General features: G+C 75.3%; 53 protein-coding genes and 1 riboswitch (1 of these 54 running past the window's edge). Of the genes, 30 read left to right on the forward strand and 23 right to left on the reverse strand.

Annotated elements, in window-relative coordinates; genetic code table 11:
• The coding region (locus CAE01nite_RS04485) for a sigma-70 family RNA polymerase sigma factor (protein ID WP_146900601.1) at nt 1–1,823 on the reverse strand (1,823 nt) is incomplete at its 3' end.
• A gap of 371 nt (nt 1,824–2,194) precedes the next feature.
• On the opposite strand from CAE01nite_RS04485, the gene CAE01nite_RS04490 reads away from it, so the two are divergent.
• Nucleotides 2,195–2,611, forward strand: a complete 417-nt coding sequence (locus tag CAE01nite_RS04490; RefSeq protein WP_146900604.1) for a hypothetical protein — start codon at nt 2,195–2,197, stop codon at nt 2,609–2,611.
• A 28-nt stretch (nt 2,612–2,639) separates the two neighbouring features.
• Here the strand turns inward: CAE01nite_RS04490 and CAE01nite_RS04495 are convergent, their stop codons facing one another.
• Both CAE01nite_RS04495 and CAE01nite_RS04500 read right to left on the reverse strand, forming a co-directional pair.
• Nucleotides 2,640–3,170 (reverse strand): hypothetical protein, encoded by a 531-nt coding sequence (locus CAE01nite_RS04495; protein WP_146900607.1) that lies wholly within the window; start codon nt 3,168–3,170, stop codon nt 2,640–2,642.
• Between the two features lie 417 nt (nt 3,171–3,587).
• Nucleotides 3,588–4,184 carry a DivIVA domain-containing protein gene (locus CAE01nite_RS04500; RefSeq protein WP_146900610.1) on the reverse strand — a complete coding sequence of 199 codons (597 nt, stop codon included), beginning with the start codon at nt 4,182–4,184 and terminating at the stop codon, nt 3,588–3,590.
• 191 nt (nt 4,185–4,375) lie between these two features.
• Between CAE01nite_RS04500 and CAE01nite_RS04505 the strand changes: the two genes are divergently transcribed.
• The gene (locus tag CAE01nite_RS04505; RefSeq protein WP_246131005.1) at nt 4,376–4,759 is read left to right on the forward strand and encodes a DUF3224 domain-containing protein; all 384 of its coding nucleotides are present in this window, start codon (nt 4,376–4,378) and stop codon (nt 4,757–4,759) included.
• Nucleotides 4,760–4,801: 42 nt separating this feature from the next.
• On the forward strand, nt 4,802–5,365 hold the full coding sequence (locus CAE01nite_RS04510; protein WP_146900616.1) for a GNAT family N-acetyltransferase: 564 nt from the start codon (nt 4,802–4,804) through the stop codon (nt 5,363–5,365).
• Between the two features lie 143 nt (nt 5,366–5,508).
• Here the strand turns inward: CAE01nite_RS04510 and CAE01nite_RS04515 are convergent, their stop codons facing one another.
• Genes CAE01nite_RS04515 through CAE01nite_RS18455 form a run of 5 tightly spaced genes read right to left on the reverse strand, consistent with a single transcriptional unit; the run spans nt 5,509 to nt 8,397 of the window.
• Nucleotides 5,509–5,997 carry an SRPBCC family protein gene (locus tag CAE01nite_RS04515; RefSeq protein ID WP_146900619.1) on the reverse strand — a complete coding sequence of 163 codons (489 nt, stop codon included), beginning with the start codon at nt 5,995–5,997 and terminating at the stop codon, nt 5,509–5,511.
• Nucleotides 5,994–6,428 carry an ArsR/SmtB family transcription factor gene (locus CAE01nite_RS04520; protein ID WP_146900621.1) on the reverse strand — a complete coding sequence of 145 codons (435 nt, stop codon included), beginning with the start codon at nt 6,426–6,428 and terminating at the stop codon, nt 5,994–5,996. Before CAE01nite_RS04520 ends, CAE01nite_RS04515 begins: the two co-directional genes overlap by 4 nt.
• A gap of 11 nt (nt 6,429–6,439) precedes the next feature.
• On the reverse strand, nt 6,440–7,078 hold the full coding sequence (locus tag CAE01nite_RS04525) for an alpha/beta hydrolase family protein (protein WP_146900623.1): 639 nt from the start codon (nt 7,076–7,078) through the stop codon (nt 6,440–6,442).
• 38 nt (nt 7,079–7,116) lie between these two features.
• Nucleotides 7,117–8,058, reverse strand: coding sequence for a phosphoglycerate dehydrogenase (locus CAE01nite_RS04530; RefSeq protein ID WP_146900626.1), 942 nt, complete (start codon nt 8,056–8,058; stop codon nt 7,117–7,119).
• Nucleotides 8,059–8,115: 57 nt separating this feature from the next.
• The gene (locus tag CAE01nite_RS18455; RefSeq protein WP_246131006.1) at nt 8,116–8,397 is read right to left on the reverse strand and encodes an acylphosphatase; all 282 of its coding nucleotides are present in this window, start codon (nt 8,395–8,397) and stop codon (nt 8,116–8,118) included.
• 100 nt (nt 8,398–8,497) lie between these two features.
• On the opposite strand from CAE01nite_RS18455, the gene CAE01nite_RS04540 reads away from it, so the two are divergent.
• From CAE01nite_RS04540 to CAE01nite_RS04555, 4 genes are all read left to right on the forward strand, one after another.
• Nucleotides 8,498–9,364: an MBL fold metallo-hydrolase gene (locus CAE01nite_RS04540; protein WP_146900631.1), complete on the forward strand. Its 867-nt coding sequence runs from the start codon at nt 8,498–8,500 to the stop codon at nt 9,362–9,364.
• 154 nt (nt 9,365–9,518) lie between these two features.
• Nucleotides 9,519–10,898 carry a S1C family serine protease gene (locus CAE01nite_RS04545; RefSeq protein ID WP_222595817.1) on the forward strand — a complete coding sequence of 460 codons (1,380 nt, stop codon included), beginning with the start codon at nt 9,519–9,521 and terminating at the stop codon, nt 10,896–10,898.
• Between the two features lie 83 nt (nt 10,899–10,981).
• Nucleotides 10,982–12,409 carry an MFS transporter gene (locus CAE01nite_RS04550; protein ID WP_146900635.1) on the forward strand — a complete coding sequence of 476 codons (1,428 nt, stop codon included), beginning with the start codon at nt 10,982–10,984 and terminating at the stop codon, nt 12,407–12,409.
• A 32-nt stretch (nt 12,410–12,441) separates the two neighbouring features.
• A riboswitch (SAM riboswitch) is annotated at nt 12,442–12,552 on the forward strand.
• An 83-nt stretch (nt 12,553–12,635) separates the two neighbouring features.
• A complete protein-coding gene (locus CAE01nite_RS04555) occupies nt 12,636–14,102 on the forward strand; it encodes an LLM class flavin-dependent oxidoreductase (protein WP_146900638.1) in 1,467 nt (488 codons plus the stop codon).
• 163 nt (nt 14,103–14,265) lie between these two features.
• On the opposite strand, the gene CAE01nite_RS04560 is transcribed toward CAE01nite_RS04555, so the two are convergent.
• Entirely contained in the window at nt 14,266–15,435 is a 1,170-nt protein-coding gene (locus tag CAE01nite_RS04560; RefSeq protein WP_146900639.1) for an LVIVD repeat-containing protein, read from the reverse strand.
• 291 nt (nt 15,436–15,726) lie between these two features.
• On the opposite strand from CAE01nite_RS04560, the gene CAE01nite_RS04565 reads away from it, so the two are divergent.
• The gene (locus CAE01nite_RS04565) at nt 15,727–17,286 is read left to right on the forward strand and encodes a glycosyltransferase family 39 protein (RefSeq protein WP_146900641.1); all 1,560 of its coding nucleotides are present in this window, start codon (nt 15,727–15,729) and stop codon (nt 17,284–17,286) included.
• 27 nt (nt 17,287–17,313) lie between these two features.
• Here the strand turns inward: CAE01nite_RS04565 and CAE01nite_RS04570 are convergent, their stop codons facing one another.
• Nucleotides 17,314–18,156, reverse strand: coding sequence for an SMP-30/gluconolactonase/LRE family protein (locus CAE01nite_RS04570; RefSeq protein ID WP_146900643.1), 843 nt, complete (start codon nt 18,154–18,156; stop codon nt 17,314–17,316).
• A 190-nt stretch (nt 18,157–18,346) separates the two neighbouring features.
• Here CAE01nite_RS04570 and CAE01nite_RS04575 point away from each other — a divergent pair, with 190 nt between their 5' ends.
• The 4 genes from CAE01nite_RS04575 (at nt 18,347) to CAE01nite_RS04585 (ending at nt 20,157) form a co-directional block, all read left to right on the forward strand.
• Nucleotides 18,347–18,796, forward strand: a complete 450-nt coding sequence (locus tag CAE01nite_RS04575; RefSeq protein WP_222595818.1) for a hypothetical protein — start codon at nt 18,347–18,349, stop codon at nt 18,794–18,796.
• Between the two features lie 273 nt (nt 18,797–19,069).
• Complete coding sequence (locus CAE01nite_RS04580) at nt 19,070–19,345, forward strand: hypothetical protein (RefSeq protein ID WP_146900646.1); 276 nt, start codon at nt 19,070–19,072, stop codon at nt 19,343–19,345.
• Nucleotides 19,346–19,370: 25 nt separating this feature from the next.
• Entirely contained in the window at nt 19,371–19,493 is a 123-nt protein-coding gene (locus CAE01nite_RS18710; RefSeq protein ID WP_281285553.1) for a hypothetical protein, read from the forward strand.
• A gap of 76 nt (nt 19,494–19,569) precedes the next feature.
• A complete protein-coding gene (locus CAE01nite_RS04585) occupies nt 19,570–20,157 on the forward strand; it encodes a hypothetical protein (RefSeq protein WP_146900649.1) in 588 nt (195 codons plus the stop codon).
• Nucleotides 20,158–20,313: 156 nt separating this feature from the next.
• On the opposite strand, the gene CAE01nite_RS04590 is transcribed toward CAE01nite_RS04585, so the two are convergent.
• Both CAE01nite_RS04590 and CAE01nite_RS04595 read right to left on the reverse strand, forming a co-directional pair.
• On the reverse strand, nt 20,314–21,555 hold the full coding sequence (locus CAE01nite_RS04590) for a cobalamin-independent methionine synthase II family protein (RefSeq protein ID WP_222595819.1): 1,242 nt from the start codon (nt 21,553–21,555) through the stop codon (nt 20,314–20,316).
• Nucleotides 21,556–21,640: 85 nt separating this feature from the next.
• Nucleotides 21,641–22,411, reverse strand: a complete 771-nt coding sequence (locus tag CAE01nite_RS04595) for an SDR family NAD(P)-dependent oxidoreductase (RefSeq protein WP_146900655.1) — start codon at nt 22,409–22,411, stop codon at nt 21,641–21,643.
• Nucleotides 22,412–22,657: 246 nt separating this feature from the next.
• Here CAE01nite_RS04595 and CAE01nite_RS04600 point away from each other — a divergent pair, with 246 nt between their 5' ends.
• From CAE01nite_RS04600 to CAE01nite_RS04610, 3 genes are all read left to right on the forward strand, one after another.
• On the forward strand, nt 22,658–23,680 hold the full coding sequence (locus tag CAE01nite_RS04600) for a zinc-binding metallopeptidase family protein (protein WP_281285558.1): 1,023 nt from the start codon (nt 22,658–22,660) through the stop codon (nt 23,678–23,680).
• Nucleotides 23,681–23,777: 97 nt separating this feature from the next.
• Complete coding sequence (locus tag CAE01nite_RS04605; protein WP_222595820.1) at nt 23,778–24,239, forward strand: hypothetical protein; 462 nt, start codon at nt 23,778–23,780, stop codon at nt 24,237–24,239.
• Nucleotides 24,236–25,405 (forward strand): zinc-dependent alcohol dehydrogenase, encoded by a 1,170-nt coding sequence (locus CAE01nite_RS04610; RefSeq protein ID WP_146900662.1) that lies wholly within the window; start codon nt 24,236–24,238, stop codon nt 25,403–25,405. The genes CAE01nite_RS04605 and CAE01nite_RS04610 overlap by 4 nt, the downstream gene beginning before the upstream one ends.
• Nucleotides 25,406–25,417: 12 nt before the next feature.
• On the opposite strand, the gene CAE01nite_RS04615 is transcribed toward CAE01nite_RS04610, so the two are convergent.
• The 4 genes from CAE01nite_RS04615 to CAE01nite_RS04630 form a co-directional block, all read right to left on the reverse strand.
• Nucleotides 25,418–26,746: an alpha-amylase family protein gene (locus CAE01nite_RS04615; RefSeq protein ID WP_146900665.1), complete on the reverse strand. Its 1,329-nt coding sequence runs from the start codon at nt 26,744–26,746 to the stop codon at nt 25,418–25,420.
• Between the two features lie 116 nt (nt 26,747–26,862).
• Complete coding sequence (locus tag CAE01nite_RS04620) at nt 26,863–27,696, reverse strand: Cof-type HAD-IIB family hydrolase (RefSeq protein WP_146900668.1); 834 nt, start codon at nt 27,694–27,696, stop codon at nt 26,863–26,865.
• Between the two features lie 38 nt (nt 27,697–27,734).
• A complete protein-coding gene (locus tag CAE01nite_RS04625; protein ID WP_146900670.1) occupies nt 27,735–30,710 on the reverse strand; it encodes a putative bifunctional diguanylate cyclase/phosphodiesterase in 2,976 nt (991 codons plus the stop codon).
• Between the two features lie 151 nt (nt 30,711–30,861).
• Entirely contained in the window at nt 30,862–31,062 is a 201-nt protein-coding gene (locus CAE01nite_RS04630) for a hypothetical protein (protein ID WP_146900673.1), read from the reverse strand.
• Nucleotides 31,063–31,250: 188 nt separating this feature from the next.
• On the opposite strand from CAE01nite_RS04630, the gene CAE01nite_RS04635 reads away from it, so the two are divergent.
• Nucleotides 31,251–31,724, forward strand: coding sequence for a MarR family winged helix-turn-helix transcriptional regulator (locus CAE01nite_RS04635; RefSeq protein ID WP_186816423.1), 474 nt, complete (start codon nt 31,251–31,253; stop codon nt 31,722–31,724).
• 48 nt (nt 31,725–31,772) lie between these two features.
• Here CAE01nite_RS04635 and CAE01nite_RS04640 read toward each other — a convergent pair whose 3' ends face one another.
• On the reverse strand, nt 31,773–32,618 hold the full coding sequence (locus CAE01nite_RS04640) for an NAD-dependent epimerase/dehydratase family protein (protein WP_146900675.1): 846 nt from the start codon (nt 32,616–32,618) through the stop codon (nt 31,773–31,775).
• A 194-nt stretch (nt 32,619–32,812) separates the two neighbouring features.
• Between CAE01nite_RS04640 and CAE01nite_RS04645 the strand changes: the two genes are divergently transcribed.
• The 5 genes from CAE01nite_RS04645 (at nt 32,813) to CAE01nite_RS04665 (ending at nt 36,418) form a co-directional block, all read left to right on the forward strand.
• Nucleotides 32,813–33,226 carry a VOC family protein gene (locus CAE01nite_RS04645; RefSeq protein ID WP_146900678.1) on the forward strand — a complete coding sequence of 138 codons (414 nt, stop codon included), beginning with the start codon at nt 32,813–32,815 and terminating at the stop codon, nt 33,224–33,226.
• Between the two features lie 97 nt (nt 33,227–33,323).
• Nucleotides 33,324–34,121: a response regulator transcription factor gene (locus CAE01nite_RS04650; RefSeq protein ID WP_146900679.1), complete on the forward strand. Its 798-nt coding sequence runs from the start codon at nt 33,324–33,326 to the stop codon at nt 34,119–34,121.
• Between the two features lie 87 nt (nt 34,122–34,208).
• Complete coding sequence (locus CAE01nite_RS04655; protein ID WP_146900682.1) at nt 34,209–34,367, forward strand: chromosome partitioning protein; 159 nt, start codon at nt 34,209–34,211, stop codon at nt 34,365–34,367.
• A gap of 172 nt (nt 34,368–34,539) precedes the next feature.
• The gene (locus CAE01nite_RS04660) at nt 34,540–35,205 is read left to right on the forward strand and encodes a hypothetical protein (RefSeq protein ID WP_146900683.1); all 666 of its coding nucleotides are present in this window, start codon (nt 34,540–34,542) and stop codon (nt 35,203–35,205) included.
• 103 nt (nt 35,206–35,308) lie between these two features.
• On the forward strand, nt 35,309–36,418 hold the full coding sequence (locus tag CAE01nite_RS04665; RefSeq protein WP_146900686.1) for a Gfo/Idh/MocA family protein: 1,110 nt from the start codon (nt 35,309–35,311) through the stop codon (nt 36,416–36,418).
• Nucleotides 36,419–36,424: 6 nt separating this feature from the next.
• Here the strand turns inward: CAE01nite_RS04665 and CAE01nite_RS04670 are convergent, their stop codons facing one another.
• Nucleotides 36,425–37,492: a LacI family DNA-binding transcriptional regulator gene (locus tag CAE01nite_RS04670; RefSeq protein ID WP_246131007.1), complete on the reverse strand. Its 1,068-nt coding sequence runs from the start codon at nt 37,490–37,492 to the stop codon at nt 36,425–36,427.
• Between the two features lie 238 nt (nt 37,493–37,730).
• Here CAE01nite_RS04670 and CAE01nite_RS04675 point away from each other — a divergent pair, with 238 nt between their 5' ends.
• From CAE01nite_RS04675 to CAE01nite_RS04705, 7 genes are all read left to right on the forward strand, one after another.
• Nucleotides 37,731–38,075: an L-rhamnose mutarotase gene (locus CAE01nite_RS04675; RefSeq protein WP_246131008.1), complete on the forward strand. Its 345-nt coding sequence runs from the start codon at nt 37,731–37,733 to the stop codon at nt 38,073–38,075.
• A 90-nt stretch (nt 38,076–38,165) separates the two neighbouring features.
• Nucleotides 38,166–39,362 carry an L-rhamnose isomerase gene (gene rhaI / locus CAE01nite_RS04680; RefSeq protein WP_146900692.1) on the forward strand — a complete coding sequence of 399 codons (1,197 nt, stop codon included), beginning with the start codon at nt 38,166–38,168 and terminating at the stop codon, nt 39,360–39,362.
• 3 nt (nt 39,363–39,365) lie between these two features.
• On the forward strand, nt 39,366–41,483 hold the full coding sequence (locus tag CAE01nite_RS04685; RefSeq protein ID WP_146900695.1) for a bifunctional aldolase/short-chain dehydrogenase: 2,118 nt from the start codon (nt 39,366–39,368) through the stop codon (nt 41,481–41,483).
• A 5-nt stretch (nt 41,484–41,488) separates the two neighbouring features.
• Nucleotides 41,489–43,147 (forward strand): rhamnulokinase, encoded by a 1,659-nt coding sequence (locus tag CAE01nite_RS04690; RefSeq protein ID WP_246131009.1) that lies wholly within the window; start codon nt 41,489–41,491, stop codon nt 43,145–43,147.
• A 420-nt stretch (nt 43,148–43,567) separates the two neighbouring features.
• The gene (locus CAE01nite_RS04695) at nt 43,568–44,353 is read left to right on the forward strand and encodes a 3-ketoacyl-ACP reductase (RefSeq protein WP_146900698.1); all 786 of its coding nucleotides are present in this window, start codon (nt 43,568–43,570) and stop codon (nt 44,351–44,353) included.
• A gap of 95 nt (nt 44,354–44,448) precedes the next feature.
• Nucleotides 44,449–46,521 (forward strand): FAD-dependent oxidoreductase, encoded by a 2,073-nt coding sequence (locus tag CAE01nite_RS04700; RefSeq protein ID WP_146900700.1) that lies wholly within the window; start codon nt 44,449–44,451, stop codon nt 46,519–46,521.
• Between the two features lie 232 nt (nt 46,522–46,753).
• Nucleotides 46,754–48,343: an outer membrane protein assembly factor BamB family protein gene (locus tag CAE01nite_RS04705; protein ID WP_146900703.1), complete on the forward strand. Its 1,590-nt coding sequence runs from the start codon at nt 46,754–46,756 to the stop codon at nt 48,341–48,343.
• A gap of 23 nt (nt 48,344–48,366) precedes the next feature.
• On the opposite strand, the gene CAE01nite_RS04710 is transcribed toward CAE01nite_RS04705, so the two are convergent.
• From CAE01nite_RS04710 to CAE01nite_RS04730, 5 genes are all read right to left on the reverse strand, one after another.
• Complete coding sequence (locus CAE01nite_RS04710; RefSeq protein WP_146900797.1) at nt 48,367–49,284, reverse strand: sugar phosphate isomerase/epimerase family protein; 918 nt, start codon at nt 49,282–49,284, stop codon at nt 48,367–48,369.
• A gap of 14 nt (nt 49,285–49,298) precedes the next feature.
• Nucleotides 49,299–50,462: a Gfo/Idh/MocA family protein gene (locus CAE01nite_RS04715; RefSeq protein ID WP_146900706.1), complete on the reverse strand. Its 1,164-nt coding sequence runs from the start codon at nt 50,460–50,462 to the stop codon at nt 49,299–49,301.
• A gap of 171 nt (nt 50,463–50,633) precedes the next feature.
• Complete coding sequence (locus CAE01nite_RS04720) at nt 50,634–51,659, reverse strand: LacI family DNA-binding transcriptional regulator (RefSeq protein WP_146900709.1); 1,026 nt, start codon at nt 51,657–51,659, stop codon at nt 50,634–50,636.
• A 48-nt stretch (nt 51,660–51,707) separates the two neighbouring features.
• On the reverse strand, nt 51,708–52,043 hold the full coding sequence (locus CAE01nite_RS04725) for a YnfA family protein (RefSeq protein ID WP_146900712.1): 336 nt from the start codon (nt 52,041–52,043) through the stop codon (nt 51,708–51,710).
• Between the two features lie 34 nt (nt 52,044–52,077).
• Nucleotides 52,078–52,485, reverse strand: coding sequence for a DUF2510 domain-containing protein (locus tag CAE01nite_RS04730; protein ID WP_146900714.1), 408 nt, complete (start codon nt 52,483–52,485; stop codon nt 52,078–52,080).
• Between the two features lie 317 nt (nt 52,486–52,802).
• On the opposite strand from CAE01nite_RS04730, the gene CAE01nite_RS04735 reads away from it, so the two are divergent.
• Entirely contained in the window at nt 52,803–54,413 is a 1,611-nt protein-coding gene (locus tag CAE01nite_RS04735; protein ID WP_246131010.1) for a methyl-accepting chemotaxis protein, read from the forward strand.
• A gap of 381 nt (nt 54,414–54,794) precedes the next feature.
• On the forward strand, nt 54,795–56,354 hold the 5' portion of the coding sequence (locus tag CAE01nite_RS04740) for a ribonuclease J (protein WP_146900803.1). Its footprint extends 72 nt past the window's final position; only the first 1,560 of its 1,632 coding nucleotides appear in the window; it begins with the start codon at nt 54,795–54,797; its stop codon lies beyond the right edge, outside the window.

Here is a 56,354-nt window from a genome sequence, read left to right on the forward strand (position 1 = left end):
CCGTTGCCGTTGCCGGGCGGGTCGACAGGGGGGCCGTTGCCGTTGCCCGGCGGGTCGACGGGCAGCACGCCGCCGTCGTCCCCCGAGCCGGTCCCTGACCCGGACCCGGAACCGCCGGACCCGGGCCCGGAGCTCGACCCTGTCCCGCCACCCGTCGCTGCGTCGTCGTCCGACGCCGGGCTGCCGTCCGACGAGCCGCTGTCGTCCTGCCCGGGTGGCGTCCGGTCACCCGACGGCCCGTCGCCCGACGGACCGCGGGAGCCGGACTCCGGGCCGAGCGCGGGGAGGTCGGCCGGGCCGACGCCGTCCACCCCGGTGCCGGCGTCGGTGCCGGAGCGGTCGGCGGGCGCCGGCGGCGCGGGGCTCGAGACGGTGCCGCGGTCGTTGCCCTCGTCCGGCGCCGGGGAGGGGCTGCCGCCCGTCACGGCGCCGACCCCGACGGCGGTGGCGACCAGGACGCCGGTGACGCCGGCGACGATCGCGCCGACCGGGGCGCTCGCGGCCACGGCGGCCAGCCCGGTGGCCACACCGGCACTCGCGAGCACACCGGCGGACGCCGCGCCCGCCGCGGTCGCACCCACGGCTGTCGCGCCCGCGGCCGCGGCGCCGACCGCCGTCGCGCCCACGGCGCCGGCGGCGGTCGCGCCGGCGGCGCCCGCTCCGGCGGCCGTCGCCCCGGTCGCACCCGCCAACGCCGCGCCTGTCGTCGCGCCCGTCACCGCGGCGCCGGTCGTCGTCGCGCCCGTCGCAGCGGCACCGGCCGCCGTCGTGCCTGCCGCCGTCGTCCCGGCGGCGGTGCTTCCCGCCGCGGTGGTCCCCGCGGCGAGCCCCGCGGAGCCGGACGACGCAGCAGCGGTCGAACCGGCGGTGCCGCCCACCGCGCCGGCCGAGCCGGCGCCCGTGGCGACGCCCCCGCCGGCCGCCGCCGGCGCGCCACCCGCGGTGAGCGCACCGCCCGAGCCGCCGAGGCCCGCGGTTCCCGCCGTGCCCGCGGCACCCGCCATGCCGGCCGCGGCGGCACCGCCGAAGCCCAGGCCCCGGACCGCCTCGATCGCGGCGACCCCGAGCACCAGCGGCGCGATGACCGAGTGGAGCCCGTGGTTGACGTCCCCGAGCTCCACGACGAGGGCACGGCAGCGGTCGCAGCCCGCGACGTGGTCCTCGACGGACGCCGTCTCGCGCGCGCGGAGTCCGCCCCGGACGTACGCGCCCAACCGGTCGCCGACCCAGGCGCACTGCTCGTCGACGAGCGGGGCCACGTGCTTGCTGAGGTAGGCCTGGCGCAGGCCCTCGCGGGCGCGGTAGGCGAGCGCGGCGACGCCGTTCGCCGACAGGCCCAGCACCGGGGCGACGTCCGCCGGTCGCAGGCCCTCGACCTCGGTGTACCAGAGCACGGCCTGCCAGCGTTCGGGCAGCGACCCGTACGCCTTGAGCACGACCTCGCGCTCGAACCTCGCGAGTGCGGGCTCCTCGGTGGACTCCACCGGCGGGCTCGCCAGCTCGAGCTCGACGTCGTCGGTGGGAGCGGTGCGTCGCTGGGTCTGGACGCGACGCATCGCGACCCGGCGCACCACGGTGAACAGGTACGGCCGGAACGCGACGTCCGGCCCGCCGCCGGACCGCAGCGCCGCGAGGACCTTCTCGAAGGCGTCGGCGACGGCGTCCTCGGCGTCGGCGGCCGAGCGGGAGTACTGCCGGGCGACGGCACGCGCGGCGACCGCGTGCCGCTCGTACAGGGCGGCGAACGCGTCCTGCCGGCCCGCGCGGGCAGCGGCGATCAGGTCGGCGTCGCTGCTCACCGCCTCGGCCTCGCTGCTGGTCATCGCGCCCCTTCCGGCACCGGCGGCTCCACCGACGACGCGCCGGGTCCGGGAGGACCTCGCGCACGTGGGTCACCCTCCGTCGTGGCGGCACCCGTGCCGTCGTGCCGGCGTCCAGGTTCGCACGGCCACGGCGCCGGTGCACCGTCGATCCGCGTCGGACCGTGCGTGCCGCGCCGCCCGGCACGCGCGGCTGGTCCGCCGCCAGGGCGCCGGTCCGGCCTGCGAGCCCTCCGTGACGGTGGTCGATCGTGCGGGAGGATGGGGTGGTGGGGAGGAACGCACGCCGTCGCGGCGAGAGGAGACGCCGTCGGGCCGGGACGTCCCACGAGGCGGCGACGCCGGAGGTCCTGCGTCGTGACGGCAGCAGGTGGATGAGCGTCGTCGGCACGGCGCTGGCGACGGCGGTCCTGCCGTACGAGGCGGCCCGAGGGCAGCGCAGGCGCTCCTGGCAGGAGTGGCGGTCCTTCTGGACGACGAGCCCGCGGATCCCTCCGGACGAGGTCCACGGGCGCGCCTTCACCGGCTGGCTGTTCCTCGCCTACCCGCTCATGGTCGGCGTCGTCGTGCTGTTCGCGTGGGTGGACGACGTGACGAGGTACGAACCGCCGCCCTGGGTGTTCGTCGGTCTGGTGGCCTTCGCCCTGATGTCGGGGGCGTTCCACTGGCGACGCTCGACGGCGGACCTGCCGACGGTGACCCGCCGCGCGCAGGTCCTCGCGGGCTGGCCGGCCGAGGCGGTCCTCCTCGCGGTCTCGCTCGGCGGCGCCTGGGTGACCATCGGGGCGTAGGCGACGTCGTGCCGGTGGGTGCCGGCGCCTACTGCGGGCGCGCGCTCCCGCGGTCGACGGCGTCCAGCAGCCAGTCGACGTTGCCGCGCGACGTGGCCAGCTCGACGACGCCGGACGGCGTCGTCAGCTCGACCACGCGCAGGCCCCCGACCAGGACCGGGCGACCACGGGGCGGCCGCCCGGCGTCGGTGGCGGCGCGCACCTCCAGGTCGAAGGGCACCGCCGACGGCCCGTGCAGGGGCATCACGGTGAGCAGGCCCGGGACCGGGCGCACCTCGGTGCCGAACCAGCGGTCCGGGACGCGCGGGTGGGCTCCCGGGCCTGCGCGGAGGTAGCCCGCGACGACGCCGCGCGCGCGATCGGCCCGCTCCCGGCCCGGGACGACCAGCGTCGCGGCGGCAGCCGCGACGGCGCAGCCGACGCCGGCCGTGGCCGCCGACCCGACCGCCGCGGACGGGTCCCGGCCGAGCAGCAGCAGGAACCCGGTGCCGAGGGCGGACACGACGACGGCGGCGCCGACTAGGGCGACGAGCTGCCGGCCCGCCCGCCGCCAGGTCACGTCCCCGCCACCGGCGAGGGGGTGGCGGGCACGCACCCGAGGGCGGCGCGCCGGTGGTCCATGGAGGGACCGTAGACGGGCGCGGCGTCACGGGCTCGTCGCCGTCCCCGCACCGACCCGATCGGGTGGTGGCGCCGTTCGTTCACCAGGTGGGGACCCCGGGGGTGGTCCGGTCGGCGGGGTCAGGGCCGGTCCCCGGGGCCGGCGCCAGGAAGCGGGTCCGTTCGGCGCCGCACCGCGTGCACCGCCGGTACAGCCGCTTCGGGCCTCCGGCGTCGGTGACGACGCGCTCCTGCCACGCATGACGTCCCACTCGGCAGCGACGCGCGACCACGGCGACCTCCGGGCACTTGGCTCCCCCCGAGCCTCCCGTGGGCCGGCCGACGCGTCAACGACGGGTCACCGCGCCGGAGCCGGTCAGGCACCCAGCGCGGCGGCGCCCCGGTCCAGGAGCGCGTCGACGGCCGACCGGGGGTAGCCGGGGCGCCACCACGTCGTGGTGAGGCGCGTCGAGCGGACGTCATGGGCGGTCGTGCGCGGGACCTCGCCCCGCGCGCGGCGCTCCAGCTCCCGGGTCAGCTCGTCCAGGAGCTCGTCGACCTCGGGGACCGCGTAGCCCGCGGCCCGGGGCACAGGTGCCAGCTGCGCCCGGCCCGCCCGGACGAGCGCTGCGCCCGCATGCACCTGGGCGCCGGCACCTGCCGCGCCGACCGGCGGTCGGCCGGCCGCCTCGACGGCGGCGTGCCCGGCCCTCAGGGCCAGGATCGCCGCGTCCAGGAAGTCGTCCACCTGGTTCTGGTCGTAGCCGTCGCGGAACCTCGTCGCCGGGAACCTGGCGTCGAGCACCTCCTCCGCGGTCAGGGTGTGCGGGTCCACGCGCCCGGCGGCCAGGTCGTCCAGGGAGGTGGCGACGCGCTCGAGCAGGGCGTCGACCTGCGCGACGTCGTACCCCTCGCGGAGCGTCGTCGCGGTGAAGCGGGCGGCACGGACCTCACGAGCGGTGAGTGCGGACAACGGATCTCCTCCAGGCGCGGGGCTCCAGGGCGGTGCGGACGACCCGACCCGTCCCCTCGGTGCGGTGACCGCACGATCGGCCGGGGACGGTCCGCGCTGAGGACCCGTGCCGCCGTCGGGGGATCCGTTGCGCCGTCCGTGTCGGACCCCCGCGCCATCATGGGCTCACCCGACGGCGGAAGGTGACTCCCATGACCCTGATCGCGCGATTCACGGTGGACGGCGCCCAGCCGACCCGGGCGGCCGACCTCGACGTCGACTGGGTGGGGCTTCTCGTCTTCGCCAAGACGTTCACGTCCGGCATCACCGGCACCGCCACGACCCTGTTCATGTCCGCCGGGACGCAGGAGGGCGCGCGCTCGTACGTCGCCACCGAGCGGATCACCGGTCGCACGGACGACGGCGACGACGGCTCGGTCGTCGTCCAGCACGGCGGTCTGGAGTCCGACCCCGCCACCTGGTTCGGTCACGTCGTGCCGGGCTCCGGCACCGGCGCCTTCGCGGGCTGGGCCGGCTCCGCGCGGATCAGGCACGACGACGACGGCGCCTTCCTCGAGATCGAGGGGGCCGGCTGACACCCCGGTCGGCATGCGTCGGCCGTCGGCGGAGGAGGGGACGTGGTCGTCCAGGTCAGAGGCGCTGCGGGGCGGTTCGAGGACGTCGCGCGGGTGGTGGGACCCAGGCGGCCCGACGTCGGCGCGTGCTGGTGCCTGTCCTACCGCGACCCGCGCGTGACGAACCTCGAGCGGCCCGCCGTCATGGCGGACCTGTGCGCCGAGGAGCCCGGGCCGGGCGTGCTGGCGTACGTGGACGGGGACGTCGCGGGCTGGTGCTCGGTCGCCCCGCGCAGCACCTACCGGCGGCTGGTGCACTCCCGCACGATCCCGCACCTCGACGACCAGGACCCGTGGAGCGTGGTGTGCTTCGTGGTCCGACCCGCGTACCGGCGTCAGGGGCTGCTGCGGGCGCTGCTCGCCGGGGCGGTCGACCATGCCCGCGACCACGGTGCCCAGGTGGTCGAGGGCTACCCGGTGGAGACCGGCGGCACCCGGGTCGACGTCGTGGCGGGCTACGTCGGCTCGGTGGAGCTGTTCGAGGACGCCGGCTTCCACCGGGCGGCACCGACGACCGCGCACAGCGGGCACCGCAGCCGCTGGCTGATGCGGCTCGAGCTGGCCTGAGCGCGGGACCGGCCGGGCCGGCGGGCGCCGGTGACGCCCGCCCGTGCCCCGCCGGTGACGCACGCCCGTGGCCCGCCGGTGACGCACGCCCGTGACCCGCCGGTGACGCCCATGGCCCGCCGGTCCGGCGGGTGCGGCAGCGGTCAGGCCGGCACGAGCAGGCCGTCCATCTGCCCCATCGCGCTCGTCATGCCCTCGACCATGCCCATGGCCGCGAGCTGCTCCATGTGCTCCGCCGTGCCGAACTCGGTCGTCACCGTCATCCGGGTGCCGTCCGCCGAGCCCACCAGCTCGACCCGACCCGTCGTGGTCGGCAGCTCGGGGTTCGGTGCGCCGGTCTCGTCGGCGAACCCGTCCCGGAACCGCAGGCCCCTCGGGGGGTCCACCTCCAGGACCTCCCACCAGCCGTGCGCCTGCTCGCCGTCCGGCCCGGTCATGACGTAGTGCGACCGGCCGCCGGGGACCAGGTCGTGCTCGACGAAGGTCGCCGGCCACGTCGGCGGACCCCACCAGCGCTCGAGCTGACGCGGGTCCGCCCACAGGTCCCACACCCGCTCGGGCGCGGCGGCGAGCTCGGCGACGATCGTGAGGGTGAGGCGCTCGGTGTCCTGCTGGGTGCTGACGACGGTCATGGCGTGTCCTCCTGGTGCGGCTGGGACTGCGGACGGGGGTGCGAGGGCGATCGGCGTCGGGGGGCGGGCCCGGGCGGCGCCGTCGCGGGTGGGGGCTGCGGTTCGGTGAGCATCTCGTCCATCCGCCGGACCCGGTGGCGCCAGACCTGCTCGTACCGGTCCAGCACCTGCGAGGCGGCCCGGAGCCGGGCGACGTCGCCCCGGACGAGCCGTTCGCGGCCGTGCGCCTCCTTGGTCACCAGCCCCGCCCGCTCCAGGACGGCGACGTGGCGCTGGACGGCGGCGAACGACATGGCGTACCGCTCCGCGAGCGCGGTGACCGACGCCGGGCGGTCCAGCACCCGGCTGACGATGTCGCGACGGGTCGGGTCCGCGAGGGCGCCGAACACCCGGTCGGCGGCGTCGGCGTCGAGCACCTCACGTACAACCATATTGTTGTACGTTAGCGGCGCGCCACGGGCTCCACAAGACCCGGCAGCGACCTGAGCCAGCCCCGGACGGCCGCGCCGAGTGCGGCCGTCTCCCGGCGCAGCGCGTGGTCGCCCGGCAGGACGACGACCTCCCGCCGGGCCGCGGCCGGCGGCATCCCGAAGGGGTCCCGGTCGCCCTGCACGACCAGCACCGGCACGTCGACGGCGTCGAGCTCGGGCAGGCGGCTGGGCGCGGGGTCGCGACCCGCTCGAGCAGCCGGCTGGAGCGGGAACGCCAGGCACAGCACCCCCGCCGCACCGGTCCCGGCCGCCGTCCGGCACGCGACCCGGGCCCCGGAGGAGCGCCCGCCGACGACGAGCGGCAGCCCGGCCGGCCCGTCGGCGCGCAGCGCGGCGACGACCTCGGTCCAGGCCGCGTCCAGCACGGGTGCGCGTGGCGGGGCCCGGCGACCCGCGACCCGGTAGGGCTGCTCGACCAGGACGACCCGCAGGCCGGTGTCGGCGGCCGCGCGGGCGGCGGCCGTCAGGTCCGGAGCCGTCACCCCGCCGCCGGCGCCGTGCCCGAGCACGAGCGCGCCGACCGGCGCATCGGCGGGCCACACGTGCGCGCGGGCGTCCCCGTGGGTGGTCGTGACGGTGACGGGCTGCACGGCGTGCCGGGCTCCGCCGTCGCTCGCCACGGCGGTGCCTAGCGCTCGACCACGTTGTGCAGCGGCTGCCCGGCGACGAGGGCGGCGACGTTGTGCGCGACGAGCTCGTCGGCGCCGACCGGGCGCCCGCCCGCCGCGTGCGGCGTCAGGACCAGGTTGGGCGCGTCCCACAGGGGCGAGTCCGCGGGCAGCGGCTCGACGGCGGTCACGTCCAGCGCGGCGCCGGCGATCGTGCCGGCGCTCAGCGCGGCGTGCAGCGCCTCCTCGTCCACCGTCGTGCCGCGCCCGACGTTGACGACGTACGCGTGCCCGGGCAGCGCGGCCAGGCGCGGCGCGTCCAGGGCACGCTCGGTGGAGGCGTCCGCGGGCAGGATCATCACCAGCACATCCGTGCCGGGCAGCTCGGCCTCGAGGTCCTCCTCGGCGACCACCGGGAAGCCGGCGCGGTCGCCGGCGCTGCGCGCCACCCCACGCACGTGGGCGCCCAGGCCGCGCAGCAGACCGGCCAGGGTCTGGCCGATCTGGCCGAAGCCCCACACCAGGACGCGCGCGTCCAGCAGCGTGGTGACCGGCCCCTGCGGGTGCAGCGGCTGCACACCGCCCAGCTCGCGCGCCCAGCGGTGCTCGGCCTGCGCCCGCGAGGCCGCGGGCAGGCGCCGGACGAGCGCCAGGGTCAGGGCGAGCGCGTGCTCGGTGACCGTCACGCTGTGCAGGCCCACACCGGACGTGACGACGACGTGGTCCGCGAACCCGGCCGCCAGCACCGAGTCCGGTCCGGCGGACAGCGTCTGGACCCAGCGCAGGGCGGGCATGCGGCCCGCGACGGCGGCGACGTCGGCCTGGGCGCTGCCCCAGACCACCAGCGCCTCGGCGTCGAGGTGCTCGTCCGGCACGGGGGCGCCGGCGTCGTAGGTGACGACGTCCACGCCGTCGGGGACGGCGGGGGACAGCGGCAGGGAGTCGGGCAGCAGCAGCTTCATCGCCCGGGACACTACTCCGGCGCCGCCGGTGGCCGCCGTCCCGGCGGCGGGCGTCGGTCAGTCCTCGACGCGGAAGCCGGGCCGGTCCGCGAGGCCGGGCGGCGCGTCCTCCTCGACGACGTCGACCCCGGACACGTCGGCGAACCGGGGGCCGTGGTGCAGCCACTCCAGCAGCTGCCGGACCGCCTCGGGGTCGCCCTCGACCAGGGCCTCGACGGTGCCGTCGGCGCGGTTGCGCACCCACCCGTCCACGCCCAGCCGCTGCGCCTCGCGGGCGCACGACCAGCGGAAACCGACACCCTGGACGCTGCCGTGGACCACGGCCCTGCGACGGATCACCGTCCCAGTGTGCCGCCGCGCGACCGCACGGTGGCGGGCATTGACGCGCGGCCCTCGTCCTTGGTGCGGTGGGCAGCGGACGACGACGAGGGGAGCGGCGATGGCGCCGGCCGAGGACACCGCCTGGATCTGTTGCACGTGCGCGAACCAGTACCCGCCCGCACCCGTCCCACCGGCCGACTGCCGCATCTGCACCGACGACCGCCAGTACGTCCCGCACGACGGGCAGCGATGGACGTCGCTCGCGGAGCTGGCCGCGGAGGGGCACCGGACGGTCTGGGCCGACGTCGAGCCCGGGATCCGGCAGCTCACCGTCGAGCCGGCCGTCGGCATCGGGCACCGCGGGCTGCTCGTGACGACCCCGGCCGGTGCGGTGCTGTGGGACCCGCCGGGCTTCCTCGACGACGCGGCGGTCGACGGCGTCCGGGACGCCGGCGGCCTCCTCGGCGTCGCGCGCAGCCACCCGCACCTGTGCGGGGTGCAGATCGAGTGGAGCCGGCGGTTCCCCGGGCCGGACGGACGAGGCGCGCCGGTGTGGGTCCCCCGCCGTGACGCCGCCTGGGTGCTGCGGCCGGACGACGCGGTGCACCTGTGGGACGACCGGGTCGAGGTGGCGCCGGGGGTGACCCTGGTGCGGTGCGGCGGGCACTTCGCGGGCAGCGCGGTGCTGCACGTCGCCGCCGCGGCCGGGGGAGCGGGCGCCCTGCTCGTCGGCGACACGGTGATGGTCCTGCCCGGGCACCGACGGGTGTCGTTCATGCGCAGCTACCCCATGCTGCTGCCCGTGCCGGAGCGCTACCTGGACCGCCTGCTGGCGGCGCTGGACCCGCTGCCGTTCGACGCGATCCACGGCGGGTGGTCGGGCCTGAGCATCCCGTCCGGCGCCCGCCAGGCCCTGGCCGTCAGCGCGGACCTCTACCGGGCGTGGCTCACCGGGTCCGCACACGACCCCGACCAGGACGACTGAGGTCGGCAGGACGCGCGGCGGGAGCGCGACGGCCGGCGCCGGAGACCGAGGGACGACGGACGGGCGACGGCTCGGGCCGGCGGAGCCGTCGGCAGGCGAGGGGGCGTCGACCCGGTTCTACTGGAGGGCACAGGACCTCGGAGCGAAGGGCACCATGAGCGACGACGACCGGTACCGGGCCTACCCCCCGCCGGCACCGCACGGCTCCACCCCCCCGACCCCGCCGCAGGGCGGGCCGCAGCCGGGGCCGTACCCCACGTCGTACCCGGGGCAGCACGTCGGGCAGCAGCCGGGGCAGCCCGCCGGGCAGCAGCCGGGGCAGCCCGCCGGGCAGCCACCCGCGCCGAGCGGCGCACCCGGCCCGCGTCCCGGGCGCGACCGTCGGCGGCCCACGTGGCCCGCACTGGTGGGCACCGCCGCGGGCGCCGCGCTGCTCGCGTCCGCCGCCACCCTCGGCCTCGCGCAGACGCTGGACGACGACCCGGCCGACGACGACGGGGGGACCGTCCAGGTGGCCGAGCGCGACGCCGACGAGCCTCAGCCGAACACCGACCCGGTGGTTTCCTCGACGGCGGAGGTGCCCGACTGGGTGGACCTCGCCGACACGGTCGGCCCGAGCGTCGTCGCCATCGACGTGCGCACGCAGGCCGGCAGCGGCGCGGGGTCGGGCGTCATCGTCACCACGGACGGTCGGATCGTGACCAACCACCACGTCGTCGGCGGGGCCGCTCGGGGCGGCATCGTGGTGACGCTGTCGGACGGGCGCATGTTCCCCGCCAGCATCGTCGGTACCGACCAGCCCACGGACCTGGCCGTCATCACGCTCGACGACCCGCCGGACGACCTGGTGGCCGCGACCCTCGGCAACTCCGAGGACGTCCAGGTCGGCGACCCGGTCGCGGCGATCGGCAACCCCCTCGGCCTCAGCCACACCGTCACGACCGGCATCGTCTCCGCCCTGGACCGTCCGGTCTCGACCACCGAGAGGGCGCAGACGCCCGGGCAGCAGGTGGTGCCCGTGGTCACCAACGCGATCCAGGTGGACGCGCCGATCAACCCCGGCAACTCCGGCGGCCCGCTGTTCGACGCCCGGGGACGGGTGATCGGGATCAACAGCTCGATCGCGTCGATGCCCAGCGGCGCCGGCGGGGTCGCGGGCAGCATCGGCCTCGGCTTCGCGATCCCGAGCAACCAGGTCCAGCTCATCGCCGACCAGCTCATCGAGGACGGCGTCGCGGAGCACGCCTACCTCGGCGTCGGCCTCGGGGACGGGGTCGCGCGGGTGGACGGCGAAGCGCGCTCCGGCGCGCAGATCACCTCGGTCGAGCCCGGGACGCCCGCCGCCGAGGCGGGACTGAGGCCGGGCGACGTCATCATCGCCGTCGACGGCGACTTCGTCACGGGCGGGGAGTCCCTCACCGGCTTCATCCGCCAGCACGCCAGCGGCGACGACGTCACGCTCACCGTGGCCCGCGACGACGAGTCGAGGGAGGTGGGCGCCACGCTGGCGACCCGCCCGGACGAGGCGCCGTAGCCCCGTGACCCGCGGGCGGGGCGGCGCACGTCACGCCGGTCCCGGTCCGTGGCACGCACCGGGACGCGGGACACTGGTGCACCGTGACCCTCTCGGACCCGGCCGTCGACCGCACCGCTGGACGGCGGCGCGCCGGGCTGGTGTGGGGGACGGCGGCCGCGGCCTACGCGGTGGCCGTCCTGCACCGCTCGTCCCTCGGGGTCGCCGGGCTGGAGGCGTCCGAGCGGTTCGGGGCCGGGGCGGCCGGCCTGGCCACGTTCGTCGTCGTGCAGCTCGTCGTCTACGCGGGGCTGCAGGTCCCGGTGGGGCTGCTGCTGGACCGCCTGGGGCCGCGGCGGCTCATCGCGTCCGGCGCCGTGCTGATGGGCATCGGTCAGCTCGTGATGGCCCTGGCGTCCGACGTCCGGCTGGCCCTGGTCGCCCGGGTGCTCATCGGCACCGGTGACGCCCTGACGTTCGTCTCGGTCATCCGGCTGCTGCCGGCCTGGTTCCCCCTGCGCCGGGTGCCGCTGCTCACCCAGGTCACCGGGGTCGTGGGGATGTCGGGGCAGGTCCTGGCGGCCGTCGCGCTCGTCCCGGTGCTGCACGGCGGCGGCTGGCCGACCGCGTTCGTGACGGCGGCGGTCGTGGGCGTCGTCGTGGGCGCCGCCGTCGCCGTCGTCGTGCGGGACGCGCCGGGGCCGGACCGGCGCCGCGGCGCGGCCGGCTCACCGGCGCCGGGCGTCGCTGCCGCCCCGGCCCCGGTGCGCCCGCGGACGCGGCGGGCGCTCGGCGCGGTGCTGCGCGAGCCGGGGACGTGGCTCGGGTTCTGGGTCCACTTCGTCGGCGGGTCCTCCATCAACGCGATGGTCCTGCTGTGGGCGTCCCCGTTCCTGCGCTCGGCGGAGGGCCGCTCACCCGCGGAGGTCAGCTCGCTGCTGAGCCTCACGGCCGTGGTGGCCCTGGTCGCCGGGCCCCCGATCGGGCACCTGACCGGACGCCGGCCCGAGCGCCGGCTGGCTGTCGTCGGCGTGGTCGCCGCAGCCATCGGGCTCGCGTGGGCGGGGCTGCTGCTGCCGCCCCGGCCGCTGCCCCTGTGGGCGCTGGCCCTGTTCATGGCGGTGATCGCGGTCGGCGGGCCGACGTCGCTGGTCGGGCTGGACGTCGCCCGTGCGCACAACCCCCGTGAGCGGATGGGGACGGCGACCGGCGTCGCGAACGCCGGGGCGTTCGTCGGCGCGCTGCTGACGATGTCCGCCGTGGGGCTGGTGCTCGACGCCCGCGGGGGCGCCGGCGTGGCGGCGCCGCTCTCCGACTACCGGGTGGCGCTCGCCACGGCGGGCGGCACGTGGCTGCTGGGGGTCGTCGGGCTCGTGCTCGCCGCCCGCCGGGTCACGGCCGGCAGGTCACGGCCGGCGTCGCCGCCGCCCCCGCCGCCCGCCGTGCCACGGCCGCACGCCGACGGCGTCGTCGACGCCCTCGTCGCCGGCCGTGCACCGGCCGCTGCTGGTCCGTCATCCGGACGTCGTTGACCCGCCTGTCGAGACGGCCTAGGTTCGCCGGAGGTCACGAGCTCCAGCGCGCAGCCCCGGCTTGCTGGACGGCAACCCCTCCTCGCGTGGGGGTGCTCCGGGTGAGGACCTGACCCGCGCACCCGCGCGGGTAACCACGCACCGGGCACCCTCCGGGCGAGGGACGCGCCCGCGGGTCGCCCCGCTCGAGGGTCCAGCCCCGAGCTGCCCCGAAGGAGCCCGACCCATGCCCCAGCGGATCGTCCTGAACGCCTTCGACATGACCTGCGTGACCCACCAGTCGGCCGGCACCTGGCGGCACCCGGACAGCCAGGCCTGGCGCTACAACACCCTGGACTACTGGACGAGCCTGGCCCGGCTGCTCGAGCGCGGGAAGTTCGACTCCCTGTTCATCGCCGACGTCGTCGGGGTGTACGACGTGTACCGCGGCACGGTGGCCGCCTCGCTCACCGACGCGGTGCAGGTGCCGGTCAACGACCCGTTCATGCAGGTCCCGGCCATGGCGGCGGTGACGGAGCACCTCGGGTTCGGCGTCACCAGCGCGCTCACCTACGAGCAGCCGTACGCGCTGGCCCGCAAGCTCTCCACGCTGGACCACCTGACCGGCGGCCGCGTCGCCTGGAACGTGGTGACCGGCTACCTCAACAGCGCCGCGATCAACCTGGGCTTCGACAAGCAGCTCGGCCACGACGAGCGCTACGACCTCGCCGACGAGTTCCTCGACGTCACCTACAAGCTGTGGGAGGGGTCGTGGGACGACGACGCCGTCGTCCGCGACAAGGAGCGCGGCGTCTTCACCGACCCCGCCAAGGTGCACCCGATCGGGCACCGGGGCGAGTACTACAGCGTCCCCGGCATCCACCTCACCGAGCCGAGCCCGCAGCGCACGCCGGTCATCTTCCAGGCGGGCGCCTCGCCGCGCGGGCGGGAGTTCGCCGCGAAGCACGGCGAGGGGATCTTCATCAGCCCCGCCACCATCGAGCAGGCCCGCACGATCAGCGACGACGTCCGCGACCGCGCCGAGCGGAACGGCCGCTCGCGGGACTCGGTGAAGATCTTCGTGCTCGTCACCGTCGTCACCGCGGAGACCGACGAGGCGGCGCAGGCGAAGTTCGCCGACTACCTGTCCTACGCGTCCGCGGAGGGCGCCCTCGCGCTGTACGGCGGCTGGACCGGGGTCGACTTCTCCCAGTACGACCCCGACCAGCCGCTCGTCGAGCTGGAGAACGACAGCCTGCGCTCGGTGCTGGCCTCGCTGGCGAACGTCGACCGTGAGCGGCGGTGGACGCCCGTCGACATCGTCGAGCAGCGCAGCGTCGGCGGGATGGGTCCGGTCGTCGTCGGGTCGGCGCAGACGGTCGCGGACCAGCTCGAGCGGTGGGTCGACGAGGGCGGGATCGACGGCTTCAACTTCGCCTACGCCATCACGCCCGGGACGTTCGAGGACCTCGTCGACCTGGTCGTCCCCGAGCTCCAGCGCCGCGGGCGTGCCCGCACCGAGTACGAGGGGACCACGCTGCGCGAGAACCTGTTCGGGCCGGGCCGGGTGCTCGCCGAGGACACGCACCCGGCGCGGCAGTACCACGGCGCGTTCACCGGCGGGGCGAGCGCGGCCGACGGCACCCGGGACTCGAGGATCTCCGAGCGGCTCGCGGCCGGCACGTCGAGCGGCAGCCGGCCCGCCGGGGTCTGAGCCGGGCGGGCGAGGCGCCGCTCCCGGGTCGATGCTCGCCGTGCTGGGTCGACGGCGACGTTCGCCGTGGGAGGCGAGCTCCCCGTACGACGCGCGGCACGGACGGGAGCGGCACCCACCGCAGCGCGCCCTGACGACGCGCGGACCTGACCGGACGGTCGACCTAGCCGCCCCCGGCCGAGCCGGCGGGGTGTGCGTGGCCGGCACCGGCCGCGTCCGCGCCGCCGTCGGCCTCGTCGGCGCCGGGGGGCCCGGGCCACCGGCGCACGTCGATCGGGAACACCCAGCGGCGCCCCGGCCACTCGGTCTGGCACCACAGCTCCTCACCGGGGCGGGCCCAGTCCACGTCCTCCGGCCCGGTCGGCAGCACGCCACGGTGCCGCCGCAGGTGGCCGGGCGTGCCGACGTGGAGGTCCCCGGGATTGCCCTCGCCGGTGCTGGCGGTCAGGTACCAGGTGGATCCCGCCACCGCCGCGCCCTGCATGCGGGGCGGCTGGTCCTCGTGCACCTCGACCGGACGGCAGCGCCCGTCCGGGTCGACAGCAGGCAGGCCGGTCCGGGGGTCCAGCGCGTACACGGCGAGCCGCGGCGTCGAGCCCTTGCGGCCGTACTCGCCGGCGACCAGGCACGGGCGGCCGTCCAGCTCACCGACCGACAGGAACGACCAGCGCAGGCGGCGCAGCCCGGCGCGCACCCCCGCCCGCAGCCGCATGAGCTCGGGCAGCACGTGGTCGTGGCCGAGGGCGGTGTAGCCACCGGTCAGGCGCCGGCCGAGCGTGCGGGTGCCTGCCCCGCGCCACGGCAGGGCGGCGTCCAGGCGGCGGCGGGGGACCGCGACGACGTCGGCGAGCCGGAACACCCGCACCCCGCCGAGGGTGTCCGCGACGTACAGCAGGTCGCCCACGACCGCGATGCCGCCCGCGTGCACGCCGACCCGACCCAGGGTGGGCGCGCCGGGCAGGCGTCGCGGGGTGGTGAGCAGGACGTGTCCGTAGCGCGGTTGCTCGGGGTCCCGCCGGTCGACCACCGTGAGGCGGGACCCGCGGGTGGCCACGCCGAGGCGCCGGCGCGCGTACCAGGCGACCAGGACGACGTCCCCCGAGCGCAGGCAGGCGAGGCCCTGAGGCGTCCACGACGTGTCGTCGCGGTCCTCCGGGGCCCAGGTGAACCCGCGCCCGGCCGCCCTGCCGGGGACGTCGCACGGCTCGGCCGCCCGGTCCAGGTCCGCCAGGACGCCGTCCAGGCCGACCCGCGGCAGACGCGTCGCCAGGGCGTCGAGCGCGCGCCGGCGCGGCGGTGTGGGGACGAGCGTGTACGGGGTGGTGAGGGGCACGGGGTCATCCTGACGGCGCGGCCGGGGGCGTGCGCGCTGCCGTGCCCTCCGACGCGCTGGCGTGCCCTCCCGTGCCCTCCCGGTGCCCTCCGTGCGCCGGCGGCACCGCCACGCGGGACGGCCCGGTGCTAGGCACCCGGGCGCGGTCGCGCTTGGATCGGGTCTGTGACGGCTCACGGGCGGTCGGACCCGGCAGCGCAGCCGAGGGCGGCGCGCGGCAGCGGCACGGGCACAGGCGGAGGCACCGGCGCGGGAGGGGGCGGGGGCGCCGGCGCCGGGACCCGCCCGGGCGTGCTCGTGCCGGGCGCGGAGGCGGGGGCCTCGCCGGACCGTCGATCCCTGGCCCGGCTGTGCCTGCTGGTCGCGCTCGTGCGGGTGTCCTACGTGCTGCAGCCGCTGCGCAACGACGAGGGCGGGTACCTGCTCGTGGCCCGGCAGTGGCGCACCGGCGGGCCGCTGCTCTACGGCGACTACCTCGTCGACCGGCCGCCGGTGCTCCTGGCGCTCTTCCGGCTCGCGGCCACCGTGCCGTGGGACGGGGCGATCCGGGTGCTCGCGGTCGCGGCGTCCGTGGTGTTCGTCGTGGCCGGGGCGCAGGCCGGACGCCGGCTCGGCGGCCGGTCCGGGGCGCGGTGGGCCGCCGGCGCCGCAGCCGCGGCGGTGTGCTCCCCGGCCCTGGCGGCCGACCAGGCGGAGGGTGAGCTGTTCGCCGCCGTGCTGGCGCTCGTCGCCCTCGCGCTCGCCCTCGTGGCCCGTGACGCGACGCCCGCACGGCGACGGTGGTGGGCGGCCGCGGCCGGCGTCGCGGCCGGGGCGGCCCCGCTGGTCAAGCAGAGCGCCCTGGAGGGACTGGTCGTGCTGGCGATCGTCGCCGTGCTGGTCGCCCGGGCGCCCGCACCGGCGCGCCGCCGCGGCGCCGCGGTGGTGGCCGCAGCAGGGGCCGGGGTGCTGGTGCCGGTCGTCGGCTGCGCGGCGGTCGTCGTGGCGTCCGGGGCGGACCCCGCGGGCGTGTGGCGGGACCTCGTCGGGCTGCGCGCCCAGGCACTGGACGTGATCTGGTCCTCCGAGCAGCGGGCGACCCTGACCCGGGCCCTCCAGCTCGTCGGGCTCGGGCTGGTCAGCGGGGTGCTGGGGTGCATCGCCGCGTGGTGGGGGGCGCTGCGCGCCGGGGCGACCGTGCCGTGGCGCCCGGGACCACCGGCGGCCAGGACCGGCGTGCGCCGTCCGGGGGGCCTGCCGCCCGAGCACCTGGTGATCACCGCGCTGCTCGGGTACGCGCTGGTCGCCATCGTGGCCGGGGGCAGCTACTGGCCCTCGTACGGCGTCCAGCTCGCGCCCGCGGTCGTGGTCGCGGTCGCCGTCGTCGCGCCCACCGCCGGACGCGCCGGACGCCGGATGCGGGCCTGGGTCGGCGTGCTGGCGACCACCGCTGCGGTCGGGTCGATCGGGATGGCGGTGGTCTACGCGACGGTCCCGGACGTGTGGTTCCAGCAGCGTGCGGGCCAGTGGCTGGGGGCCACGGCCGCACCGGGGGACAGCGCCGTGGTCGCCTACGGGCACGCGTCCATCCTCGAGGCGGCCGACCTGCCGTCCCCGTACCCGTACCTGTGGAGCGTGCCCATGCGCACCCTGGACCCCGAGCAGGACCTGCTCCGGTCCACGCTCGCCGGCGGCGCCGCGCCGGCCTGGGTCGTGCAGGTCAACCCGCTCGACTCCTGGGGCATCGACTCCGGCGGGCGGCTGCGCGCCGTCGTCGAGCGCCGGTACCGCGTGGTGACCGAGGTCTGCGGCACCCGCATGTGGCTCCGCGCCGACCTCACCCGCGAGCCGGCGCCGCTGCCGGAGTGCTGAGCGCACCCGCCCCGCGGCGTCCGCCTCTCAGCCGGCGAACGGCAGCACGGGCTTGCCCGGCACGTCCACGCGCAGCCGCAGCACGGACCCGGCCTCGGGCTCCGGGTCCTCCAGGCCTTCGCGCGAGGTCGTGACGTACAGGTCGCGCTGGTCGTCCCCGCCCAGGGTGCACGCGGTCGCACCGCGCACCGGGAGCTCCACCTCGGCGAGCAGCTCCCCGCCGGGGGAGAGGCAGCGGACGAGCCCTGCGCCGTTGATCGCCGTCCAGACGTTGCCCGCCGAGTCGACCGTGAGCCCGTCCGGCGTGCCGCCGTCACCCTCGCGGAACACCCGCCGCCGGACGAGCTCGCCGTCGACGACGTCGAAGACGTCCGTGCTGCCCGCACCGGAGTCGTTGTAGTACGCCAGCGTGCCGTCGGGGCTGAAGTCGAGGCCGTTGGAGATGGTCACCGAGCCGAGCACGGTCGTGACGGACCCGTCCGGGTCGACCCGGTACAGCGTGGCCGCACCCTCGGCCTTGTCGTAGGCCATCGAGCCGGCGTAGACGCGGCCCTGCGGGTCGCACGCGCCCTCGTTCATCCGCACGCCGGGGTCGGTCCACAGCGCCGGCAGGTGCCGCGGGACGTCGTCGGGCCCGTCGGCGAGCGCCAGGCCGCGCTCCACCCCCACGACGTACCCGCCGCCGACCCTTGGCCGGACGAAGGCGGCGACCTGCCCGACGTGCAGCCGGTCGACCGACCCGTCGGCGCGCAGGGTCAGCAGGTCGCCGGCCAGCATGTCGACCCAGCGCAGCCCGCCCCACGACGGCGACCAGACCGGCCCCTCGGCGTGGAAGGCGATCGGGTCGGTGACCTGCTCGACGTCGCTCATGCCGTGATCCTGCGCGAGCCGCAGCGGGGCCGCACCCGGGGAGGAGCCCCACCGGCGGGCGTGGGCGACCGCGCGGCACGGGGCACGGAGCACGGAGCACGGAGCACGGAGCACGGAGCACGGTCGCGCGGCGCCTCGGGCCGTGGTCCGATCGGCACCTGGCGACGAGGACCTGGCGCGAGGAGGCGGCGTGACCCTGACAGCTCCCGGTGGCCTGCTGGCCGCGACCGCCCTGCACCTGGGGTTCCAGGCGGTGGTGACCGCGGTGGTGTACCCGGCCCTGGCCGAGGTGCCGCCCGACCGCTGGGGCACGGCCCATGCCGCGCACTCGCGCCGCATCACCGCGGTGGTCGCCCCGGTGTACGGCCTCCTCGGCGCCGCGTGCCTGCGCGTCGTGGTGGCCGGCCCCCGGACCGGCCTGGCGGCGGTGGCCGTGACCGGGAGCGCGGCCGCCGCCGTCTCCACCGCCCTCGTGGCCGCCCCCACCCACCGGCGGCTGGCGCTGCAGGGCGCCAACCCGCTGCTCCTCGCCCGGCTGCGGCGCTCGGACGGGGTGCGGCTCGCGGGCGCGGCCCTCGCCGCCGGTGCCGCGCTGGGCGCCGTCGTCCTGGAGGCGCGGGGTGGGCGCCGCACGGGGTGACCCGGGGCGCCGAGCAGCTCGCGGCGCTGCCGTGCCGTGCCTCACACCGGGCGTCAGGGCCCGTCTCGGGTGGCGGAGTGCCCCGACCTCCCGTAGACAGGTGTGTGGAGAGCGCTGGCAGCGCGGGGTCCCGCAGTCACGGACTCCCGGCCGCGGGGCATCACGCACGTCGCCCACCGTCTCCACCCGACCATCGCAGCCTGGGGCGCTCGCGCGTCCCGGCTGCTGCCGCGCACCGTGCGGCGAGCTCACCCGACACACCAGGAGAACCCCGTGGCGAACACCGCCCGCAACACCACCCACGACCGTCGTCTGAGCACCGAGACGAAGGCGTCGACGAAGACCACCGAGCTGTACCTCTACGTCGCCGCGGTGCTGGCCGTCGTGATCACCGCGCTCGTCGTCGGCAACGGCGAGGGTGGCGGCGAGGACCCGTTCGGCGCCGAGCAGGCGCTGCGGTACATCACCTTCCTCACCATCGGCTACATGGTCGCCCGTGGCCTGGCGAAGTCCGGCAGCCGCGACTTCTACGACGAGCACGGCAACTGACCCCCCGGGCCGTGCGGAGGTCCGCATGAGGATCGGACGCGGTGTCGACGTCCGGCCGCTCGGCGGCGGCCGGGGGTGCCTGGGCATGATCCTGCTCTCCCTCGTCCTGTCGGTCGGCCTGACCGTGCTGCTCAACCTGCTGGCCTAGCCGGCGCGCGGACCGGGTGACCGGTCCCGCGTCGAGCCCCTCGGCGGCAGCGCCACGACGAATCGGAGTACCACGCATGTCTCGCAACCAGCGCCGGAACCGGCGCAACAAGTCCGGCGGCCGTCAGACCGCCCAGCACGACGGCCGGGGCGCGTCCGCCCAGGACCGGACCACCGCAGCGGTGCGCCCGCGCCCGAGCACCGAGACCAAGTCCTCACTCCGGACGACCGAGCTCCTCGCGTACGCCGCCACCGCGCTGGCGATCGTCATGACCGCGCTCGCGCTGGACGAGGACGGCCGCGGCGGCAGCGACCCCTTCGGGGCCGAGACCGCGATCCGCTACCTCACCTACCTGACCGTCGGGTACATGGTCGCCCGCGGTCTGGCGAAGTCCGGCAGCTGGGAGCGCCGGGTCGAGCACGACGACGACGCCCCGGGCACCGTCGCGGGCCACGCCGAGGAGCCGCGCGAGACGGTCGAGGAGAGCGGCGACGCCGACGTCGAGGTCGACGACCAGGTCGACGCGGTCGGCGAGAGGACCGTCCGGGCGACCGGCACGACCTCCGACGCCGCTTCCGGACCGGCCGCCGACATCGCCCCCGGTGCGGCGGCCTCGGACGAGGTCGCCCCTGAGGTGTCCCGCGACGGCGGCGTGCGAGCGTAACGCACCGTACGCGTCGGGGCGCGTCCACGGCCCGACGCACCGCACCGGCAGGCAGGAAGGGGCGCACTCGTCACGAGTGCGCCCCTTCGTCATGCTCACCTCGGGCCCGGTCACGTCGGCCGGTCGCCTCGGCCCGGTCACCTCGACCTGCGCACCTCAGCCGGAGGCGACCGCGTCCCGTCGGCCCGGACGCCACAGCCGGCCGGAGGCGATCTGCGCCCCGGCCGCCAGGGCCTCGAGCTTCGCCCAGGCGATCTGCGGGTGCACGCGCCCGCCGAGCCCGCAGTCGGTCGACGCGATGACGTTCTCGCGCCCCACCCGAGCGGCGAACCGCTCGATGCGCTGCGCGACCAGCTCCGGGTGCTCCACGACGTTGGTCGCGTGCCCGACCACGCCCGGCAGGATCGACCTGCCCTCCGGGAGGCGGACGTCGTCCCACACGGTGTACTCGTGCTCGTGGCGGGCGTTGGCCGCCTCGAACGTGTACGCGCCGGCGTTCACCTCCAGCATCACCTGGACGACGTCGGCCATCGGCAGGTCGGTGGTGTGCGGGCCGTGCCACGAGCCCCAGCACAGGTGGAACCGGATCCGGTCCTCGGGCAGCCCGCGCAGCGCGTGGTTGAGCGCCTCGACCCGGATCCGGGTGAACGCCTGGTAGTCCTCGACCGACGGCGCGGGCTCGATCTGGTCGAAGTTCTCCGCCACGGACGGGTCGTCGATCTGCAGGATCAGGCCCGCGTCGATGATCGCCTCGTACTCCGGGCGCAGCGCGTCGGCGCACGCCCACACGAACTCCTCCTGCGACCCGTAGTGCTCGTCGGTGATCCGCGAGGCGCTGCCCGGGGACAGCGCGGTGATGAAGCCCTCCCGCGCCCCGGTCGCCCTCATCGCGGTCGTCATGTTGGCGACGTCCGCCGCGACGGCGTCGTGCCCGGTGTAGGTCAGCGGGCCGGTGCACTTGGGGAACGGCGGCAGCGCGTCCCCACCGGTGAAGATCCCCGACGTCGGGTCGGCGTACGCCTCGGCGAAGCGCTGCCGGTCACGGCGGTGCAGGAAGCCGGTCAGGCGCACGTCGCCCGGCCCGGACGTCACCGACTCGGTGGCCCACCGGCCCTCCAGGTCCAGCTCCAGGCCACCCAGGCGCTGGAAGGAGTACGACCACCAGGCGCCGTAGTCGATCGGCGAGCTCATCGCCTTGCCGTACTCGCCGTCCCCGACCACCGTGATGCCGGCGTCGAGCTGACGCCGCACGACCCCGACGACCTCCTCGCCGAGCATGTCCTCGAACCCCTCCGGGCCGGCCCCGGCAGCGCGCGCGGCGTTCGCGGCGATCAGCGCGGGTGTCCGGGGCAGGGAGCCGGCGTGGCTGGTCTCGATGCGGTCGGTGCTGCGGAGCACGGGCGTCCTCTCGGTGGGTGGGCAGGTGGCCGACATGCTCGCACGCGGTCTCGCAGCACCCGGACGGCCACCACGGCGCGTCGCCTCAGCGGGGCAGCTCGACCCCGGTCAGCTCCGCGAGCCGCTTCAGCAGCGCCTCCTGCAGCTCGACGTCCGTGGCCTGCGGGTTGGGGTCCAGCACGCGGAACCGCTTGAGGTACCGGCCGGTCACCCGCGCGTCGGCCTCGTCGCCCGTCGCGAGCCAGACCTGCGTGGCGGCGCCGTCGGCGACGTCGTCCGTGGCGTTCGGGCCACCCATCCGGGTGCGGATCCACCCCGGGTCCACGGCGTTGCTCAGCACACCGGGCCACAGCCGCGCGACCGCGAGGGCCAGCACGACGTCGTGCAGCTTGGAGTCGGCGTAGGCCTGCATGCCGTCCCACGAGCCGTCCTCGTGCTGCAGGTCGTCGAGCCGCAGGCGGCCCCGGGACTCCAGGCCGGACGTCAGGTACACGAGCCGCGCCGGCCGCGGGACCAGCGCGGTCAGCAGGTACGGCGCGACGGTGTTGACCTGGAGGATCCGCTCCAGCCCGTCCGCGGTGACCTGGCGCCCGCCCGAGCCGCCCACGCCGACGTTGTGCACCACCGCGTCGAACGGGCCCGCCGCGACCACGGCCGCCGCCACGTCGTGCGTGGCCGCCAGCGAGGTGAGGTCGCCGACGACGACGTCCCGCAGACCCGGCAGCGCCCGGCGGACGTCGGCCGCGCGGGCCTCGTCGCGCGCGTGCCCGACGACCTGGTGACCCGCCTCGAGCAGCTGGCGCGCCGTCTCCAGGCCGATCCCGTCGGTCGAGCCGGTGACGAGGACGAGGGACATGCGCATCTCCTGAGACTCATCCGGGCGCGCCCGGTGGGGGAGGCGGAGGACGGGTGCGCCCGTCGCCGGCGGCCCAGTCTGGACCGCCGGGGGCCGGGCGTCCTGCGGTGACGGCGCCCCGCCCCGCGATCCGCGGCCCGCGCCCGCGGGCGGGTGGGCACGAAGTCTGATACCCAGGGGACGGGTGCGCAGGCGTCGGTCGCCGCCGCCCGTCCGCCGTCGCCATCGAAGGGTTTTCCCGTGCGCGTGTTCGCCTGTCCGAAGTGCCGTGCCTGGGTGGAGTTCGAGGACCGGGTGTGCCTGGCCTGCGACACCCAGATCGCCTTCGACCCCGACTTCGACGAGCTCGTCCGCGCGGAGGAGCACCCGCTGTGCCGGTCACGGGACGACATCGGCTGCAGCTGGGTCGCCTCCCCGGACCCCGCCGCGCAGGGCGCGTGCGACTCCTGCCGGCTGACGACCGACGGGCCACCCGCGGACGACCCGACCGCGCACAGCCAGCTCGTGCTCGCCGAGTACGCCAAGCGACGGCTGATCCGCCAGCTGCGCCACCTCGCGCTGCCGGTCGTCCCGCGCCAGGGCGACGACGGGCTCGCGTTCCGGCTGCTCGCGCCGGTGGAGGGTCAGGGGGTGATCACCGGCCACGCGGACGGCGTCATCACCATCGACCTGTCGGAGTCCAACGACCCGCACCGCGAGGCGCTGCGCATCCGGCTCGGCGAGCCGTACCGGACCATGCTGGGCCACCTGCGCCACGAGATCGGCCACTACTACTGGCTCATGCTGGTGGAGCGCGGCGACGGCACGATCGACCCGTTCCGGGAGCTGTTCGGGGACGAGCGGCAGGACTACGGCGCGGCGCTCCAGGCCCACTACGGCGACGGTCCCGGCGAGGACTGGGCCGACCAGCACATCTCCCACTACGCGACCACGCACCCCTGGGAGGACTTCGCCGAGACGTTCGCCCACTTCCTGCACATCGCCGACGTCCTGGAGACGACGGCGACGGTCGGCGTCACCGTGGACGGGCCGCACGGGGTGCCGGAGCCGCTCGCCGGTCGGATCCTGTCCACCGGCGCGGTCGAGCTCACCGACCTGTCGATCACCGAGGTGCTCGGCCGGTGGCACGGCATCGCGATGGCCCTCAACGCCATGACCCGGTCGATGGGCCGGCAGGACCTCTACCCGTTCGTGATCACCCCGGGGGTGGCGCGCAAGCTCGAGCACGTGCACGAGCTGGTCCGGGCGCGGACGGCCGCCGCGGCGTGACCTGCGGTTGCCGACGTCGACGGCCGGTGCCAGCGTGGACGGCTCACGGGCGCCCGCGCCGACCGAGCGCGGGGCCGGCGAGGCTCGGGGGTCCGTCGTGACGAACAGAGGACGGCTGGCGGTCGCCGCGGCGACCGTGGCCATCGGCGGCACCGCCGCGATCGGCGCGGCGGCCCGCTCCGGGCCCGGCGCGGGACCGCGGCCGGACCGGTGGCACGCGGTCACGGTGAACCTGGCGCCGCAGGACGTGGGGTCGCCGGGCCGCTGGCCGCAGCCGATCGCGGACCTCGGCGACCGCGTCGAGGTGCGGGTGGTGCCCGCCCCGGGTGACCGCGGCACCGAGCTCGCGGTGCGCGCCCGCGCGGGCCTGCGCCCGGGGGAGGCGCCGGACGCCGACGACCTGCAGGACCGCATCCGGGTGGCGCTGCGGCACAGCAGGATGCTGCTCGAGACCGGCGAGGTGCTGCAGCCGGACCGCCCGTCCACGACCCGGCCCACCGTCACGAGCCTGCCCCTGCGGGCGGCGCTCCGCCGCTCCCAGGGCGGTGGCCGGCTGTGAGGGCGCTGCAGTGGGACGGCATCGACAAGCTCTCCGTCAACACCGTCCCCGACCCCCGGCTGATCAACTCCCAGGACGCCATCGTCCGGGTGCGGCGCACCACGACCTGCGGCTCGGACCTGCACCTGCTGGGCGGGTACATCCCGTTCATGCGCGCCGGGGACGTCCTGGGCCACGAGTTCCTCGGCGAGGTCGTCGAGGTCGGCTCGGACGTCCGCCTCCACGCCGTCGGAGACCGGGTGGTGGTCAGCTCGTTCATCGCCTGCGGGCGGTGCTGGTTCTGCCGCCAGGAGCTGTACTCGTCGTGCGACAACGGCAACACCAACCCGGCGCTGACCGAGACCATGTGGGGCGCGGCGCCCGGCGGGTGCTTCGGCTACTCGCACGCGCTGGGCGGCAACGCCGGCAGCCACGCGGAGTACATCCGGGTGCCGTTCGCCGACGTCGGCGCCTTCCGCGTGCCGGACGGCGTGAGCGACGAGCGTGCGCTCTTCGCCTCCGACGCCGCTCCGACCGGCTGGATGGGCGCCGACCTGGGCGGGGTGAGGCCCGGCGACGTCGTCGCGGTGTGGGGTGCGGGGGGCGTCGGCCAGATGGCGGCACGCGCCTCGATGCTCCTCGGCGCGGAGCGGGTCATCGTCATCGACCGGTTCGCCGACCGGCTCCAGGCCACCGCCCGGCACGTCGGGTGCGAGACGCTGGACTACTCCGCCACGTCGGTGAGCGCGGAGCTGGAGGAGGCGACGGCCGGCCGCGGCGTCGACGTCGCGATCGAGGCGGTCGGCATGGAGGCGCACGGGCGGGGGATCTCCGGCGCCTACGACCAGGTCAAGCACCAGCTGCGGCTGCAGACCGACCGGCCGACCGCGCTGCGGGAGGCCATCTACAACACCCGCAAGGGTGGGACGGTGTTCGTGCTGGGCGTCTTCGCGCTCGCCGTGAACAAGTTCCCGCTGGGCGCCGTGGTCAACAAGGGGCTGACCGTGCGGGGCGCGCAGATGCACGGCCAGCGGTACATCCCGATGCTCCTGGAGCGCATGGAGCGCGGCGAGCTGGTGACCGAGCACCTCGCGACGCACGTGATGCCGCTCGAGGAGGGTCCGCGGGGCTACGCCATGTTCAAGGAGAAGCAGGACGGCTGCCTGCGAGCGGTCTTCACGCCCTGAGGGGCGCCCCGCTCAGGTCGCCAGCACCGCCCACCCGTGCGGCGGCAGCTCCAGCTGCCCGCGGTCGCCCGTGGCGCGCAGGGTGCCGTCACCCGCGAGCGTCCCGCTCGCCCCGGGGACCGGCAGCGTCACGGCCTCGTCCTCGATGCTGAGCGCCACGAGCAGCGCCTCGTCGCCGGCGTGCTGGCGCAGCACGAGGGTCCGGTTGGTGCCGGTGAGCACCTGCGTGCGCGCCCGGTGCAGCCACGGGTGGCGGCGGCGCAGGGAGACCAGCTCCTGGTGGCGGTGGTACACCGACCAGCCGCCCGGGACCAGCTCGGCCGGGGTCGGCGGGAAGGTGGGCCGGACGGCGTCGTCGCCGCCGGCGCGGTCCTCCTTGACCCCGCGCAGCCCCTGCTCGTCCCCGGCGTAGACGGTCGGGGTCCCGGCCAGGATGAGCAGCAGCGCGAGCGCGTGCAGGCCGTGCCGGGGGTCGGTGAGGCGGCTGGCCAGGCGCGTGACGTCGTGGTTGCCCACGAAGGTCAGCGGGACGAACGTGTCGAGCAGGGCGTCGTGCCGGCTCAGCGTCCAGGTCAGCTCGAAGAAGTTGCCGTCGTTGAGCGAGCTCCAGATCGACTTCCACAGCTCGTACTGCGTCACCGCGTCGAAGCCGGCCTCCCGCACCACGGCGGCGTAGTCCCCGTGCAGCACCTCCCCGAACACGTACGCGTCCGGGTGGGCCGCCCGCACGCGGGGCAGGACGCGGGCCCAGAACGCCGGCGGGACGGCGTAGGCCGCGTCCAGCCGCCAGCCGTCCACGCCACGGTCGAGCCAGTGCGTCATGACCCGGACGACGTGGTCGACGACCTCGGGGGAGTCGTGGTCCAGCGCGACCAGAGCGTGGTGCCCCTCGAAGTCGCGGTAGCCGGGCTCCGTGCCGGGCCCGGCGCCGTCCGGCCAGGTCAGGTGGAACCACCGGTCGGCGGGCCCACCGGGACCGTCCCGCAGGACGTCGGCGAACCGCTCGAAGCCCCGGCCGACGTGGTTGAAGACGCCGTCCAGCGTGATCCGCAGCCCCCGCGACCGGGCCGCGGCGACGAACGCGTCGAAGTCGGCGTCCGTGCCCAGCCGGGGGTCGATCCGGAAGTGGTCGAGCGTGTCGTACCCGTGGGTCGCGGAGGCGAACACCGGCCCGAGCGCGACGCCGGACAGCCCGAGCTCGACGACGTAGTCCAGCCAGGCGGTGAGGTGCCCGAGCCGGTGCGCGGGGGGCGCGTCCGGGGCGAGGGCCTCCCGCTCGGCGCCGACGAAGCCCAGCGGGTACACGTGCCACCACATCGCGTGCTCGACCCAGCCGGGCATCGCACCTCCCTCTCGTGTCCGGACGACGGCCGCCCACCGTAGCCCCACCGGCGGCACCACCCGGTCGTCCCCGGGTCGCGACCCGCCGACCCGTCACCCCCGGCGCGGCGACGGCCTCAGGCCGCGGGCAGCCGCAGGACCTCCCGGATGGTGCGGACGACGCCGTCCTCGCGGTTCGAGGGCGCGAGGTGCCGGGCGCGGGCGACCACGCTGGGGTGCGCGTCCGCCATGGCGTAGGAGTGCTCGGCGGCGTCCAGCATCTCCAGGTCGTTGAGGTAGTCCCCGAACGCCATCGTCTGCGCCCGCGTGATGCCGTACCGCTCCTGCACCGCGCGCACGGCGGTGCCCTTGTGCGTCGTCGGGTGCATGACGTCGACCCAGTGCAGCCCGGAGACGACGACCTGCTGCGTGCCGGAGAACCGCTCGAGCGCCGGCGCCGTGGAGTGCTGCGCCGAGCCGAAGTCGAACACCGCGACCTTGAGGACGTCGTCGTCCACCGCGAGCAGGTCGTCCACGGGCTGCAGCAGCGTGTAGTAGCGCTCGCACTCGGCGAGGAACGGCGCGTCGAGCCGTTCGACGTACGCCGAGCGCTTGCCGCAGACCACGGCGCCGACGTCGGCCGCCAGGTCGCGGACCGCGGTGACGATCTCGGCGACGACGCCCCGGTCGATCGTCGCGGAGCTGATCTCCACACCGCCCTGCGCCACGTACGACCCGTTCTCGGCGATGATCAGCAGGTCGCGCGCGACCGGGGCGAACCGCGTCGCCAGGTTCGCGTGCTGCCGGCCGCTCGCGGGGCAGAACAGCACGCCCCGCTCGTTCAGCTGCGGCAGCAGCGGCCACAGCGACGCGGGGATCTCGTGGTGCTCGTCCAGCAGCGTCCCGTCCATGTCCACCGTGATGAGCCGGATGTCGGGGGCGGCCTCGGTCGCACCGGGATCAGGGGTCATGGGCCCATCCTCACCCAGGTCCCGGGCGCCCCGTCCGGTTAGCGGCGGCCGGCGGCCCGCGCGGCCGGGCCCGGGGCGGTGTCCGCCGGCAGGGCGGGCAGGAGGTCCGCCGCGGGCGGCTGGTACGGGTCCGGCGCCGGCTTGCCCCACAGGTACCCCTGGGCGCGGGTGAAGCCCGCGTCGCGCAGCGCCGCGAGCTGGGCCGGCGTCTCCACCCCCTCGGCGACGACCTCCAGGTCCAGCTCGCGCGCCAGGGCGATCACGCCGCGCGCCAGCGCCGAGGACTTGGCGTCCTCGGTGATGCCGCTCGTGAACGACCGGTCGAGCTTGATCTGGTCGACCGGGAGCCGCTGCAGCCACGACAGCGTGGAGTAGCCCGTGCCGAAGTCGTCCAGGGACACCCGCACGCCCAGTCGCCGCAGCCCCGACAGCCGGTCGACGACGTTGGGCAGGTCGACCAGGGACCGGCTCTCGACGACCTCGAGGTACAGCCGCTGCGGGTCGAGGCTCGCCTCGCCCAGCGACTGCCGCACGGTCTGCTCCAGCCGCGGGTCGCACAGCGTGCGCGCCGAGGCGTTCACCGCGATGTGCAGCGGGGCGTGCCCGGAGTGGCCGCCGCACTCGTCCCACCGGGCCAGTGCGGCGCACGCCTGCCGGACGGCCCACAGGTCGAGCTCGACGATGACGTCGGTCTCCTCCGCCAGGGACAGGAACGCGGCCGGGGGCAGCAGGCCCAGCTCGGGGTGCTGCCAGCGCAGCAGCGCCTCGGCGCCGATCGTCCGGACCGCAGTCGGGTCCTGGGGGTCGGCGTCGGTGAGGTCCACCAGGCGCTGGAAGTGCAGGCGCAGCTCGCCGTTGGCGACGGCGTCGCGCAGGTCGGCGGCGAAGGTGGGCTGGGACAGGGCGCCGGACGCGGCGCAGGGGGCCGGCTCGGCTCCGTCCGCGACGGCGACCTGGTTGCGTCCGCGCTGCTTGGCCACGTACATAGCGCCGTCGGCCGCACGCAGCAGGTCGTCCGGCCCCGTGCCGTTCGCGCCCGTGCGCACGGCGACGCCCACGCTGGTCGTCACGCGCAGGTCCAGGCCGTCGACGCGGAACGGCGTGGCCAGACGCGCCACGACAGCCTCGGCGACGTCCTGCGCGGCCCGGGCGGACGGCACGTCCGGGAGCAGCACCGCGAACTCGTCACCGCTCAGCCGCGCCACCACGTCGCCCGCGCCGACGACGGCCCGCAGCCGCGCCGCCGCCTGGCGCAGCAGCTCGTCGCCCGCGGCGTGGCCGAGCACGTCGTTGACCTGCTTGAAGCGGTCCAGGTCGCAGAACAGCAGCGCGACGGTGCCACCGGCACCCGGGCTCCGCACCGCCTGCTCGAGCCGCTGCGCGAGGAGGACGCGGTTCGGCAGACCGGTCAGGGAGTCGTGCAGCGACTGGTGGCGCACGGTGGCCAGCAGTCGCGCGTTCTGCATGGCCGTCGAGGCGAACTCGGCGACCCCCGACAGGCGCGCGAGCGGCTCCTCGAACGCCTTCGGCGTGCTGGCGGCGCGCCAGGCAGCGGTCACGACACCGAAGAACTCCCCGCCCACCAGCAGCGGGGTGACCATCGTCTGGGTGAGGTCCAGGCCTTCCAGCAGGTGGCGCACGGTCGGGTGCACCGACTCCAGGCGCAGCAGGGTGGCCTCCTGCCGGGTGAGGATCGCGGTGAGCTCGGGACAGGTCTGCGGCTCCAGCACGCTGGCCGCCATGAAGTCCTCCTCCGCCGCGGTCAGGCCCGCGGAGAGGAGCGGCCGCAGGCGCCCGGCGGAGGCGTCCCACGTGAAGACCGTCGACGCGTCGGACCCGACGATCCGCACGACGGCGTCGGGGATCACCCGGGCGACGGCGTCCTGCTCCGTGGCCGAGCGCACGTCGCGCGCGAGGGAGAGCAGCGCGGTCGACCGGCTCTCGCCGCGGCGGCTGTCCTCGAGCGCGGTGAGCAGGTCCAGCGCGGCCGCCGCGTGGCCCGCGTACGCGCTGAGCAGCGTGCTCTCGTCGGCGGGGCCCTGCTGCCCGGCGGGGTGCAGCGCGGCCAGGCGGCCGTGGACGTGACGGCTCGAGGCGATCTCCACCACCACCGCGTTGTCGCCGAGCGGATCCCCGGCCAGCAGCCGGCGCGCGAGCGCGTCCACGGACCCCGGCGGCAGGCCGCGGCTGTGGACGAGCGGCTCCCCACCCTCCGGGTCGTGCAGGGCGAGCAGGTACGCCGGCGCGAGCACCGCCGCGGCGGCGCGCTCGGTGATCCGGTGCAGCAGGGCGCCCAGGTCCTCCGTGCGCACCAGGTCGGTCGCCGCGCTCTGCAGCTCCTCCAGCTGGCCGCGCAGCGCGAGGAGCTCGGGCTCGACCGGGGACTCGCGCAGCGCCCGCCACCACGAGCGGCGACGGTCCCAGGTCAGCCGGTAGACGCAGGCGGGGTACCCGTCGGACTGGCACTCGTCGTGCTCCACCCGGGCGGACGGCAGGCCGAAGATCTCCGGGACGCAGCCGACCAGGCCCTGGGTGTAGAGGCAGTCCAGGCGGGAGTGCGCGTAGCCGTCGTGCAGGCGGTAGCGCAGGACCGCGGTCGTCGCTCCGGACTCCAGGACCTCCATCGTCGAGGTCGTCGAGAACTTGGGGACCGACCGGTGGAGCTGGCGGTAGACCTGCGCCGGGGACCCCAGGGCGCGCAGGAGCAGCACCAGCGAGTGCGCCAGACCCGACCGGATCGCCTCGCGGCCCATGTCGAACGTGCACCGCGGGTCGTCGAGGACCACGGTCGCCGCCTCGAACAGCCGGATCCGGGTGTCGTAGCCGACCCAGCGGGACTGGTCCTGGAGCTCGTCGAGCGTGTACGGGACCTGCGCCAGGGCGAGCAGCCGGTCGAGCGCGTCCGGGCCGCCCCGCGCGGCAACCTGCCGCAGCGTCAGGGTCGTGGTCGCCCCGGACGTCTCCGCGGCGCGCTCGCGCTCGGCCGCGCGCGTGCCTGCTGATACCGGTGTCATGTCCGTGCTCCGCCGTCGAGGTCCGATCCGCCGCCCGTCACTTCGGCAGCGGCCGTCCCCCGATGAGCGTGCGGCGGGCCATGTCCAACGTTCGGGCGCACGGCGTGACCTGCGGCCGCACCGGCTCCCGGCACGGGTCGGTCCGGGCCGGTCAGCGACCGTCCGGCTCCCTCTCCAGGCGAGCCCGCCGGGCCGCGGCGACGCGCGCGGCGCGCTCGCGTTCCAGGCGCCGGTGCGGGTCCGCGCCGCTCCCGAGCTGGGCGGGACCGAACAGGTGGAGCGTGAGGTACCGGATCCGGTACCCGACGCGGTACCCGAGGGAGAGGCCCTCGCGGTCCGCTCGCTTGCCCATGGTGCTCCGTTCGTGGCAGTTGGTGAGGGCACTAACTATAAGTGGTGCCGGGCTAGACTCCGGCCGTGCCCGAGACCGCTCCCGCCGCGTCCCCCTCTACCGCAGCAATCCGGCCCTCGACCGGCTCCACCGCGCCCGGACCCGCAGCGCCGGCCCCACCGCCCCTGGCCGTCGCCGCGACGCAGGACGTGACGACGCAGCCGGACCCCGCGGCGCCCGGCGAGACGGACCTGCTGGCGCTGGACCGGCAGGTCTGCTTCGCCCTCGCCGTGGCCGCCCGCGACGTCGTCGCCCTGTACCGCCCGCTCCTCGGGCCGCTAGGCGTGACGCATCCGCAGTACCTGGTGCTGCTTGCGCTGTGGGAGCAGGCGCCGCTGCGGGTCGCCGACCTCGCGGCGCGCCTGAGCCTGGACCCGGCCACGCTGTCCCCGCTGCTCAAGCGTCTCGAGGTGCGCGGGCTGGTCCGGCGCGACCGGGACCGGCACGACGAGCGCGCCCTCGCCGTCTCGCTGACCCCGGCCGGGGTGGACGCCCGCGCGCATGCGGAGGCCATCCCGGCCGCCGTCATGCAGCGCCTGGGCATGGGCGTGGCCGAGCTGGAGCAGCTGCGGGACGGCCTCACCCGCGTCATCGACGCGGCCCGCACCCCGCCGCCCGCCTGACCGGTCCCGGCCCGGCCGACCGGTCCTCGTGACCCGGGCGGCCGGGCCTCACACGTGGTCGCGCCAGCTGTGCTCGGGTGCGTAGCCGAGCAGCTCGCGGGCCTTGTCGATCGAGAGCAGCGTCTCGGTGCCCTGCAGCGGGCGGAGGACCTCCACGTCCGGGAAGACCTCGGCGGCCAGCTCGGCGCTCGGCCGGGACATCACCGTGTCGGCGGCCGCGATGATGAAGGTCTCGAAGCCAGGCCCCGCGTTCTCCAGGGCCCGGACCACCGCCTGGGCGCCGTCCCGCCCGTCGATGTACCCCCACAGGTTCCAGCGGCGCAGCGCCGGGTCCGCGTCGAAGGCCGGGAAGTCGGCGTAGTCCTCGGGGTCCTTGACGTTGGAGAAGCGCAGCGCGGTGATGCTCAGCTGCGGGTCCCACCGCGTCAGCTGCGCCGCCATCGTCTCCTCCAGGTGCTTGACCAGGGAGTACGTGGTCTCCGGGCGGGCGGGGTACCGCTCGTCCACGGGGATGTACGGCGGGTCGGTCGCGAACGGCAGGCCGAGCACGGTCTCGCTGGACGCGTAGACGATCCGACGGATCCCGGCCCGGCGGGCGGCCTGGAAGACGTTGTAGGTGGCCAGCATGTTGTGGTGGAACGTCGCGACGTCAGGCACGATCCCGGGCGCCGGGATGGCGGCCAGGTGCACGAGGGCGTCGAACCCCGAGTGCCACTCGTCGACGCCCTGCAGAGCGTCGGCCACCTGCCCGTGGTCGGTGAGGTCGACGAGCACCACCCCGCTGCCGCGTCCACCGGCCCGGTCCAGGACCACCACCTCGTGGCCGTCGTCGGTCAGGCGCCGCACGACGCTTCGCCCGAGCTTGCCGCTTCCACCCGTCACCGCGATCTTCATGGCGCCATCCTGACGGCTGTCCGGCGCCCGGCAACCCGCACGGGTCGCCGGGCGGGTCCGGACCGATGAGTTCGCGCCCGGGTGCGGGTCATGGTGGGCACGGCGGGACGGCGGCGCGGCACGGGCGGGGCCCGGGTGCGCACCGGTCGTGCCCACCGCGACCACGGACGACCCGACACGGATCGAGGGACGAGATGAGCATCCGCCTGAACCCCTACCTCAGCTTCGACGGCAACGCGCGCGAGGCGCTGGAGTTCTACCGGACGGTGTTCTCCGGCGAGCTGATGCTGAGCACCTTCGGCGAGTACGGGCCGTCGGACGGCATCGGCGCGGACAAGATCATGCACGGCCAGCTGGAGGCGGGTGACACGCTGACGTTCATGGCGGCCGACAACCCGCCCGGCACGGAGTACACGCGCGGCAACGACATCGCGATGAGCCTCAGCGGCGACGACGCCGACACCCTGCGCGGCTACTGGAAGCAGCTCTCCGAGGGCGGCACCGTGACGGTCGCCCTGGAGAAGCAGATGTGGGGCGACGAGTTCGGCATGTGCACCGACCGCTTCGGCGTGTCATGGATGGTGAACATCGCGGGCGACCAGGCCTGACCGGCGGGACGCCGCCTCACCGGCGGCGTCCCACCTCACAGCCCGCTCACAGACGCGCCCCAGGGAACGTGGAGCACCGCACGCCACGATCCTCGGCATGGTCACCCGCACCGAGCCCGCCGGCTCCGCGGGCACCCGTCCGACCGCGCCCGGACGCCTGACGCGGCCCGACGGCTCGTCGGTCCGAGCCCTGGTCGTCGACGACGAGCCCGCGCTGGGCGACCTGCTGTCCACGGTGCTGCGCTACGAGGGCTGGGTCGTGGAGACGGCGCTGAGCGGGCAGGCGGCGGTCCGGGCGGCGCGGGCCGCCGCACCCGACGTCGTCGTGCTGGACGTGATGCTCCCGGACCTGTCGGGCCTGGAGGTGCTGCGCCGCATCCGGGCGCAGCACCCCCGGGTGCCGGTGCTGTTCCTCACCGCGAAGGACGCCGTCGAGGACCGCGTGGCAGGGCTGACCGCCGGCGGCGACGACTACGTGACCAAGCCCTTCAGCCTCGAGGAGGTCGTCGCGCGGCTGCGTGCGCTGCTGCGCCGGGCGGGCGCAGGCGCCCAGGCGCAGGACAGCACGCTGGTCGTGGGTGACCTGGTGCTGGACGAGGACAGCCACGAGGTGACGCGCGGCGGCGTCCCCATCCGCCTGACCGCGACGGAGTTCGAGCTGCTGCGGTTCTTCATGCGCAACCCGCGCCGCGTGCTGTCCAAGGCGCAGATCCTGGACCGCGTGTGGCAGTACGACTTCGGCGGCCAGGTGAACATCGTCGAGCTGTACGTGTCGTACCTGCGGCGCAAGATCGACGCCGACCGGGCGCCGATGATCCACACCCTGCGCGGCGCCGGCTACCTGCTCAAGGCGGCCGAGGTCGACTGCCCGGGCGCCGGGACCGCGGCGCGATGACCCCGGGACCGGGCGCTCGCGTGCCGGTCGACCGGCGGAGGCCGGCCCCGGGATGCGAGCCGCGACCGGCGGTGCCAGCGTGGCGGCATGACGGAGAACCTGCCCGAGAGCTTCGACCCCCAGCAGCCCGACCTGCCGACGCTGGGCGTGGACCCCGACCCCATCCCGGAGTCCCACGGCGAGGACACCTCGCTCGACCCGGTGGAGGGCTCCGCCGACGAGGGCGGGACCCTGCCCGCCACCTGAGCCCGGCGATCGGGGGGGCGGTCCCGGGCGGGACCGCCCCCTGGTCGTCCGCCGGGCCCGGTCAGCCCGGTCCGGGGGAGGTGCGGGAGAGGTCAGCGCTCCTCGTCCGTGCGGCCGCGTCGGCTCCGGCCTGCGGGCCCGGGCGGTGGGTCGTGTGGCACCCTCGGGGCCTGTGAGCACCGCCGGCACCCCCCGGGACGACCCCCCGGACGACGCACCGACCGACGGCCCCGCCCCGTGGGGCGGGCTGCTGGGCGGGACGACACGGCTCTCCCTCTTCGGGGAGGTCGGGCTGGTGGGCGTCGTCGTGGCGGTCCTGAGCCTGCCGGTGGTGACCGCGGTCCCCGCACTCGCGGCGGGGACGCTCCACCTGCGGCGGCACCTCTCGGGCGAGGCCGCCTCGCTCGGCCGGCTGCTGCGCAGCGTCGGCCCTGCGCTGCGCGACCTGTGGGCGCTCGCGCTGCTCGTGCCGTTCGTGCTGACGGTCGCCGCCGTCAACCTGTGGCTGGTCGCGGGCACGTCGCTCGCCGGCGGCGCGGTCATCGGGGCGGTCAGCGTGGCGGTCGGCCTGGTCGCCGTCGTCGTCACGCTCCGGACCGCCGGCACGTGGCACCCCGGCGCCGGAGGTCCCGGCGCCGTCCTGGCTGCCGCGCACCGGGCACGCCGCGACGTCCCCGGATCCGTGCTGCTGCTGCTGGCCGCTGCCCTGTGCGTGGCGCTCGTGTGGGCGCTGGAGGCGTTCGCGCTGCTCGTCGGAGGTCTGCTGGCCCTGGCCGCCGTGACCGTCGAGCACCGCTGGGCCGAGCGCGCCGGGACGAGCCCGGCCGTGGACCGATGACCGTGGCGCCGTCGCCGCACGTCGCGCCAACCGGCACATCCCCCGCGAAACGGTCCCCGGCCGCCCTCGCCCTCGTCGTCAGCCCCCGCACCAGGAGACCCCTGTGACCACGCGCCGCACCCTGATCATCGGCACCGGCGCGATCGCCGACCACCACGCCCACGCGGTCGCCCAGCACGGCGACCGCGCCGTCGTCGTCGCCGGCGTCGACCTCGACGCGTCACGCGCGCAGGCGTTCGCCGCGGAGCACGGGCTGCCGGCCTGGGGGACCGACCTGGCGACCGCTCTGGCGGGCGAGCTGCCGACGGCGGACGGCGGCACGACCGGCCGCCCGGACCTCGCGCACATCTGCACGCCGCCCGGCTCGCACGTGCCGCTGGCGCTGCAGTGCCTCGAGGCCGGGGTCGCGGTGCTCCTGGAGAAGCCGCCCGCCCTGAGCCTGGCCGAGATGGACGTCCTCATCAAGGCCTCGCGGCGCACCGGGGTGCAGGCGTCGGTCGTCGTCCAGCACCGGTTCGGCGGGGCAGGCCTGCGAGCCGCCCGGCTGCTCGCGTCCGGGCAGCTCGGCCGCCCGCTGGTGGCGACGTGCGACACCCTGTGGTTCCGGGGGCCGGAGTACTACGCGGTGCCGTGGCGCGGGAGGTGGGACGTCGAGGGCGGCGGCCCGACGATGGGGCTGGGCATCCACCAGCTCGACCTGCTCATCGCTCTCATCGGGCCGTGGGCCGAGGTGACGGCGATGGCCGCCCGCCAGGCGCGGGACACCGCGACGGAGGACGTGTCGACGGCCGTCGTCCGGTTCGAGAACGGTGCCCTGGCGACGATCGCCAGCTCGGCGCTGTCCCCACGGCAGACCTCGCACGTGCGCGTCGACGCCGAGCGCGCGACCGTCGAGGTGGAGCACCTGTACGGGTACGGCGACGAGCACTGGACCGTCACTCCCGCACCCGGCCACGAGGACGTCGCCCGCCTGTGGGCCACGGACGAGCCGTCGCCGGACAGCGGCCACGTCAGCCAGCTCGCCTTCGTGCTCGACGCGATGGACGCCGGCGAGCCGGTGCCCGTCACGCTCGCCGACGCCCGTGGGTCCCTGGAGCTGGTCGCGGCGATCTACGCCTCGGCGTTCACGGGCACGAGGGTGCGGCGCGGGGACATCGGGCCCGGTCACCCGTTCTACGAGCGGATGGACGGCACGGGCGCGCCCTGGGCCTGACCTCCGTCACGCCGTCCCGCCGCCGTCGGCGCCCACCGAGGAGGCCCGGACGACGAGCTCGGGCTGGAACTCCACGTGCGCGGGCTCCTCGGCGAGGCCGTTGGCGGCGCGCAGCAGCAGGTCCGCCGCGGTGCGTCCGAGCTCGTGGGTGGGCTGACGCACGGACGTCAGCGGGGTGGTCAGCATGGAGGCGAAGTTGACGTCGTCGTACCCGACGACGGCGACGTCCTGCGGGATGCGCAGCCCGTGCGCCCGCAGCGTGCGCATGGCCCCCAGGGCGGTCAGGTCGTTGACGCAGAAGAGCGCCGTGGGGCGGTCGTCGAGCGCGAGCAGCTCCGTGGCGCCGGCCTCGCCCCCGTCGGCGTTGAGGAACGGCACCTCGACCTCGACCATCGCCGACGCGTCCAGGCCCGCGGTCGTCAGCGCCCGCAGCATCCCGGCCCGGCGGTCCACGCACTGCTCGATGGTGGACGGGCCGTTGATGAACCCGATCCGCCGGTGCCCCAGCCCGAGCAGGTGCGTCACGGCCATGGACGCGCCCGCGACGTCGTCGACGGCGACCGAGGCGATCGCGGGGGAGGGGGACCGTCGGTCCAGCAGGACGACCTGCACGCCGCGGCGCTGCAGCGCGAGCAGGTGGTCGATCTCCGCCTCGGCCGGCGTCACCAGGACCCCCAGGACGCCGTGCTCCTCGAACAGCCGCAGGTACCGGTGCTCGCGGACCGGGTCCTCGTCCGAGCTGGCGAGCATGAGCGTGTGGTCGTCCTGGCCGAGACGGTCCTCGATGCCGCGCGCGACCTCGGTGAAGAACGGGTTCGCGATGTCGAGCAGGACCGCGCCGACCGTGGTGAGCGTCCCGGCCCGCAGCGTCCGCGCGGAGCCGTTGGGGACGAACGACAGCTGCTCGATCGCGCGCTGCACCCGGTCCCGGGTCGCCTCGGACACCCGGTCCGGGCGGTTCAGGACGTTGGACACGGTGCCCAGCGAGACACCCGCCTGCTGGGCGACGTCGCTGATGCTGGCCCGTCGCGTGCCGCGCCTCGACGCGTCGGCCCGGCCCGATGTGGTGACCACGGGTTCCTCCCCGCTGCGGCGGCGCGGGTCGGCCCGCGCCGGTTGAAAGTGGGCAGACCGCCTCGTAGCGTCATTGTGCCCATGAACCGATTCACGGGCGCGACGGCGCTCGGTCGGGCCACGCCGCGCGTCGACCGGGCCGGCGGTCGGTCGGCAGCCGGTCCGGCAGGCTGCCGGGCAGCCGGTCCACAGCGGGTCCAGCAGCCCGTCCAGCCGCCCGATGAGCAAGGAGGACCACGTGGCACGCGTCTGCTTCATCTCCCGCATCCGCCCCGACCGCATCGAGACCTACCGGCAGCGGCACGCCGAGGTCTGGCCGGAGATGCTCCAGGCTCTGCACGAGACGGGCTGGCGTGACTACACGCTGCACCTGGCGCCGGACGGGCTGCTGGTCGGCGTCGTGGAGGTCGACGACTTCGACGCCGCACGGGAGGCGATGGCCGCGCGCGAGGTGAACGCGCGGTGGCAGGCGGAGATGGCGACGCTGTTCGGCAGCGACGGCCCGCCGGACGAGGGCTTCGTCCAGCTGGAGACGGTGTTCGACCTGGACGCGCAGCGTGCCGCCGCGGGGCTGCCGGACTGACGGTGTTGACCGGGGTGGCGCCGTCCGGGTAGCGTTCGTCTTGAAACGTTTCACACCGCTGTGGGACGTCCTGAGACGACAAGGCGGAACGTGAGCACGCAGACGACGACGTCAGGCAGGGACGGACGGGTCGAGGCGGCCCTCGCGGCCCTGCGGACCCAGACCATCGAGCTGCCGAGCTGGGCGTTCGGCAACTCCGGGACCCGGTTCAAGGTCTTCGCGCAGGCCGGGGTGCCGCGCGACCCCTTCGAGAAGATCGCCGACGCCGGTCAGGTCCACCGGCACACCGGGGTCGCGCCGCGGGTGTCGCTGCACATCCCGTGGGACAGGGTCGAGGACTACGCCCGGCTCGCCGAGCACGCCGGCGAGCACGGCGTCACCATCGGCGCGATCAACTCGAACCTGTTCCAGGACAACGACTACATGCTCGGGTCGCTGACGCACCCCGACGCGCGCGTCCGGGCCAAGGCCGTCGCGCACCACGTCGAGTGCATCGACATCATGCGGGCCACCGGGTCCACGGACCTCAAGGTCTGGCTGCCGGACGGGCTCAACTACCCGGGCCAGGACGACCTGCGCTCCCGCCAGGACCGCCTCGCCGAGGGCCTGGCGCAGATCTACGCCGCGCTCGACGAGGACCACCGGCTCATCCTGGAGTACAAGTTCTTCGAGCCCGCGTTCTACGCGATGGACATCCCGGACTGGGGCACGTCGCTGCTGCACTGCCTCGCGCTCGGCGAGCGCGCCATGGTCGTGCTGGACACCGGCCACCACGCCCCGGGCACGAACATCGAGTTCATCGTCGCGCAGCTGCTGCGGGCCGGTCGCCTGGGTGCGTTCGACTTCAACTCGCGCTTCTACGCCGACGACGACCTCATGGTCGGCTCCGCGGACCCGTTCCAGCTGTTCCGGATCATGCACGAGATCGTCCGCAACGGTGCCCTCGCGCCGGACTCGGGCGTCAACTTCATGCTCGACCAGTGCCACAACATCGAGCCGAAGATCCCGGCGCAGATCCGCTCGGTGATGAACATCCAGGAGGCGACGGCCAAGGCGCTCCTGGTCGACGCCGAGGCCCTGCACGCCGCCCAGCAGTCCGGCGACGTCCTCGGCGCCAACGGCGCCCTGATGGACGCCTACAACACCGACGTGCGCCCGCTGCTCGCCCGGCTGCGCGAGTCCCAGGGCCTGGACCCGAACCCGATGGCCGCGTTCGCCGCGTCGGGCTACACCGAGACGATCGTGGCCGAGCGCGTCGGTGGCGCGCAGGCCGGATGGGGAGCCTGAGCCATGACCGGGACTTCTGAGAGCACGGCCCGCGGCGCCGCAGGTCTGCCCGCCGACGGCACGCCGGGTACCGCGTCGGCGGCCGCCGAGCTCATCGCGCGCTCCAACCGGCTGGGCGCCGACCCGCGGAACACCAACTACGCCGGCGGCAACACCTCCGCCAAGGGCACCGGGACCGACCCCGTCACCGGGCAGCCGGTCGAGCTGCTCTGGGTGAAGGGGTCCGGCGGCGACCTGGGCACGCTGAGGCCCGCGAACCTCGCCGTGCTGCGGCTGGACCGGATGCGTGCGCTGGTGGACGTGTACCCGGGCGTCGAGCGCGAGGACGAGATGGTCGCCGCGTTCGACTTCTGCCTGCACGGCAAGGGCGGCGCGGCGCCGTCGATCGACACCGCGATGCACGGCCTGGTCGACGCCGCGCACGTCGACCACCTGCACCCGGACTCCGGCATCGCGATCGCCACGTCGGCGGACGGCGAGAGGCTGACCCGCGAGATCTTCGGCGACACCGTTGCCTGGGTGCCGTGGCGCCGGCCGGGCTTCCAGCTCGGGCTCGACATCGCCGAGATCAAGGCGAGGAACCCGCAGGCGATCGGCTGCATCCTCGGCGGGCACGGCATCACCGCCTGGGGCGACACGAGCGACGAGGCGGAGGGGCGATCCCTGCGGATCATCGCCGAGGCCGAGGCCTACGTCGCCGCGAGGACCGCGGAGCTCGCCGCCCGCGGGCAGCACCCGTTCGGCCCGGTCGTCCCCGGCCGGGAGGCACTGCCCGAGGCGGAGCGCCGCACCCGTGCGGCCGCGCTCGCCCCGGTGATCCGTGGCCTGGCCGGCCGGGACAAGCCGCAGGTCGGCCACTTCACCGACTCGGGCGTCGTCCTGGACTTCGTCGCACGGCAGAACGCGCCGTCGCTGGCCGAGCTGGGCACCTCCTGCCCGGACCACTTCCTGCGCACCAAGGTCAAGCCGCTGATGGTCGACCTGCCCGCCGACGCCCCGCTGGACGACGTCGTCGCCCGCCTGCGCGAGCTGCACGCCGCCTACCGCGAGGACTACGCGGGGTACTACGAGCGCAACGCCACGCCGGAGAGCCCTGCGATGCGCGGCGCGGACCCGGCGATCGTGCTGGTGCCCGGCGTCGGCATGTTCTCGTTCGGCAAGGACAAGCAGACCGCGCGCGTCGCCGGGGAGTTCTACGTCAACGCGATCAACGTGATGCGCGGCGCCGAGGCGATCAGCACCTACGCGCCGATCGACGAGGCCGAGAAGTTCCGCATCGAGTACTGGTCGCTGGAGGAGGCCAAGCTCGCCCGCATGCCGAAGCCGAAGCCGCTGGCCACGCGCGTCGCCCTGGTCACCGGTGCCGGCTCCGGCATCGGCCGGGCGATCGCCGAGCGGCTCGCCGCCGAGGGCGCCTGCGTCGTGATCGCCGACCTGAACCTCGAGGGTGCCGAGGCCGTCGCGGCCGAGCTCGGCGGCCCGGACGTCGCCGTGGCCGTCCGCGCCGACGTGACGTCCGAGGACGACGTCCGCGGTCTGGTCGAGGCCACCGTGCTCGCCTTCGGGGGCGTGGACCTCGTGGTGAACAACGCGGGTCTGTCGATCTCCAAGCCGCTGCTGGAGACCACGACCAAGGACTGGGACCTGCAGCACGACGTGATGGCTCGCGGGTCCTTCCTGGTCGCCCGCGAGGCGGCCCGCGCGATGATCGCGCAGGACCTCGGCGGGGACATCGTCTACATCGCGTCGAAGAACTCGCTGTTCGCCGGCCCGAACAACATCGCCTACTCGGCCACGAAGGCCGACCAGGCGCACCAGGTCCGCCTGCTGGCGGCGGAGCTGGGCGGCCACCGGATCCGCGTCAACGGGGTCAACCCGGACGGCGTCGTGCGTGGCTCGGGCATCTTCGCCGGCGGGTGGGGCGCGCAGCGCGCCGCCACCTACGGGGTGCCGGAGTCCGAGCTGGGCGCGTACTACGCGCAGCGGACCCTGCTCAAGCGCGAGGTGCTCCCCGAGCACGTCGCCGCCGCGGTGTTCGTGCTCACCGGGCCCGACCTCGTGCAGACCACCGGCCTGCACGTGCCCGTCGACTCCGGGGTCGCCGCGGCGTTCCTGCGGTAGGGGACGTGGTCACCGAAGCGGTCGGGCCCGGGGCCGGGCGCCCGGGGCACGACGACGGCGCGGCGTTCGCTGCCGTGGACCTGGGCGCCTCGAGCGGGCGCGTCATCGTGGGTCGCGTGCTGGGGCCACCCGGGGACCAGCGCGTCGAGCTGCACGAGGTGAACCGGTTCCCCAACACCCCGGTCGTCGTCGGTCGGCGGGCCGCCGTCAGCGCGGGCGGTGCGGGCGGCGCAGACGGTGCGGGCGGAGCGGACGGCGCGGGCGGCGCCGACGGGGTGGGCGGAGCAGGCGGCGCCGACGCGACCACGCTGCACTGGGACGTCCTGGCGCTGTACCGCGGCGTCCTCGACGGGCTGCGGGCGGCGACCCGGGAGGCCGGCACGCTCGCCGGGGTCGGGATCGACTCCTGGGCGGTGGACTACGGCCTGCTCGACGCCGACGGCGCGCTGCTCGGCAACCCGGTGCACTACCGGGACCCCCGCACCGCCGGGGTCGCCGAGCGGGTGTTCCGGACCGTGCCGGCGGCCGACCTGTACGCGCGGACGGGCCTGCAGGTCCTGCCGTTCAACACGGTGTTCCAGCTCGTGGCGGCCACCGGCAGCGCGCAGCTGGGTGCGGCGCGGCGGCTGCTCCTCGTCCCGGACCTGCTGGCCTACTGGCTGACGGGGGAGGAGGGGGCCGAGGTCACCAACGCCTCGACCACCGGGCTGCTCGACGTCACGACCCGGACCTGGGCGACCGACCTCGCGGCGACGCTCGGCATCGACGCCGCGCTCCTGCCGACGGTCCGGGAGGCGGGGTCGACGATCGGCACCGTGCGTCCGGACGTGCTCGCCGCCATCGGCCACCACGGCCCGCTGCCGGTCCTCGCCGTCGGGTCGCACGACACCGCGTCCGCGGTGGTCGGCGTCCCGGCGGTGGGCGAGCGCGGTGAGGGAGGCGGCGACTTCGCGTACATCTCGTGCGGGACGTGGTCCCTGGTCGGGCTGGAGCTCGACGGGCCGGTGCTCACCGAGGCGAGCCGGGCGGCGAACTTCACCAACGAGCTCGGGGTCGACGGCACGGTCCGCTACCTGCGCAACGTCATGGGCCTGTGGGTGCTGTCGGAGTCGATCCGCACCTGGGACGCCGCCGGTCTGCCCGCCGACCTGGCGGACCTGCTCGCCGCGGCTGCCCGGGTACCGGCGCTGACCACCGTGGTCGACGTCGACGACGCTGCCTTCCTGCCGCCGGGGGACATGCCGTCCCGGATCGCCGCGGCTGCGGTCGCGTCCGGGCAGACGCCGCCGCAGTCCCAGGCGGAGACGGTCCGCTGCGTCCTGGACTCCCTCGCGCTGGCGTACCGCCGGGCGGTCCGTGAGGCGGCCCGGCTGAGCGGTCGCACGGTCGACGTCGTGCACGTGGTCGGCGGCGGGGTCCGCAACGAGCTGCTGTGCCAGCTCACCGCCGACGCGACCGGCTTGCCCGTCGTCGCCGGCCCGGTGGAGGCGGCGGCCCTGGGCAACGTGCTGGTCCAGGCCCGGGCGGCCGGTGTGCTGGACGGCGATCTCGCCGCCCTGCGCGCCGTCGGCGCCCGAGGGCAGCACCTGCGGCGCTACGAGCCCGGCGTGCTCGTGCGGGACGAGTCCCGCTGGGACGCCGCCGAGGCCCGCCTGCACCCCTGACCCGCCCGCGCCGCGCTACCCCTCCCCTCGCCGAGTGCGACGTTCCGGACCCTTGAGCGCAACTCAAGGGTCCACGACGTCGCACTCGGCGGGAAGCGCAATCTCGGACGGCGCGAATGCGTTCGGAACGTCGCACTCGGCGCCGGAGCGCACTCGGACGTGCGTCCGTGCCGAGTGCGACGGTTCGGACCCTTGGGCGCCGCGCATGCGTCCAAGACGTCGCACTCGGACGTGCGTCGGTGCCGAGTGCGACGTTTCGGACCCGTGAGTGCGGTCGAGGGGTCCAGGACGTCGCTCTCGGCCGCTGGCGAGCGCCCGCGCGGAAAGCGCTTGCCGGGACGGCTCTCGGCGTGGCACCATCGGGGTGCGGCCGGGGGTCGCGGCGGGGACGACGACGACTCGACGTGAGGGTGGGGCACCATGCCGGCAGTGGCTCTGGTCACCGGAGGTAATCGCGGGATCGGGCTGGGGATCACCCGGCAGCTGCTCGAGGACGGGTTCGCCGTCTCCGTCCTGGCCACCCGCGAGGAGCCCGCGGACGTGCTGGCCGAGCTGCGCGAGCTGGCCGGCGCCGACGACCGGGTCCGGTACGTGCGCGGCTCGGTCGCTGACCCGGCCGACCACGCGCGCTACGTGCAGGACGCCGTCGACGCGTGGGGCCGGCTCGACGTCCTGGTCAACAACGCCGGCGTCGCGCCGTCGGTGCGGGACGACATCCTGGACGCCGGCACCGAGAGCTTCGACCGCGTGCTCGGCATCAACCTGCGCGGTCCGTACTTCCTGACCCAGACCTTCGCGCGGGCCGTGCTCGACCTGCGCGGGCCGCTCGACGCCCTGCCGGACCGTCCGGTCGCGACGATCGTCAACGTCTCGTCGATCTCCGCCACGACGGTGTCGACCAACCGCGGCGACTACTGCATCTCCAAGGCCGGCGTCGCGATGGCCACGCAGCTGTGGGCCGCGCGCCTGGCGCCGGAGGGGATCGTCGTCTACGAGGTCCGTCCCGGCGTCATCGCGACCGACATGACCGCCGGCGTGACCGAGAAGTACGACGCGCTGTTCTCCGGCGGCATGGCGCCGATGCCCCGGTGGGGCAAGCCGGCCGACGTCGGCGGCGCGGTCCGCATGCTCGTGCGGGGGGAGGCGCCGTACTCGACCGGTGAGGTCTTCCACGTCGACGGCGGCATGCACATCGCCCGGCTCTGACGCCGTCCACCACAAGCCGCGCGCGCCGCCGCACACCGCTGACGTCCCGCTCACGCACGCTGCCGTACCCGAGCCGTACCCGAGGAGATCGACCGATGACCGCCCACGAGCCCGAGACCCTGACGATCGCCGGGCGTGCCGTCCCGGTGGTGACCGCCAACACCGTCGTCGTCGGCACCGGCTCGGCGGGGTTCTGCGCCGCCGACCGGCTCTGGGAGTTCGGTCAGACCGACCTCGTCATGGTGACCGACAAGGTCGGGGCGGGCGCCTCCCGCAATGCGGGCTCGGACAAGCAGACCTACTACAAGATGACCCTGTCCGGCGGTGACGGGGACTCCGTGCGCGAGATGGCCGAGACCCTGTTCTCCGGCGGCGCGATGGACGGCGACAACGCCCTGTGCGAGGCGGCGCTGTCCGCCCGCGGGTTCCTGCGGCTGTGCGAGCTCGGGGTGCCCTTCCCGCAGAACCGGTACGGGGAGTTCATCGGCTACAAGACCGACCACGACCCGCGTCGTCGCGCGACGTCGGTCGGGCCGTACACCTCGCGGTCGATGGTCGAGCAGCTGGAGAAGAAGGTCGCCCGCAACGGCACCCGGATCTTCGACGACTGCCGCGTGGTGGACCTGATCGTCCAGGACGGGGAGATCGCGGGGCTGCTCGTGCTGCGCACCGACGTGCGCACCGGCCTGCCCGACGACGGCGACGCGGAGAGCCCGTTCCTGCTGTTCCGCTGCACGAACATCGTCTACGCCACCGGCGGCCCCGCCGGGCTGTACGCCACCCGCGTCTTCCCCAACGGCCAGTGGGGCGCGTCCGGGGCCGCCTACCGGGCCGGCGTGCACGGCAAGAACGTCACCGAGTGGCAGTTCGGCCTCGCCTCGACCAAGCCTCGCTGGAACGTCTCCGGCACGTACATGCAGGTGCTCCCGCGCTTCGTCTCCACCGACGCCGACGGCGGGGACGAGCGCGAGTTCCTCACCGAGGCCATCCCCGACTACGGCCGCCAGCTCTCGATGATCTTCCTCAAGGGCTACCAGTGGCCGTTCGACGTCCGCAAGGCGCTGGACGGGTCCTCGCTGATCGACCTCCTCGTCTACCGCGAGACCGTCCTGCGCGGGCGGCGGGTGTTCCTGGACTTCCGCCGCAACCCCGTGCGCGACGAGTTCGACCCGAGCGCGCTGGCGCCCGAGGCGCGGGAGTACCTGGAGAGGGCCGGCGTCCTGTTCGGCACGCCGATCGAGCGCCTGAAGACCATGAACCTGCCCGCCTACGAGTTCTACCTCAACAAGAACCCGTACGTGGACCTCGCGACCGAGCTGCTCGAGGTCGACGTGTGCGCGCAGCACAACAACGGCGGCCTGGTTGTGGACGCCTGGTGGCAGTCCAACGTGGCCGGGTTCTTCCCGGTCGGCGAGGCCGGCGGGGCCCACGGGGTGTACCGGCCCGGCGGCGCGGCGCTCAACAGCGGGCAGGTCGGTGCAACGCGCGCGGCGCAGTTCATCGCGGTCCAGCGCGCGACGTCGCCGCTGGACAAGGACCGCTTCGCCGCGGCCGCCGAGCCCGTGCTCCGCGGTGCGCAGGAGCTGATCGGTCGTGCGACGGCACGGGCCGCGGCGGGCGTGCCGGACAACACCGGCGACCTGCTGCGCGACGTCGGCGAGCTGATGAGCGCCAAGGCCGGCCCGGTCCGGTCCGCGCAGTCGATCCACGAGGCGCTCGTGCAGGTCCACGACTGGCTCGCGCGGTACGACGACCTGGTGACCGCCGACGTGTCGTCGCGCAGGGCGGTCAACCGCACGTTCCTCGTCCGGGACATCCTCACGACGGCGTACGTCTACCTGTCGGCGATGGCGGACTACGTGGCGCACGGCGGCCGTTCGCGCGGGTCGGTGCTCTACACCGACGCGGAGGGCTCGCTGCCCGTCGTCGGGCACGGACCGGACGCCCGCAGCGAGCTCGACCTGCCCGAGCTGTTCCGGTTCCGGCTGGACGGGGGAGCGCTCGACGGCGAGATCCAGGAGGCCGCCTGGGCGCCGCCGGACTCGGGGGGCTCCGACGGGGCGGGCACGGCCGACTTCGTGTGGCGCCCCGTGCGCCCGATCCCCGAGGACGACGACTTCTTCGAGAACGTCTGGCGCGACTACCGCGAGCACCGCAACATCTACTGACGCCGGCGCGCGCCGAGGGGACACGCGGCGCGAGCAGGACGACCCGACCCGGGGGGTGCCCTCCGGCGGTGACGGGAGCGCCCGTCTCCAAGCCCCCACCCGGTTCACGTCGACGGCCGGCGGCTCCTCGGTGAGGCGCACCGGGACGCGGGCCGAGGCGTGACCCGGCTGCACCCGGATCCCGTCGGGCGCCGTCACCAGGGCGAGCGCTTCGGTCGCCTACGCTCGCCAGATGGCACGTGGCCGTGGCGACATGCAGGACGTCGAGCTCGTCGAGGCCGTCGACGACGCCGGCACCCGGGCCACCACGTCGCCGAGCGAGCGCCTCCGGGTTGCCCCGGACACCCCGGATGCCCTCGACACCCCAGAGGGCCCGGACGACCCCGACGCCCCTCCCACCACCCACCGCACGACCCCGTCGCCCGCGGCCCGGGCCCGTCTGCGCAGGGCGGTGGCCGTCCTGGTCGCCGTCGTGCTCGCCGTCGCGGCGACGTCCTCCCTCGTGCAGTCCCGTCGCGACGCCGCGCGGCTGCGTGCCCTGGCCGACGTCCCCGGCGTCATGGCGCCGCTCTCCGGCCCCGTGACGGAGCTGTGGCGGACGGACGGGTGGCCGGTGGCCCCGCCGAGCGAGGTGGGCGGTCTCCTCGTCACGGTCCTCGCCACGCCGTCGCCGGGGCTGGAGGCGGTCGGGATCGAGCCGCGGACCGGCGAGGTCGTCTGGCGCACGACGCTGCGGGCGCGGGCGCCGGAGGAGGTGCCCGCGGAGTGCGTCGTCCCGGGAGCGCCGTGGCCGGCGGACGGCGCGGCCACGGACGCGGCGGACACCGCACCCGGCGACCGACCCGTCCTGGTCTGCGTCGTGGCGGACGAGGTGGCGACGGCCACGGAGGGCCGCAACCTGGACTCGTTCGTCCACCCCGTGCGGTCCCGGCTCGTGGTGATGGACGCGGTGAGCGGGGAGCTGCTGGCCGACGACCCGGTGGGGAGTCCGGCCGGTGTCGCGTCGGCGGGCACGGACCTGCTGCTCGGGACCGTGGACGCCGACGGACGTCCCCGGGTGACGAGGAGCGACCCACGCAGCGGCGAGGTGCACTGGACGTTCACGTCACCCGAGCCGGTCCCGGCGGACCAGTTCGGGCTGCGCCGGATCGCGCTGCGGAGCCAGGACGGCGTCGTCGTGGCGGACGCCGGGCCGGTATGGGTCCTCTCCGCGGACGGGGAGGTGCTGCGGGCGCTGCCGGGGACCGTGGATCCCTTCGACGGGCACACCACGGTCGTCGCGGGCGGCCGGTTCCTGGCCCGCACCACGCTCGGGAGCACGGACGTCACCACCGAGCTCGTCGAGGTCGCCACCGGACGGTCCCAGACGGTCGAGGGCTTCGTCGACGGCTCGGTGCCGGACGACCGCTCGCTGCCGGACGTCGTGCTGGTCTCACCGGTCCAGGGCGGGGGCCTGCAGGCGCACGACGTCGGGACCGGCGCGCCGCGGTGGACCCTGGAAGGGCACGACACCAGCCCGCCGATGATCCTGGACGAGCGGGTCGTGAGCATCGACGGGTCGCGCGTGGAGTCGGTCGACGGCGTCTCTGGAGCGGTCGTGTGGTCCACCGAGGTGGCCGGGCTCGCGGCGTCCGCGATGGTCACCGACGGCGAGGTGGTGATCGTGACGACCAACTCGGCCACCGACGGCACGCTGGTCGCGGTGGACCTCGACGACGGACGCCAGGTCTGGTCCGCGCCCCTCGACGACCAGCACTACCTCTTCGTCCACGAGCGCCGGCTGTTCGGGTACGGGTCCACCGGCCTCATCGCCATCGGGTGAGCCCGCGCGACGCCGTCGTGCCCTCAGGCCGTCGGCGGCGTCAGCGCGGGCAGGACGTGACGGACGTAGCGGTCCTTCATGACCCGCAGGACCTCGTCACCTGGGGTGTCCCAGATCGCCTGGTTGAAGATCTCGACCTCGACGTCGCCGGTGTAGCCCGCCTCGGTCACCCAGCGACCGATCGAGGTGAAGTCGACGTACCCGTCGCCCATGTACCCGCGCGACAGCAGCGGGTCGGACGCGAGCGGCAGGATCCAGTCGCACACCTGGTACGACGCCAGCCGGCCCTGCTCGCCGGCCCGCAGGATCTGGGCTCGCAGCTCCGGGTCCCACCACAGATGATAGGTGTCGACGACGACGCCGACGGCGTGGGCCGGGTGGGGCTGCGCGAGGTCCAGCGCCTGGCCGAGGGTCGAGATGACCGCGCGGTCGGCGGCGAAGATCGGGTGCAGCGGCTCGAGCACGAGCCGCACGCCGTGCTCGACCGCGAACGGCACGAGCTCCCCGATCCGGTCCGCCACCCGCTGCCGGGCGGCGACGAGGTCGCGGTCGCCGTGGGGGAGCGCGGGGCCGCCCGGTGCGCTGGCGGCGGGGAGCCCGCCGACCACCATGATCAGCTCGGACGTCCCGAGCGTGGCGGCCTCAACGACCGCGGCCCGGTTGTCCTCCAGGGCGGCCCTGGTGCCGACCTCGTCGGACGCGGTGAGGAACCCGCCTCGGCACAGCGACGACACGCGCAGCCCGGCGTCGCGGACCAGGGCCGCGGACTCCGCCAGACCGGCCTCCTCGACGCGGTCGCGCCACAGACCGATGGCGCCGAGCCCGGCACGCACCGTGCCGTCGACGGCCTGCGCGAGCGTCCAGGACTTCGTCGTCGCGGTGTTCAGCGACAGGCGCGAGACGTCGGCGCCCGCCTCACCGGCCGGGGTGGCGGCCTCCATGACGGCGGCCCCGCTCACAGCGTGATCTCGGGGATCTCCAGCCGGCGGCCCTCGGCCGACGACCGGAGCCCGAGCTCGGCGAGCTGGACCCCGCGCGCGGCGGAGAGCAGGCCGAAGCGGTGCTCGCGCCCGGCGACGACGTCGCGCAGGAACTCCTCCCACTGCAGCTTGAAGCCGTTGTCCAGGTCGCCGTTGGCGGGCACCTCGAGCCACTGGTCGCGGAACGGCTCGGTGACCGGCAGGTCCGGGTTCCAGACGGGCTTCGGGGTGTGCGCGCGCTGCTGGGCCACGCACTTGCGCAGCCCGGCGACCGCGGACCCGTGGGTGCCGTCGACCTGGAACTCGACCAGCTCGTCGCGGTACACGCGCACGGCCCACGAGGAGTTGATCTGCGCCACGACCTCGTCGCCCGACGGCGTCTCGATCTCGAAGATGCCGTACGCGGCGTCGTCCGCGGTGGCCTTGTACTCCCGGCCCTGCTCGTCCCAGCGGGCCGGGATGTGCGTGGCGGTCTTGGCGTAGACCGACCTCACATCGCCGAGGATGCCCTCCAGCACGTAGTTCCAGTGGCAGAACATGTCGACGGTCATGCCGCCGCCGTCCTCGGCGCGGTAGTTCCAGCTGGGGCGCTGGGCCTCCTGGATGTCGCCCTCGAAGACCCAGTACCCGAACTCCCCGCGCAGCGACAGGATGCGGCCGAAGAAGCCCTCCTCGACGAGTCGGCGCAGCTTCACCAGGCCGGGCAGGTACAGCTTGTCGTGCACGACGCCGGCCGTGATGCCGGACTCGCGTGCCAGCCGGGCCAGCTCGACGGCCTCCTGCAGCGTCTCGGCGGTCGGCTTCTCGGTGTAGATGTGCTTGCCGTTCTTCATCGCCTGGGTCAGCGCGGCGGCGCGGCGCGAGGTCACCTGGGCGTCGAAGTAGATCTGGATGCTCGGGTCGGCGATGACCGCGTCGGCGTCCGTGGTCCAGTGCTCGATGCCGTGCTGCTCGGCGATCTCGCGGATCTTCGCCTCGTTGCGCCCGACCAGGATCGGCTCGACCTGCACCGTGGTGCCGTCGGCGAGCTCGACCCCGCCGGCGTCCCGGATCGGGAGGATGGACCGGACGAGGTGCTGGCGGTAGCCCATCCGCCCGGTGATCCCGTTCATCGCGATACGAAGCGTCGTCGAGGCCATGTCAGTCTCCGAGTAGGTCGAGGATCGTGTGGGTGCGGGTGGTCCGACCCCTGCGTCGGTCCAAGCGGCACAGCGAGTTGGAATGCGCTTTCCAGCGTAGGGACGCGATCGCCCCGCGTCAAGGACGTCCAGCCCGGCGACGCCCGGCCGGGCAGTCGGCCCGGCAGCCGGTCAGGTCCGGCCGGGTGTCGACTCGCGCAGCACGACGGACCCGTCCACGTGCACGAGCCGCGGCTCGACCGACTCCGGCGCCAGCGCCAGCTCGGTGGCCATGACCCCGACGTCGACGAGCGGCACCCGCACGGTGGAGAGCGCGGGCGTGATGTCCCGCAGGGTGACGATGTCGTCGAAGCCCGCGACGGCGACGTCGTCCGGCACCCGCACGCCGGCGTCGCGCGCCGCGGCGATCGCGCCGACGGCCATGACGTCGTTGACCGCGAACACGCATTCGACGTCCGTGCCGGCCGCGAGCAGGGTGGACATGGCCTCGTAGCCGCCGTCGCGCGTGAACGCCGAGCGGATCACCAGGTCCGGGTCGACGGGGCTGCCCAGCTGCGCGAGCGCCTCGCTGAAGCCGGCGTTCCGGTCGCGTGCCGTCAGGTGCACCTCGGGCCCGGCGAGGACGGCGAAGCGGCGGTACCCGCGTCCGTGCAGCGCCCGCGCGAGGTCCGCGGAGCCGCTGGCGTTCGCGATGACCACGGTGTCGACGTCCAGCAGCGGCTGGCCCACCAGCGCCACGGACCCGCCGGAGCGGCGGAAGTCCTGCAGGGCCCGACGCATGCGCTCGTTGGCCTCGTCGTCCTGCAGGCGGCCACCCGCGACGACGATCGCGCGCGCCCGCTGCCGGGTGAGCAGCTCGACGAAGCGCGGCTCGAGGGTGGCGTCGTGCTGGGTGCTGGCCAGCGTCATCGCCAGGTCGGCGCGCGCGGCCGCCTGGGACACCCCCGCCGCGATCGAGGAGAAGTACGGGTCCGCGATGTCGTGGACGATCAGGCCCAGCGACATGGTCCGGCCGCGGGCCATCGCCTGGGCGTTGGCGTCGGGGGAGTAGCGCAGGCGCTCCGCCGCGGCGAGGACCCGCTCGCGGAGGTCGTCGCGCACGGTGCGGTTCGCGCTGCCGTTGATCGCGCGGGAGGCGGTCGCCAGGGAGACGCCCGCCTCCTGGGCGACCTGGCTCAACGTCACGGGTCCTGGCACGGGGGTCAGCGTAGGGGAAGGCGTTTCCCCCAGGGCCGGTATCGCGGGTCAGGCGCCCCGCGGCGCGTACATGATGACCGCGACGCCGACCAGGCACAGCAGCGCGCCGGCGACGTCGAAGCGGTCGGGCCGGAAGCCGTCGGCCACCATGGCCCAGGCCAGCGACGCGGCGACGAACACCCCGCCGTACGCCGCCAGGATGCGGCCGAAGTGCGCGTCCGGCTGGAGCGTGGCCACGAACCCGTACGCGCCGAGGGCGACGACGCCGGCGCCCACCCACAGCGCGCCCCGGTGCTCCCGGACGCCCTGCCAGATCAGCCACGCGCCGCCGATCTCCGCGACCGCGGCGAGCGCGAACAGCAGGACGGAGCGCAGCACGGTCATGGCGCCAGTGTCCCGGGCCGGCGCGCGGCGCGGGCTAGAAGAGCAGCGCCTTGAACAGCACCGTCCCGGCACCGCCGAGCAGCGACAGCACGATGCCCGCGATCGCCTTGCCGCGTCCGACGGGTCCGTAGCCGGCCTGGACCAGCTGGCCGGCCCGGTTGAGGCCCAGCACCGACAGCACCAGCGCCGCGATGGACACCACGAGGAACGTGTTGACCAGCAGCGCGACGACGCCCAGCACGAGCCCGGCGGTCGCGAGGTTGTTGGTCAGGACGGCAGGGCGGGTCAGGGGCTGGGCCAGCACGGAGTGCTCCCGTGACTGAGCCGTCCAGCCGGTGCCGTCCCACCAGCGCTCGGCGGCCTCGCCGGAGGGGTCGGGGTACCACCCGGGCGCCACCCGGGCTCCGCCGCTGTGGCCCTCGGGGTACGTGCCGTCGCTCATGTCCGCCTCTGTGTCCGTCGACCGGCGCCGGCTGGGTCCGGGCCGTCCCGATCATCGCGCACCCGGGCCGCCGGCACGATCGGCGGTCGCCGGCGGGCGTCGGTGGTCGGGCGCCGGTGGGCGCGGTGGACGTCGGACGGTTGGGCGCCGGGCTCGGGCCCGTCGGGGGTGCGGGCTGACGACCCGGCGCTCGCGCACCGGCGCTCACAACTGCGCCCCGTCTGCCGATCGGACGGTCCTAGGCGTCCGTCCGGCGCGCGGTCCGCCGCGCCGCCCGGGCGCGCGCGGGACACGACACAGAGGCAGACACCATCACCATGGCACTTCGGCAGAGCATCGGACGCCGCCTCGGGCTCGCGTTCGGGAGCATCAGCCTCATCGTCGTCGCGAGCGCGGCCTTCGGGCTGGGGGCCGTCGCGGAGCAGCGGGACCTCAGCGACGACATCCGGGAGGCCGAGGGCGTCGTGCGCGACGCCGAGACCGCCCGCTTCCAGATCGCCGACGCGACCGGGTGGCAGGGCCTGGTGTTCGCCGACGTCCTCGTCTACGGCCCCGACGCGGCCCTCGCCGAGGACGCGTACAACCGGGCCGGCCTCCTCGCCGGCGAGGAGGACGTCTACACCTGGCTCGACGGGGTGGACACGGACGCCATGACCGCCGAGGAGGCGCAGGCCTTCTCCCGGCTGCGGCCCGCGTGGGACGACTTCTACGCCTGGGACGAGCAGGTCGTGGAGTGGATGGCACCGGGGACGCCCGAGGGGTACCGCACGGCGATCGAGTCCGTGAACGGCGGCGAGGCCGGCGCGGCGTACAGCACCGTGCTCGGGATCGCCGACGAGATCCAGGCATCCGCCCGCGCCCGGGTCGAGGACCTCGGCGCCGACCAGGCTGCGGCGCAGCGCCGCGCCGTCACCCTGCTGGCTGCCGCCGGCATGCTCTCGGTGCTGGCCGCGCTCGTCCTGTCCGTGCGCGTCACGCTGTCCGTCGTGCGACCGGTCAACCGGATCCGCGAGGTGTCGCTCGCGATGGCCGCGGACGACCTGACCCAGACGTGCGGCGTGCGGTCGCGCGACGAGGTCGGCCAGGCCGCGGCCGCCGTCGACGCGGCGGTCGCGGGCATGCGCGACCTCGTGGCGTCCGTCGGGCTGTCCGCGCGCCAGGTCTCGGACGCCGCCGCGGAGCTCGCGGGTGCGAACCGGCAGGTCGGCTCCGGGTCGGACGAGACCTCCGCGCGCTCCGGCGTCGTCGCGGCCGCGGCCGAGCAGGTCAGCCGTGACGTGCAGACGGTGGCGGCCGGCGCCGAGCAGATGGGCGCGTCCATCCGGGAGATCGCCCAGAACGCGAACGAGGCCGCCAAGGCGTCCAGCCAGGCCGTCGAGCACGCCCGGACGACGGCGGCGACCGTCGCGCGCCTGGGGGAGTCGTCCCGGGAGATCGGCAACGTCGTCAAGGTCATCACCTCGATCGCCGAGCAGACCAACCTGCTCGCGCTCAACGCCACCATCGAGGCGGCCCGGGCCGGCGAGGCGGGCAAGGGCTTCGCGGTCGTCGCCGGCGAGGTCAAGGAGCTGGCCCAGGAGTCGGCCCGCGCCGCGGAGGACATCGCCCGGCGGATCGCGACCAACCAGGAGGAGACGGCGTCGGCCGTGGGCGCGATCGGGCAGATCGGTGGCGTCATCGGGGCGATCAACGACTACCAGCTCACGATCGCGTCCGCCGTCGAGGAGCAGACCGCGACCACGAACGAGATGTCGCGCTCGGTGGCGCAGGCCGCCGCCGGGTCGGGGGAGATCGCCTCGAGCATCACCGACGTCGCCCGGGTCGCGCGGTCGTCGTCCGAGGTGCTCGGGCGCATGGGCACCGCCGTCGACGACCTCGCCCGGATGTCGTCCGACCTGGGCGAGCGCGTGTCCCGCTTCACGTCCTGACATCCGGCCCCGGCCCCGGCCGGTCCCGGGCCGGACCGACCGGCGGTCCTCGCTGGCGACGCCCGCACGCTGAGCGGCGGGCACCGCCCGGTCGGGCGGCCCGGTAAGGTCAGAGGTCATCGCCACCCGTCCGGGGCTCGGCGACCCCCCGGCCCCGCGCCGGGCAGGTCGCCGCCGAGCCGGCGGACCGGCTCGCGTCCGACGCCCGGCCCCTGCTCGTGCGGCCTCGGACTGCGAGCCGGAGACGGCTGCGAGAAGGATTGTCAGACGAACACCCGGCGCCGGGGACCGACCCGCGTCACCTGAGCCTGGAGGCCCCACCCCGTGCAGTCCGCAGACCGGCAGAAGCTTCTCCCGCCCCGCCCGCTCGCGAAGGGCACGATGCGGATCACCCCGCTCGGCGGCCTCGGTGAGATCGGCCGCAACATGACCGTCTTCGAGCTCGACGGCAAGCTGCTCGTCGTGGACTGCGGGGTGCTGTTCCCCGAGGAGCACCAGCCCGGCATCGACGTGATCCTCCCGGACTTCGGCTACATCCGGGACCGCATCAAGGACGTCGTGGCGATCGTGCTGACGCACGGGCACGAGGACCACATCGGCGGGGTGCCCTACCTGCTCCGGGAGCGCGCCGACATCGCGGTCATCGGGTCCGAGCTGACGCTGGCGTTCATCACCGCCAAGCTCAAGGAGCACCGCATCCGGCCCAAGACGGTGCACGTCGAGGCCGGCGACCGGCACCAGGCCGGGCCGTTCCAGCTCGAGCTCGTCGCCGTCAACCACTCGATCCCCGGCGGTCTCGCGGTCGCCATCCGCACGCGCGCGGGCCTCGTCCTGCACACGGGCGACTTCAAGATGGACCAGTTCCCGCTCGACCGGCGGATCACGGACCTGCGCCACTTCGCCAAGCTCGGCGAGGAGGGCGTGGACCTGTTCCTCACCGACTCCACCAACGCCGAGATCGCCGGCTTCACGACGTCCGAGCGCGAGCTGACGCCGGCGATCGACCAGGTGTTCCGGACGGCGCCCCGCCGCATCATCGTGTCCAGCTTCGCCAGCCACGTGCACCGCATCCAGCAGGTGCTGGACGCCGCCCACGCGCACGGCCGCAAGGTCGCGTTCGTCGGGCGCTCGATGGTGCGCAACATGGGCATCGCCCGGGACCTGGGCTACCTCACGATCCCGCGCGGGCTCGTCGTCGACGCCAAGAAGCTCGACTCGATGCCGGACAACAAGGTCACGCTGATCTGCACCGGGTCGCAGGGCGAGCCGATGGCCGCGCTGGCCCGGATGGCCAGCGGCGACCACCAGATCCAGATCAACGAGGGCGACACGTTCCTGCTCGCGAGCTCGCTCATCCCGGGCAACGAGAGCGCGATCTACGCCCTCATCAACAAGCTCACCGACCTGGGCGCCAACGTCGTGCACAAGGGCAACGCCAAGGTGCACGTCTCGGGCCACGCCAGCGCCGGCGAGCTCGTGTACTGCTACAACATCGTCAAGCCGAAGAACGTCATGCCGGTGCACGGGGAGTCCACCCACCTGCGGGCCAACGCCGAGCTGGCCGTCAGGACCGGCGTCCCGGAGGACCGGGTCATCCTCGCCAAGGACGGCGTCACCGTGGACCTGGTGAACGGGGTCGCCACCATCTCCGGCAAGGTGCCCGCGGGCCTGGTGTACGTCGACGGGCAGACCGTCGGCCGCGCGACGGAGGACACCCTCAAGGAGCGTCGCCTGCTGCGCGAGGGCGGGATCATCACGGTGCTCGCGCTGCTCGACCCGACCACGAACACCCTGGCCGAGCCGCTGGAGTTCCTCACCCGGGGCTTCGTGCACGACGACCACACCTTCGACGGGGCAGCCGCCGAGGTCGAGAAGGCGCTGGTCCGGGCCGCCGCCGACCGCATCGACGACGTCGAGCGGATCGAGGGCGTCATCAGCGGC

It is taken from the genome of Cellulomonas aerilata, from assembly GCF_007991755.1.
Lineage (GTDB): Bacteria > Actinomycetota > Actinomycetes > Actinomycetales > Cellulomonadaceae > Pengzhenrongella > Pengzhenrongella aerilata.

What these genes read in the sequence shown, in the direction of transcription:
- CAE01nite_RS04725 (WP_146900712.1), bottom strand. Translation starts at nt 52,043, where the DNA reads ATGACCGTGCTGCGCTCCGTCCTGCTGTTCGCGCTCGCCGCGGTCGCG.
- CAE01nite_RS18710 (WP_281285553.1), top strand. Translation starts at nt 19,371, where the DNA reads ATGAGGATCGGACGCGGTGTCGACGTCCGGCCGCTCGGCGGCGGCCGG.
- CAE01nite_RS04655 (WP_146900682.1), top strand. Translation starts at nt 34,209, where the DNA reads ATGACGGAGAACCTGCCCGAGAGCTTCGACCCCCAGCAGCCCGACCTG.
- CAE01nite_RS04700 (WP_146900700.1), top strand. Translation starts at nt 44,449, where the DNA reads ATGACCGCCCACGAGCCCGAGACCCTGACGATCGCCGGGCGTGCCGTC.
- CAE01nite_RS04490 (WP_146900604.1), top strand. Translation starts at nt 2,195, where the DNA reads ATGAGCGTCGTCGGCACGGCGCTGGCGACGGCGGTCCTGCCGTACGAG.
- CAE01nite_RS04615 (WP_146900665.1), bottom strand. Translation starts at nt 26,746, where the DNA reads ATGCCCGGCTGGGTCGAGCACGCGATGTGGTGGCACGTGTACCCGCTG.
- CAE01nite_RS04735 (WP_246131010.1), top strand. Translation starts at nt 52,803, where the DNA reads ATGGCACTTCGGCAGAGCATCGGACGCCGCCTCGGGCTCGCGTTCGGG.
- CAE01nite_RS04650 (WP_146900679.1), top strand. Translation starts at nt 33,324, where the DNA reads ATGGTCACCCGCACCGAGCCCGCCGGCTCCGCGGGCACCCGTCCGACC.
- CAE01nite_RS04530 (WP_146900626.1), bottom strand. Translation starts at nt 8,058, where the DNA reads ATGAAGCTGCTGCTGCCCGACTCCCTGCCGCTGTCCCCCGCCGTCCCC.
- CAE01nite_RS04710 (WP_146900797.1), bottom strand. Translation starts at nt 49,284, where the DNA reads ATGGAGGCCGCCACCCCGGCCGGTGAGGCGGGCGCCGACGTCTCGCGC.
- CAE01nite_RS04505 (WP_246131005.1), top strand. Translation starts at nt 4,376, where the DNA reads ATGACCCTGATCGCGCGATTCACGGTGGACGGCGCCCAGCCGACCCGG.
- CAE01nite_RS04570 (WP_146900643.1), bottom strand. Translation starts at nt 18,156, where the DNA reads ATGAGCGACGTCGAGCAGGTCACCGACCCGATCGCCTTCCACGCCGAG.
- CAE01nite_RS04595 (WP_146900655.1), bottom strand. Translation starts at nt 22,411, where the DNA reads ATGTCCCTCGTCCTCGTCACCGGCTCGACCGACGGGATCGGCCTGGAG.
- CAE01nite_RS04555 (WP_146900638.1), top strand. Translation starts at nt 12,636, where the DNA reads ATGCCCCAGCGGATCGTCCTGAACGCCTTCGACATGACCTGCGTGACC.
- CAE01nite_RS04625 (WP_146900670.1), bottom strand. Translation starts at nt 30,710, where the DNA reads ATGACACCGGTATCAGCAGGCACGCGCGCGGCCGAGCGCGAGCGCGCC.
- CAE01nite_RS04730 (WP_146900714.1), bottom strand. Translation starts at nt 52,485, where the DNA reads ATGAGCGACGGCACGTACCCCGAGGGCCACAGCGGCGGAGCCCGGGTG.
- CAE01nite_RS04715 (WP_146900706.1), bottom strand. Translation starts at nt 50,462, where the DNA reads ATGGCCTCGACGACGCTTCGTATCGCGATGAACGGGATCACCGGGCGG.
- CAE01nite_RS04540 (WP_146900631.1), top strand. Translation starts at nt 8,498, where the DNA reads ATGGCGCCGGCCGAGGACACCGCCTGGATCTGTTGCACGTGCGCGAAC.
- CAE01nite_RS04620 (WP_146900668.1), bottom strand. Translation starts at nt 27,696, where the DNA reads ATGACCCCTGATCCCGGTGCGACCGAGGCCGCCCCCGACATCCGGCTC.
- CAE01nite_RS04585 (WP_146900649.1), top strand. Translation starts at nt 19,570, where the DNA reads ATGTCTCGCAACCAGCGCCGGAACCGGCGCAACAAGTCCGGCGGCCGT.
- CAE01nite_RS04515 (WP_146900619.1), bottom strand. Translation starts at nt 5,997, where the DNA reads ATGACCGTCGTCAGCACCCAGCAGGACACCGAGCGCCTCACCCTCACG.
- CAE01nite_RS04630 (WP_146900673.1), bottom strand. Translation starts at nt 31,062, where the DNA reads ATGGGCAAGCGAGCGGACCGCGAGGGCCTCTCCCTCGGGTACCGCGTC.
- CAE01nite_RS04640 (WP_146900675.1), bottom strand. Translation starts at nt 32,618, where the DNA reads ATGAAGATCGCGGTGACGGGTGGAAGCGGCAAGCTCGGGCGAAGCGTC.
- CAE01nite_RS04705 (WP_146900703.1), top strand. Translation starts at nt 46,754, where the DNA reads ATGGCACGTGGCCGTGGCGACATGCAGGACGTCGAGCTCGTCGAGGCC.
- CAE01nite_RS04645 (WP_146900678.1), top strand. Translation starts at nt 32,813, where the DNA reads ATGAGCATCCGCCTGAACCCCTACCTCAGCTTCGACGGCAACGCGCGC.
- CAE01nite_RS04545 (WP_222595817.1), top strand. Translation starts at nt 9,519, where the DNA reads ATGAGCGACGACGACCGGTACCGGGCCTACCCCCCGCCGGCACCGCAC.
- CAE01nite_RS04695 (WP_146900698.1), top strand. Translation starts at nt 43,568, where the DNA reads ATGCCGGCAGTGGCTCTGGTCACCGGAGGTAATCGCGGGATCGGGCTG.
- CAE01nite_RS04520 (WP_146900621.1), bottom strand. Translation starts at nt 6,428, where the DNA reads ATGGTTGTACGTGAGGTGCTCGACGCCGACGCCGCCGACCGGGTGTTC.
- CAE01nite_RS04685 (WP_146900695.1), top strand. Translation starts at nt 39,366, where the DNA reads ATGACCGGGACTTCTGAGAGCACGGCCCGCGGCGCCGCAGGTCTGCCC.